52 protein-coding genes, 1 other RNA gene and 1 pseudogene (2 of these 54 only partly in view) are annotated in these 56,107 nt (G+C 63.7%); 41 read left to right on the top strand and 13 right to left on the bottom strand.

All coding sequences use genetic code 11. The annotated features are described in order from the left end of the window. A protein-coding gene (locus tag FJ426_RS19640) for a metalloregulator ArsR/SmtB family transcription factor (protein WP_140495166.1) crosses the window boundary here: on the top strand, window positions 1–344 show its 3' end. Its footprint begins 679 nt before the window's first position; the window shows 344 of its 1,023 coding nt (coding positions 680–1,023); its start codon lies beyond the left edge, outside the window; it ends in the stop codon at window positions 342–344. Beyond that, window positions 344–1,261, top strand: coding sequence for a methylenetetrahydrofolate reductase [NAD(P)H] (gene metF / locus FJ426_RS19635; RefSeq protein WP_140521221.1), 918 nt, complete (start codon window positions 344–346; stop codon window positions 1,259–1,261). Before FJ426_RS19640 ends, metF begins: the two co-directional genes overlap by 1 nt. 372 nt (window positions 1,262–1,633) lie before the next feature. On the opposite strand, the gene FJ426_RS19630 is transcribed toward metF, so the two are convergent. Then, a complete protein-coding gene (locus FJ426_RS19630; RefSeq protein WP_140825503.1) occupies window positions 1,634–2,563 on the bottom strand; it encodes a DMT family transporter in 930 nt (309 codons plus the stop codon). A 207-nt stretch (window positions 2,564–2,770) separates the two neighbouring features. Between FJ426_RS19630 and FJ426_RS19625 the strand changes: the two genes are divergently transcribed. Next, window positions 2,771–3,991, top strand: a complete 1,221-nt coding sequence (locus tag FJ426_RS19625) for an alanine racemase (protein WP_140825502.1) — start codon at window positions 2,771–2,773, stop codon at window positions 3,989–3,991. 64 nt (window positions 3,992–4,055) lie between these two features. Here the strand turns inward: FJ426_RS19625 and FJ426_RS19620 are convergent, their stop codons facing one another. Both FJ426_RS19620 and FJ426_RS19615 read right to left on the bottom strand, forming a co-directional pair. Continuing rightward, the gene (locus FJ426_RS19620) at window positions 4,056–5,234 is read right to left on the bottom strand and encodes a lytic murein transglycosylase (protein ID WP_140761227.1); all 1,179 of its coding nucleotides are present in this window, start codon (window positions 5,232–5,234) and stop codon (window positions 4,056–4,058) included. A 185-nt stretch (window positions 5,235–5,419) separates the two neighbouring features. Then, window positions 5,420–6,214 carry a GH25 family lysozyme gene (locus FJ426_RS19615; protein WP_140516622.1) on the bottom strand — a complete coding sequence of 265 codons (795 nt, stop codon included), beginning with the start codon at window positions 6,212–6,214 and terminating at the stop codon, window positions 5,420–5,422. Window positions 6,215–6,530: 316 nt separating this feature from the next. Here FJ426_RS19615 and FJ426_RS19610 point away from each other — a divergent pair, with 316 nt between their 5' ends. Then, on the top strand, window positions 6,531–7,910 hold the full coding sequence (locus FJ426_RS19610) for a serine hydrolase (protein WP_140521219.1): 1,380 nt from the start codon (window positions 6,531–6,533) through the stop codon (window positions 7,908–7,910). Between the two features lie 16 nt (window positions 7,911–7,926). Here FJ426_RS19610 and FJ426_RS19605 read toward each other — a convergent pair. Both FJ426_RS19605 and FJ426_RS19600 read right to left on the bottom strand, forming a co-directional pair. Beyond that, window positions 7,927–8,580: pseudogene (locus FJ426_RS19605) on the bottom strand (class I SAM-dependent methyltransferase); the annotation flags it as partial. Beyond that, window positions 8,577–9,824, bottom strand: a complete 1,248-nt coding sequence (locus FJ426_RS19600) for a DUF3419 family protein (protein WP_224518994.1) — start codon at window positions 9,822–9,824, stop codon at window positions 8,577–8,579. The gene FJ426_RS19600 and the pseudogene FJ426_RS19605, both read right to left, overlap by 4 nt. 235 nt (window positions 9,825–10,059) lie before the next feature. Between FJ426_RS19600 and FJ426_RS19595 the strand changes: the two genes are divergently transcribed. From FJ426_RS19595 to FJ426_RS19565, 7 genes are all read left to right on the top strand, one after another. After that, window positions 10,060–10,269: a hypothetical protein gene (locus FJ426_RS19595; protein ID WP_140495184.1), complete on the top strand. Its 210-nt coding sequence runs from the start codon at window positions 10,060–10,062 to the stop codon at window positions 10,267–10,269. 155 nt (window positions 10,270–10,424) lie between these two features. Then, window positions 10,425–11,144 carry a DnaJ family molecular chaperone gene (locus tag FJ426_RS19590; RefSeq protein WP_140495186.1) on the top strand — a complete coding sequence of 240 codons (720 nt, stop codon included), beginning with the start codon at window positions 10,425–10,427 and terminating at the stop codon, window positions 11,142–11,144. Next, window positions 11,141–11,896 carry an N-acetylmuramoyl-L-alanine amidase gene (locus FJ426_RS19585; protein ID WP_140516616.1) on the top strand — a complete coding sequence of 252 codons (756 nt, stop codon included), beginning with the start codon at window positions 11,141–11,143 and terminating at the stop codon, window positions 11,894–11,896. Before FJ426_RS19590 ends, FJ426_RS19585 begins: the two co-directional genes overlap by 4 nt. 210 nt (window positions 11,897–12,106) lie before the next feature. Beyond that, entirely contained in the window at window positions 12,107–12,823 is a 717-nt protein-coding gene (locus FJ426_RS19580) for a transglycosylase SLT domain-containing protein (protein WP_140516614.1), read from the top strand. Between the two features lie 65 nt (window positions 12,824–12,888). Further along, an RNA gene (rnpB, locus tag FJ426_RS19575) (RNase P RNA component class A) lies at window positions 12,889–13,298 on the top strand. 171 nt (window positions 13,299–13,469) lie between these two features. Next, window positions 13,470–13,745, top strand: a complete 276-nt coding sequence (locus FJ426_RS19570) for a type II toxin-antitoxin system ParD family antitoxin (RefSeq protein ID WP_140516612.1) — start codon at window positions 13,470–13,472, stop codon at window positions 13,743–13,745. Further along, window positions 13,742–14,044 carry a type II toxin-antitoxin system RelE/ParE family toxin gene (locus FJ426_RS19565; RefSeq protein ID WP_140516610.1) on the top strand — a complete coding sequence of 101 codons (303 nt, stop codon included), beginning with the start codon at window positions 13,742–13,744 and terminating at the stop codon, window positions 14,042–14,044. Before FJ426_RS19570 ends, FJ426_RS19565 begins: the two co-directional genes overlap by 4 nt. An 8-nt stretch (window positions 14,045–14,052) precedes the next feature. Here the strand turns inward: FJ426_RS19565 and FJ426_RS19560 are convergent, their stop codons facing one another. Beyond that, entirely contained in the window at window positions 14,053–15,168 is a 1,116-nt protein-coding gene (locus tag FJ426_RS19560; RefSeq protein ID WP_140516714.1) for a cystathionine gamma-lyase, read from the bottom strand. Window positions 15,169–15,576: 408 nt separating this feature from the next. Here FJ426_RS19560 and mraZ point away from each other — a divergent pair, with 408 nt between their 5' ends. The 23 genes from mraZ to FJ426_RS19445 all read left to right on the top strand — a co-directional run bounded on the left by mraZ (window position 15,577) and on the right by FJ426_RS19445 (window position 42,808). Continuing rightward, window positions 15,577–16,035: a division/cell wall cluster transcriptional repressor MraZ gene (gene mraZ, locus FJ426_RS19555; protein ID WP_140825501.1), complete on the top strand. Its 459-nt coding sequence runs from the start codon at window positions 15,577–15,579 to the stop codon at window positions 16,033–16,035. Next, window positions 16,032–17,063, top strand: coding sequence for a 16S rRNA (cytosine(1402)-N(4))-methyltransferase RsmH (gene rsmH, locus FJ426_RS19550; protein WP_140521216.1), 1,032 nt, complete (start codon window positions 16,032–16,034; stop codon window positions 17,061–17,063). The genes mraZ and rsmH overlap by 4 nt, the downstream gene beginning before the upstream one ends. Before the next feature lie 4 nt (window positions 17,064–17,067). Continuing rightward, window positions 17,068–17,463 (top strand): hypothetical protein, encoded by a 396-nt coding sequence (locus FJ426_RS19545; protein ID WP_140559520.1) that lies wholly within the window; start codon window positions 17,068–17,070, stop codon window positions 17,461–17,463. After that, the gene (locus FJ426_RS19540; RefSeq protein ID WP_140495205.1) at window positions 17,460–19,169 is read left to right on the top strand and encodes a penicillin-binding protein 2; all 1,710 of its coding nucleotides are present in this window, start codon (window positions 17,460–17,462) and stop codon (window positions 19,167–19,169) included. The genes FJ426_RS19545 and FJ426_RS19540 overlap by 4 nt, the downstream gene beginning before the upstream one ends. Before the next feature lie 54 nt (window positions 19,170–19,223). Further along, on the top strand, window positions 19,224–20,678 hold the full coding sequence (locus FJ426_RS19535; RefSeq protein WP_140559521.1) for a UDP-N-acetylmuramoyl-L-alanyl-D-glutamate--2,6-diaminopimelate ligase: 1,455 nt from the start codon (window positions 19,224–19,226) through the stop codon (window positions 20,676–20,678). Further along, window positions 20,675–22,156 (top strand): UDP-N-acetylmuramoylalanyl-D-glutamyl-2,6-diaminopimelate--D-alanyl-D-alanine ligase, encoded by a 1,482-nt coding sequence (locus FJ426_RS19530; RefSeq protein ID WP_140825500.1) that lies wholly within the window; start codon window positions 20,675–20,677, stop codon window positions 22,154–22,156. The genes FJ426_RS19535 and FJ426_RS19530 overlap by 4 nt, the downstream gene beginning before the upstream one ends. Before the next feature lie 24 nt (window positions 22,157–22,180). Continuing rightward, window positions 22,181–23,263, top strand: coding sequence for a phospho-N-acetylmuramoyl-pentapeptide-transferase (mraY, locus tag FJ426_RS19525; RefSeq protein ID WP_140495211.1), 1,083 nt, complete (start codon window positions 22,181–22,183; stop codon window positions 23,261–23,263). A gap of 9 nt (window positions 23,264–23,272) precedes the next feature. Beyond that, window positions 23,273–24,673 (top strand): UDP-N-acetylmuramoyl-L-alanine--D-glutamate ligase, encoded by a 1,401-nt coding sequence (gene murD / locus FJ426_RS19520; RefSeq protein ID WP_140495213.1) that lies wholly within the window; start codon window positions 23,273–23,275, stop codon window positions 24,671–24,673. Further along, window positions 24,673–25,824: a putative lipid II flippase FtsW gene (gene ftsW, locus FJ426_RS19515; RefSeq protein ID WP_140516599.1), complete on the top strand. Its 1,152-nt coding sequence runs from the start codon at window positions 24,673–24,675 to the stop codon at window positions 25,822–25,824. Before murD ends, ftsW begins: the two co-directional genes overlap by 1 nt. Window position 25,825: 1 nt before the next feature. Further along, window positions 25,826–26,953 carry an undecaprenyldiphospho-muramoylpentapeptide beta-N-acetylglucosaminyltransferase gene (murG, locus tag FJ426_RS19510; protein WP_140559522.1) on the top strand — a complete coding sequence of 376 codons (1,128 nt, stop codon included), beginning with the start codon at window positions 25,826–25,828 and terminating at the stop codon, window positions 26,951–26,953. Then, window positions 26,950–28,350 (top strand): UDP-N-acetylmuramate--L-alanine ligase, encoded by a 1,401-nt coding sequence (gene murC / locus FJ426_RS19505; protein WP_140559523.1) that lies wholly within the window; start codon window positions 26,950–26,952, stop codon window positions 28,348–28,350. Before murG ends, murC begins: the two co-directional genes overlap by 4 nt. Further along, complete coding sequence (gene murB, locus FJ426_RS19500) at window positions 28,347–29,312, top strand: UDP-N-acetylmuramate dehydrogenase (protein ID WP_140559524.1); 966 nt, start codon at window positions 28,347–28,349, stop codon at window positions 29,310–29,312. Before murC ends, murB begins: the two co-directional genes overlap by 4 nt. A 301-nt stretch (window positions 29,313–29,613) precedes the next feature. Continuing rightward, window positions 29,614–30,540: a D-alanine--D-alanine ligase gene (locus FJ426_RS19495; protein WP_140495223.1), complete on the top strand. Its 927-nt coding sequence runs from the start codon at window positions 29,614–29,616 to the stop codon at window positions 30,538–30,540. Then, complete coding sequence (locus FJ426_RS19490; RefSeq protein WP_140559525.1) at window positions 30,528–31,469, top strand: cell division protein FtsQ/DivIB; 942 nt, start codon at window positions 30,528–30,530, stop codon at window positions 31,467–31,469. The genes FJ426_RS19495 and FJ426_RS19490 overlap by 13 nt, the downstream gene beginning before the upstream one ends. Next, the gene (ftsA, locus tag FJ426_RS19485; RefSeq protein WP_140516589.1) at window positions 31,466–32,773 is read left to right on the top strand and encodes a cell division protein FtsA; all 1,308 of its coding nucleotides are present in this window, start codon (window positions 31,466–31,468) and stop codon (window positions 32,771–32,773) included. The genes FJ426_RS19490 and ftsA overlap by 4 nt, the downstream gene beginning before the upstream one ends. A 66-nt stretch (window positions 32,774–32,839) precedes the next feature. Next, entirely contained in the window at window positions 32,840–34,522 is a 1,683-nt protein-coding gene (gene ftsZ / locus FJ426_RS19480; protein ID WP_140559526.1) for a cell division protein FtsZ, read from the top strand. Window positions 34,523–34,804: 282 nt separating this feature from the next. Continuing rightward, window positions 34,805–35,755 (top strand): UDP-3-O-acyl-N-acetylglucosamine deacetylase, encoded by a 951-nt coding sequence (gene lpxC / locus FJ426_RS19475; protein WP_140521209.1) that lies wholly within the window; start codon window positions 34,805–34,807, stop codon window positions 35,753–35,755. Between the two features lie 262 nt (window positions 35,756–36,017). Then, window positions 36,018–36,887 carry an outer membrane protein assembly factor BamD gene (locus tag FJ426_RS19470; protein WP_140559527.1) on the top strand — a complete coding sequence of 290 codons (870 nt, stop codon included), beginning with the start codon at window positions 36,018–36,020 and terminating at the stop codon, window positions 36,885–36,887. 13 nt (window positions 36,888–36,900) lie between these two features. Next, a complete protein-coding gene (gene recN, locus FJ426_RS19465; protein WP_140516585.1) occupies window positions 36,901–38,574 on the top strand; it encodes a DNA repair protein RecN in 1,674 nt (557 codons plus the stop codon). A gap of 211 nt (window positions 38,575–38,785) precedes the next feature. Continuing rightward, window positions 38,786–40,990 (top strand): NAD-dependent DNA ligase LigA, encoded by a 2,205-nt coding sequence (gene ligA, locus FJ426_RS19460; protein ID WP_140825499.1) that lies wholly within the window; start codon window positions 38,786–38,788, stop codon window positions 40,988–40,990. Further along, window positions 40,990–41,682, top strand: coding sequence for a TIGR02453 family protein (locus FJ426_RS19455; protein ID WP_140559666.1), 693 nt, complete (start codon window positions 40,990–40,992; stop codon window positions 41,680–41,682). The genes ligA and FJ426_RS19455 overlap by 1 nt, the downstream gene beginning before the upstream one ends. Before the next feature lie 104 nt (window positions 41,683–41,786). Next, entirely contained in the window at window positions 41,787–42,515 is a 729-nt protein-coding gene (locus tag FJ426_RS19450; protein ID WP_140559529.1) for an AzlC family ABC transporter permease, read from the top strand. Then, window positions 42,512–42,808 carry an AzlD family protein gene (locus FJ426_RS19445; RefSeq protein WP_140521204.1) on the top strand — a complete coding sequence of 99 codons (297 nt, stop codon included), beginning with the start codon at window positions 42,512–42,514 and terminating at the stop codon, window positions 42,806–42,808. Before FJ426_RS19450 ends, FJ426_RS19445 begins: the two co-directional genes overlap by 4 nt. Window positions 42,809–42,854: 46 nt before the next feature. Here the strand turns inward: FJ426_RS19445 and FJ426_RS19440 are convergent, their stop codons facing one another. The 3 genes from FJ426_RS19440 to FJ426_RS19430 form a co-directional block, all read right to left on the bottom strand. Next, window positions 42,855–44,699 (bottom strand): aminopeptidase P family protein, encoded by a 1,845-nt coding sequence (locus FJ426_RS19440; protein ID WP_140559530.1) that lies wholly within the window; start codon window positions 44,697–44,699, stop codon window positions 42,855–42,857. A gap of 86 nt (window positions 44,700–44,785) precedes the next feature. Next, entirely contained in the window at window positions 44,786–45,658 is an 873-nt protein-coding gene (locus FJ426_RS19435) for a 50S ribosomal protein L11 methyltransferase (RefSeq protein WP_140521202.1), read from the bottom strand. Window positions 45,659–45,668: 10 nt separating this feature from the next. After that, on the bottom strand, window positions 45,669–46,247 hold the full coding sequence (locus tag FJ426_RS19430) for an SCO family protein (protein WP_140495247.1): 579 nt from the start codon (window positions 46,245–46,247) through the stop codon (window positions 45,669–45,671). Window positions 46,248–46,467: 220 nt separating this feature from the next. Between FJ426_RS19430 and FJ426_RS19425 the strand changes: the two genes are divergently transcribed. The 3 genes from FJ426_RS19425 (at window position 46,468) to FJ426_RS19415 (ending at window position 48,466) form a co-directional block, all read left to right on the top strand. Further along, on the top strand, window positions 46,468–46,971 hold the full coding sequence (locus tag FJ426_RS19425) for a CreA family protein (protein WP_140630936.1): 504 nt from the start codon (window positions 46,468–46,470) through the stop codon (window positions 46,969–46,971). Window positions 46,972–47,050: 79 nt separating this feature from the next. Next, window positions 47,051–47,692: a DapH/DapD/GlmU-related protein gene (locus tag FJ426_RS19420; protein WP_140559531.1), complete on the top strand. Its 642-nt coding sequence runs from the start codon at window positions 47,051–47,053 to the stop codon at window positions 47,690–47,692. Between the two features lie 333 nt (window positions 47,693–48,025). Then, window positions 48,026–48,466, top strand: coding sequence for a low affinity iron permease family protein (locus FJ426_RS19415; protein WP_181165307.1), 441 nt, complete (start codon window positions 48,026–48,028; stop codon window positions 48,464–48,466). A 79-nt stretch (window positions 48,467–48,545) separates the two neighbouring features. Here FJ426_RS19415 and FJ426_RS19410 read toward each other — a convergent pair whose 3' ends face one another. Further along, window positions 48,546–49,412: an SDR family NAD(P)-dependent oxidoreductase gene (locus FJ426_RS19410; RefSeq protein WP_140559532.1), complete on the bottom strand. Its 867-nt coding sequence runs from the start codon at window positions 49,410–49,412 to the stop codon at window positions 48,546–48,548. A 158-nt stretch (window positions 49,413–49,570) separates the two neighbouring features. Here FJ426_RS19410 and FJ426_RS19405 point away from each other — a divergent pair, with 158 nt between their 5' ends. Further along, a complete protein-coding gene (locus FJ426_RS19405) occupies window positions 49,571–49,852 on the top strand; it encodes a hypothetical protein (RefSeq protein ID WP_140495255.1) in 282 nt (93 codons plus the stop codon). A gap of 4 nt (window positions 49,853–49,856) precedes the next feature. Here the strand turns inward: FJ426_RS19405 and FJ426_RS19400 are convergent, their stop codons facing one another. Further along, window positions 49,857–50,432 carry a TMEM175 family protein gene (locus FJ426_RS19400; protein ID WP_140495258.1) on the bottom strand — a complete coding sequence of 192 codons (576 nt, stop codon included), beginning with the start codon at window positions 50,430–50,432 and terminating at the stop codon, window positions 49,857–49,859. A 237-nt stretch (window positions 50,433–50,669) separates the two neighbouring features. Here FJ426_RS19400 and FJ426_RS19395 point away from each other — a divergent pair, with 237 nt between their 5' ends. Both FJ426_RS19395 and FJ426_RS19390 read left to right on the top strand, forming a co-directional pair. After that, window positions 50,670–51,074: an SH3 domain-containing protein gene (locus tag FJ426_RS19395; RefSeq protein WP_140559533.1), complete on the top strand. Its 405-nt coding sequence runs from the start codon at window positions 50,670–50,672 to the stop codon at window positions 51,072–51,074. Between the two features lie 197 nt (window positions 51,075–51,271). Next, entirely contained in the window at window positions 51,272–52,480 is a 1,209-nt protein-coding gene (locus FJ426_RS19390) for an MFS transporter (RefSeq protein ID WP_140559534.1), read from the top strand. 12 nt (window positions 52,481–52,492) lie between these two features. Here FJ426_RS19390 and FJ426_RS19385 read toward each other — a convergent pair whose 3' ends face one another. Next, window positions 52,493–53,965 (bottom strand): MATE family efflux transporter, encoded by a 1,473-nt coding sequence (locus tag FJ426_RS19385; RefSeq protein ID WP_140495264.1) that lies wholly within the window; start codon window positions 53,963–53,965, stop codon window positions 52,493–52,495. 168 nt (window positions 53,966–54,133) lie between these two features. Next, the gene (locus FJ426_RS19380; protein ID WP_140516565.1) at window positions 54,134–55,624 is read right to left on the bottom strand and encodes an esterase-like activity of phytase family protein; all 1,491 of its coding nucleotides are present in this window, start codon (window positions 55,622–55,624) and stop codon (window positions 54,134–54,136) included. Window positions 55,625–55,933: 309 nt separating this feature from the next. Between FJ426_RS19380 and FJ426_RS19375 the strand changes: the two genes are divergently transcribed. Next, window positions 55,934–56,107: the beginning of an FAD-dependent oxidoreductase gene (locus FJ426_RS19375; protein WP_140559535.1), read on the top strand. It continues 2,238 nt past the right edge of the window; only the first 174 of its 2,412 coding nucleotides appear in the window; its start codon is at window positions 55,934–55,936; the stop codon falls past the right edge of the window.

Raw genomic sequence — 56,107 nt, 5'->3', positions numbered from 1 at the left:
TGCTGCATTATCTCGATGATCCTGCGCGCGCCATCCATGAGGCGGCGCGGCTGCTGCGCCCTTCCGGACGGCTGGTGATCGTCGATTTCGCGCCGCATACCCTGGAATTCCTGCGCGACGAGCACGCGCATATGCGCCTCGGCTTTTCCGACCGGCAGATCGGCGAGTGGTTCTCCGAAGCGGGCCTTGATCTCGAAGATGCCCAGGAGTTCGAGCCGCGCGGCGGCACCGAGGCCAGGCTCACGGTCAAGCTCTGGCTTGGCCGCGACCGGCGCCTGCTGATCGCCGATCCTGCCAATGACAGCCAGCAGACCAAAGTGAGTTCGATAGGGGAAATCGCCTGATGAACCAGTTCCGCTTTTCCCGCCGCCCCGACATTGGCGACAAGGTCAGGGTTTCCTTCGAATTCTTCCCGCCAAAGTCGGATGAGATGGAGGCGAGGCTGTGGGACACGGTCACCCGACTGGAACCGCTGAAGCCGAAATTCGTCTCGGTGACCTATGGCGCCGGCGGTTCGACTCGGGAGCGCACGGCACGCACCGTAGGCCGCATCCTGAAGGAGACCAGCCTGACGCCGGCAGCGCACATGACCTGCGTCGACGCCCCGCGCCCTCAGGTCGATGCGGTGATCCAGGAATTCGCCGAGATGGGTGTGAAGCGGTTCGTCGCCCTGCGCGGTGATCCGGCCGCGGGCGTCGGCACCGCCTATCGTCCGCACCCGGACGGCTATGCCAATGGCGCCGAGCTGGTCGGTGCGCTGAAGAGCGCCGGCGATTTCGACATCTCGGTCTCGGCCTATCCGGAAAAGCATCCGGAAAGCCCCGACTTCGCCACCGACATCGACATGCTGAAGCGCAAGGTCGATAATGGCGCGACGCGGGCGATCACCCAGTTCTTCTTCGACAACGATCTCTACGAGCGCTATGTCGAGCGCGCGCGTCGAGCCGGCATCTACATTCCGATCGTGCCGGGCATCCTGCCGGTGCACAATTTCACCCAGGTCGCCAATTTCTCGGCACGTTGCGGCGCGCTGGTGCCGGCATGGCTGGCCGAACGTTTCGACGGCCTGCAGAATGATCCGCAGACGCATGCGTTGGTCGCGTCGGCGGTGGCGGCCGAGCAGGTGCTGGACCTGGTCGAGCGGGGCGTGGGCGATTTCCACTTCTATACGATGAACCGGGCCGACCTCGTCTTTGCCGTCTGCCACATGATCGGCATCCGCTCGCATGAGGCGGAAGTGGCTGGCTCCGCAGCCGCCTGAACCGGGCTTGAGTTGCAGAAAGGCCGGGTAAAAACCCGGCCTTTCAAACTGGTTGATTATTGGGTGCTGGTCTTCCCCGTTTTTGGCGGGTTCAGGGAAGAACGCCTATAATGAGGGCGCCGATGAATGCAAACGCAGCACAGATCATCAATGCGTTGATTGGCCTCGTAAGTCCCATGACATAGCCTCCTCTTAAAGAGCTATGGCCGGAGTCTAGGGTCATTTGTGCCACAGGCAAGCGGAAAATGTGCTGCATTGCGACGCGATTGTGGAGTTTGCGACCTCGTTTTCGCCGTTAGGCGTTGAAACTTCTAGGCAAAAACCAGATACGAACCTGTGAATAAATTATGGCGGCTTCGTGTCGTTGGCATGTCATGGCAGCGCTACCCTGCGGATGAACAGGCGCCCGTCTATGGTCACCAGGCCGAGACCGATCAGCATCATGCCGTCGATTTCGAACAATTCCAGCCGCTCGCCGAGGAACAGGAAACCGAGCAGCATGGCACTCACCGGCACGATCAGCGTCACCAGGGAGGCGTTGGTGGCGCCGGCCGAGGCGACGAGGTTGAAATAGAGGATATAGGCGAAGGCGGTGGACAGCAGCGCCAGCGCCAGCACCGCCGCCCAGACCGGCGGCGAGGCCGAGAACAGGCCCGCGGGACCGTGCGCAAGCAGCACCACCGGGATCATGATGATGGTCGAGGCGGTCAGCTGCCCGGTGGCAATGACCGGCGAGGGCACGCCCTTGAAGCGACGGGCGACCATCAGTGCGACGCCGTAGGACAACGATGCTCCGATCAGCGCGAATTTGGCCCAGACCGGGCCGCCGAGGCCGGCAACCAGGCCGGGGCCGATCATCACAGCCGTGCCGGCGACGCCAAGCGCAATGCCGGCCAGCTTGTTCCAGGAGAGCTTCTCGTCCGATGTCAGGGCGTTGGCGAGGATCAGCGTCCAGAACGGCGTGGTCGCATTGAGCACCGAGGCGACGCCGGCGCCAAGCTCAGTCTGGCCGGCGAAGATCAGCGAAAAAGGCACGACGTTGTTGGTGAAGGCCAGCAGGAAGAACAGTCCTGCATGAGGAAGGGCAAGGCGGAAGGATGGGCCGCGCAGGAAGAGATAGAGCTGTAAAGCGAGTGCCGCGATGGCGACGCGAAACAATACCAGCACCAGCGGGTGAAGCTCCGCCGCGGCAATGCGGGCGAAGAAAAAGGAGCCGCCCCAGATCGCGCCGAGCAGCAGAAGCTGCGCCCAGTCCTTGAGCGCCATCGGTCCGCGCGGTGCTGATGTCGCGGCTATTGCCATGTGATGCGTCCTCCCCGGACGGCCGAATGCAGGCAGCCAGACAGAAGCCATATCGGGTTCGCAGGCAAGAACCACCCGAAACCTGCCCGATGGCCTGTCTCCCCTGACAAGCCTAGCGCCCTGCCGCCAGGCGCAAGAGACACAGAATTGTTTTCATTGGCCGCTAGCTTGGATTAATTGTGCGCAGGCTAGGTCAAGGATTCGTCCATGCAGCGATTCGAGAATGCCAGCGAGGCGGCACTGGCGCTTCGCCCGGACGATCCGGTCTACTGCTTCCGCCCGCAGGTGCTGAAGGCCGATGCCTTGCAGTTCATGGGCATGTTCCCCGGCAAGACGGCCTATGCGGTCAAGACCAATGGCGAGCAGATCGTGCTGAAGACGCTGGTCGAGGCCGGTGTCTCCGCCTTCGACGTGGCCTCGCCCGGCGAGTTCGCCGCCGTGCGCGCGGTCTCGGCCGATGCCGAGATGCTCTACATGCATCCCGTCAAGGCGCAGTCGGACATCAAGCTGGCGCTGGAGAAATACGGCATCCGCGTCATTGCGCTCGACCACGAAGACGAGATCACCAAACTGACGCGGGTGGTCAGGGCACTCGACATTGACCCGGGCGCAATCAGCGTGTTCGTTCGAGTGCAGACCAAGGGCCATGCGGCCTACGAGCTGTCGAAGAAGTTCGGCGCCGGCCCGGCCTATGCGGTCGAGCTCGCCGAACGGCTGAACCGCACCGGCTACAAGGTCGGCCTGTGCTTCCATGTCGGCAGCCAGATCGAGGACCCCGACACCTACGAAAGGGCATTGGCTTCCGCCGACTGGGTGCGCAACCGGCTGACCTTCGACCTGGCCGGTCTCGATGTCGGCGGCGGTTTTCCGGCCGAATACGGGCATGATCCCAACCGCAAGCAAGTCGCGATGCCGTCGCTCGGCCAGATCATGTCGCGGCTTTCTGGAGACCTCAAGGAATACCAGTTCGACCAGATGCCGCTGGTGGCCGAGCCCGGCCGGGTGATCGTGGCGCGCTGCCTGTCGCTGATCGTGCGGGTGCTGTTGCGCAAGGGCAAGCGGCTCTACATCAATGACGGCATCTGGGCGTCGCTATCGGATTCATGGACCGGCAAGATCACGCTGCCGGCACGCTTCATTCCCGATCCGGCGATCCGCACGCGCAATGGCGACGAGAAGACCATCGTGCCGTTCAAGGTCTGCGGCGCGACCTGCGATTCCGTCGACATATTGTCGCGGCCGTTCTGGCTGCCGGAAACTGTCGACACCGGCGACTGGATCGAGATCGGCCACATCGGCGCCTATTCGCTGTCGCTGAGAACCCGTTTCAACGGCTTCTATCCCGACACTTTCGTCGAGGTGGCGACGTCCTTCGACGAGGGCGATGCACCGGTGGGTTTGGCGAGTCTGGAGACGATGGCGGATTAAGTAGTGAGTGGTGAGTAGTGAAATGGGTCCGTCACTATTCCCTACTCACAGCTTCATTCCCTATTCACAGCTTCGCTAAAAGCTCCGGCGTCGGCCAGCCGTCCACGGGCAGTCCCAGCCGCGTCTGCTCCTTGCGGATTGCTTCGCGGGTGTTGGTGCCCAGGATCCCGTCGACCGTGCCAACATCGTAGCCCTTGGCTTCCAGCTTGGTCTGCAAAGCCTTCATCTGCTCGTTGTTGAGGCCTGGTTCAGGATTGCGCGGGTCGATCGGTGGCGCGCCGGCAAGCCGCGCGGCAAGATTGGCCGCGGTCAGCGCGTAGGTGAAGGACTGGTTCCATTCGAGATAGACGTCGAAATTGTCGTAGGTGAGGAAGGCCGGGCCCTTGCGGCCCATGGGCAGCGCCAGCCCGGCCTTCAGGCCCTTGTCGACCAGCGGCGAGCCGTCGGGATTGGTGACGCCCCACTGCGCCCATTGCGTCAGCGGCAATTTGTTGGTGCGGCCCGTCTGGTCCCAAGGCATCTCGTCGGGCACGCGCACTTCCTGGATCCAGGGCTCGTCGCGCTTCCAACCGCGCGACAGCACCTTGTTGGCCGTGGTCATAATCACGTCCGGCACGCTGCCCCGCAGGTCGATCTTGCCGTCACCGTCGCCATCGACGCCGCGGGCAAGATAATCCGAAGGCAGGATCTGCGTCTGGCCGATCTCGCCAGCCCAGGCGCCGTTGACGTCGGCCGGCAGCACGCCATGGTCGATCAATTCCAGTAACGGCACCAGCTGCTGCCGGAACAGTTGCGGGCGGCGGCAATCATGGGAAAGCGTCACCAGCGCGCTGAGCGTATGGAAATCGCCCTGCACGGCGCCGAAATCGGTCTCCAGCGCCCAGAAAGCGGTGATGACCGGCGCCTGGACGCCGAACTGCTGGTCGGCGCGGGCGAAGATATCGGCATATTTCTTCATGTTCGCCGCGCCCTGCTTCAGCCGGTAGGCCGAGATCATCCGGTTGGAGAATTCGATGAAGGTCTGGGTGAAGACGCCCTGCGCACGGTCGCGCGCCAGGGCCCTCTCGTCGAAGCTGGCATCCTCGAGCGCTTCGAGGCCGACAGGGCCGACACCCGCCGCCTTGGCTTCCGCTGCCACGCCCTGCTTCCAGGTTTCGAAGTCGCCGCCACATTCCTGCGCCATTGCCGGCAAGGCCGTGGCGCACAGGAACAGCACCGCGAGGGCTTGGGGACGCAGTCGCATAGACTTCCTTTCGACATCAGGATTCCCGGGCGGCCTTGCTGTCCATCTGGATGCGCGTCGCCCCGGAATACCGGCGGTTGCACTCTTGGCCGCCGGCCGTGTCGAAAGCAGGCGGCAGGCCCGGTGTCAACGGGTGTTCTGCAGCAACCCTTCCTCCGGGCGGCTTGGCACCCGTTGACACGGTGTCAACGGGTGTTCTGCCTCAACCATTTGTCCCAGGCGGCTTGGCTGCCGTTGAAGACGTTTATATCGGACTTGCCGATCATGCCGGGAACGATGCCGGTTCCCGTATACTGCCAGAAGGTGAAGGGGTGGCTGCCATATTTCTGACGCGGGTGGCCGGCGACGGAGCGTAGCCAGTAGGGATAACCGCGGAAGGTCGACAGCTCGTTGTCTTCAAAGAAGTCTACCGACGTGTAGATGATCGGCTTCTTGCCGTAATGCCGCTCGACGATTTCGAGGAAGGTGGTCATCTCCGCGCGCACGGTGGCCGGGTCGGGGCGCAGCCTGCAGGTCGGCGATTTCGGGTTCCATTCCATGTCCAGCACCGGCGGCATGGCCGAACGGTCGACGGGGACGTTGCGGATGAACCAGCGCGCCTGTACCGCCGCCGGAGTGCAGAAATAGAAGAAATGATAGGCGGCACGAGGAACGCCGGCGGCTTTGGTGCGCGCCCAATGCTCGTTGAAATAATCATCGAAACGGTCGCCGCCCTCCGTCGCCTTGATGAAAGCGAAGGAAATACCGCTGGCCTTGGCGGTCGGCCAGTCGACCGAGGTCTGGTATTTTGAGACGTCGGTGCCGTGAACTGCGTAATTCCAGGGCGCGCCGCTGTCCCATTCATGCGGCTTGGAATCGGCGAAGCGGGGCGCGCGCACCGCAACCGAAGGGGTGCTGGATGGCGACAGTGGCGACAGATCCTCCACGGTCGAGCATGCGCCGAGCAGCGTCAGCATGAAAAGGGCCGCGAGACGGCGCATCACAACTCCCGAGCCGGTTGCAGCCGGTCGCTGATGGGTCTGTGCACTGATGGCCGGCGCTTGGTCTGGCCCCCGCCGGACGATCGCCCCACAGCATCGCCCGGTATATCGCCAAAACGCGCATTGTTTCGGCGCGCTTTGATTTTGTTTCCTGCCGTGATCCCAAAAACGCGGCGCGCTGTTGGGCGACATGCACCTGTGATCGCCGATCATGGTTGATATCTGGTTGACGACGCTCGACAAGGCCCATGATTTTGCGGAAGCAATGGCGGCAAATCGATGACATGGATCGAGCCTGGATTCGGGGGCGGGAAAGATGCGGATCATTGCCAAGATCGTCAAACGGCTGCTCGGCCTGGTGGTGCTGGCGGTCGTGGCGCTGTTTGGGTGGCTTTATTTCGCGCCGCCCGAACTGATCCGGGTCGGCTCGGGCTATTCGGCAAAGATCGTCTGCTCGAACGTTTTCGTCGCCGGGCGCGATGCCAACGAGGTGCTTGCCGTCGATGTGCAGGCGCCCGGTCATCCCTTGCTCAAGCTGATGCGGGTCTCGGTCGACAAGAACCGGGGCACAGTCTCCGCCGGCCTGCTTGGCTTCCTCGGCAAGAGCATCGCGGTTTTCCGCGACGGGCTGGGCTGCGCCTCGGTCCCGGATGGCGATGTCGGCAAGGCGCGGCGCACGGCGATCCATGTCGAACCCTCGGCGACAAGACAGGACGCGCTGTGGCCGGAAGGCGAGCGGGTCGAAGCCTCGCAGAACCCGGAGGTGGTGAAGATCGTCGACGATGCCGCCATGACCGGCGCCGGCATGCGCGCCGTGGTGGTGGTCAAGAACGGCCGCGTCGTGGCGGAACGCTATGGCGAGGGCTTTTCCGCCCGGACGCCGTTGCTCGGCTGGTCAATGACCAAGACGGTCAATGCCGCCATGGTCGGCACGCTGGTCAAGAACGGCAAGATGGCGATGACCAACCAGGGCCTTTTCGCGCCGTGGAAGGCCGATGGCCGCGCCGCGATCAGCCTTGCCGACATGATGGCGATGTCGAGCGGGCTGGAATTCAACGAAGACTATGGCGACGTCGCCGACGTGACGCGCATGCTCTATCTCGAACCCGACATGGCGGGCTTTGCCGAAGCCAAGCCGCTCACGGGCGAGGTGGGCAAGGTGTTCTCCTATTCGAGCGGAACGGCGGTGATGCTGTCGCGGCTCTGGCAGGATGCGGTCGGCGACAAGGCCAAGGCGTTGACGTGGCCGCGCACCGCGCTGTTCGAGCCGCTGGGCATGCACAGCGCCGTGCTCGAGACCGACGAACAGGGCACGTTCGTCGGCTCATCCTATCTCTACGCCACCGCCCATGACTGGGCCCGCTTCGGCCAGTTCCTGCTGCAGGGCGGGGTCTGGAACGGCAACCAGATACTGCCGGCCGGTTTCGTCGACTGGATGCGCGAACCTGCGTCGGCCTCGAAAGTCTACAGCAAGGGGCAATTGTGGATCGAGGCGCCGGGCGACGAGGAAAACCCCGGTGCCGGCGTGGCGGCGGGCCTGCCCAAGGACACCTATTGGATGGAGGGGCATGATGGGCAGACCGTCGCCATCATTCCATCCGAGCAATTAGTGGTGGTGCGGCTCGGCCTGACGCCGGCCAAGCTGGGCTACAGGCCGCAGACCATGGTCGGGGCATTGGTGAAGGCGCTGCGCTAGCCAACCAGCTGCTCGGCCGGACCACCGCCAGCCAGGCGTAGCCGCGATAAAGTGTGCGGAAACGGAAGGTTGCGCCGATTTTTCGCGATTCCGATTCCAGCACCTCGCGCAACATTTCACGGGGCGTGACGTGGAATTTTCTGAGCCAGCCGCGAAGCAGGGTCCGAAACCAGTCCGGCAGGCCTTCCTGCTGGCCGAAGTCGACGATGTGCAGGGAACCGCCCGGAGCGAGCGTTGCCAGCGCGGCGGAGACCGTCTTTTCCCAGCCTGCGATCATCGACAATGAATAGGACACGAAGACACGGTCGAAGCTGTCGCGGCCGAACAGCGCCTTTGCGTCGAACTCCGTGGCGTCGCCCCTTGCCAGCATGACGCGATCGGACAGGCCTTCGCGGGCAATCGCGGTGCCCGCGGTCTCCAGCATCTCTGCCGAAATGTCGAGGCCATAGAAGCGCGCGCCGGGAAAGCTGCGGGCGGCGAGGATGATGTTTCGCCCGGTGCCGCAGCCGAGCTCCAGCACCGTGCCGCCCGGCGGAACGTCCAGCCCTGATATCAGCCGGTCGCGGCCGAGCAGATAATATTTGCGGGTCAGGTCGTAGATGTGACGCTGCCAGCGGTAGACACCGTCCATCAGTTCGGCGTGATTGGCCGGCAGCTCGGTAGTGCTCATGAGGCGCGCTTCACGTACAGATGAAAGCCGCCATAGATTGCCGAGCGGTCGCGGGTGGAGAATTCGCGCGAGGCATCGCTCTCGTAGCTCCACTGGTCGAGCAGGGAAGCGGAGACGCGGCCCGGCAGCAGACTTGGCTCGGCCGCAGTGCGGAAGATGACACGCGCGCCGGCGGAGGCGGTGCGGGTGATTTCCGACCACAGCGCATTGAGCTGGTCGTCGGTCATCCAGTCCTGCGCGTCGAGCAGGATGAAACGGTCGACGGAACCCGCGTCCTTGCCTGCCAGGAATTCGATCAGATTGGCATGATGAATGGCGACGCGGTCTACATTGCCGCGAATGGCCTCATAGTTCTGCCTTTCAAGATAGGCGGGCAGGGCGGCTTCGCCGGGTTGGGGGTAGCGCCTGGCAAAGGCTTGCCAAGCGAAATAGTTGTTTTTCAATGGAAAATCGCAGGCGAGCTTTTCCAGCCGGGCTTTCAGCACACTGGCCATGGTGCCGTCGCCGGACGTGATGAGAGAGTCATATTGCGCCGGCGGGATGCCGAGGCCGAACAGCGAGGCCTTGCGCGAGGTCGCCCATTTCAAAAGCGGCTTTTCGAACACCGGGGCCAGCTCCTGGTGGAAGAAGCGGCGCTGCTCGCCAATGTTCCTGGCCTGCATGATGCCGGCGGGGTCGACGCCGAAGAATTTAGCCGTGCGGTGGCCCATGGCGATGAACAGGCCAAGCAGGCCGGTCTGGTAGAAATTGCGGTCGAAGACGGCGATGCGCCTGATGCCGCGCCAGTTGCGGCGCTCCCAATAGTGGCGGCTGACCGGATCGAGATGCGGCGCGATGAAGCGGTCGTAAGCCTGAGAATTGTGGTCGTTGCCGGCGGCACCGAAGAAGCGAAACAGGTCGCCCTGCGAAGGCAGGTGGCGCACCGCCTCCAGCTTCATGCGGTTCAGGGCTATGTGAGCGGCATTGAGATCGACGGCGTCGATCCTGGCCGGCGACCGGGTGAGATAGGCCAGGATATTGCAACCGCCGGAGGCAATAGTGACGACGCGGTGGCCTTCGCCAAGCTGCATTGCGTCCATGTCGACATCGGGATCTTCCCAGATCTGCGGATAGACCAGGCCCGAAAACAGGAAGGCGAACAGCCGTTCGGAAATTCCTGCCTTCGACAGGGGGCGGTTCTGGTAGACGGCTTTTCCAACTTCCTTGCCACGGCGAAAGATCAGATCTGCGGAAACGTCCGTCATGGCAAGGTGATTCCCCATTTGCTTTGCCGCAAGCGGGTAACGCCCGGCTATGACAGGTGGATGACAGCGATCCGCACAGGGGAGCGCAAAGCTGTTTCACCCCCGGGGAGGCGCAAGGCGAGGATGCGAGCGATGTTACATGCGGAAACGCATCGTTACGAAACCCATGGCTGAGTGATGCATTTCCTTCTCGACCGTTCACTGCAACGTGAGCGTGTGTTGAAGGAGAGATGTCATGAAAAAACTCATTCTTGCGTCGGTGTCCGCGCTTGCGCTGCTCGGCGTCGCTGCATGCAGCGACAGCGGCACGGGGACGGATAACACCACCACCCAGAGCACCAATCCGCCGGCCGAGCAGCCAATGAAACCTGCGGCGCCCGCGGATAATTCGACCAAGCCTGCCGAGCCGGCTCCGGCAACGCCCGCTCCTGCGCCCGCGCAGTAGTCCATTAGTACCTGTGTTCTGGCGAAGGGCCGGCGTCTTGCCGGCCCTTCGCCCAGGCGGGTAGTGGTTCCGACACGAGATCGATTGTCGTCGGAGGTATGATGCCGGCCGTTATTGGCTTGATAGCGGGGACCGGTTGGCTCTAAGAAGCGGCCATGTCGATTTGGGACCGCCTCGGCGACTTCATCACGCGGATTTCGTCCTCAGCCTCGTCGGGCGTCGCCGACGTGGTCGAGGCTGTACGCACCGTTTTTTCCGGCGATGCGGATTTGCGCCGTCGCGTCGCTTTCTCGGTGGCGATGATTGCGCTCTCGGCCAAGATGGCCAAGGCCGACGGGGTCGTCACCCAGGATGAGATACGCGCCTTCCAGGAAATATTCGAGGTGCCGCCAAAGGAGACGCGCAACGTGGCGCGGCTCTATGATCTGGCCAAACGTGACGTTGCCGGCTTCGAGACCTATGCCGAGCGCATGGCGCAGCTTTGTGGCTCCGGCCATTCGAACTGCATGATGCTGGAGGATATACTCGATGGCCTGTTCCACATCGCCAAGGCCGACGGGCTGATCCATGAGCGTGAAGGCCAGTTCCTGCACCGCATCGCCGAAATCTTCCGCATAGACGAGGTGCACTACGAGGCGATCCTTGCCAGGCACGTCAATCTTGGTGCGGCCGACCCCTATGTCGTGCTCGGCATCGAGCGCGGCAAGCCGTTCGAGGAGGTCAGGAAACGCTACCGCAAGCTGGTTTCCGACAATCATCCGGACCGGCTGATCGCGCGTGGCCTGCCGCAGGAATTCATCAAGATCGCGACGACGAGGCTCGCGGCGATCAACACCGCCTATGAGATGATCGAGCGGGGCCTGCGGCACGCATGAGCGGCTTCCTGCCCGACGAGCCGAGCGCCGAGGTCAGGGTATCGCCGAATTTCGGGCCACGGCGCGAGACGCTGAAGCCCGACATGATCGTGCTGCACTATACCGGCATGCCGACAGGCGCCGGGGCCGAGGCGTGGCTGTGCGACCCGGCCAGCGAAGTCTCCTCGCACTATCTGGTGCATGAGAACGGCCATATCGTGCAGATGGTCCGGGAAAGCGACCGCGCCTGGCACGCTGGGAAGAGTTCGTGGTTCGGACGCACCGACATCAACTCCTGTTCCGTCGGCATCGAGATCGTCAACCCGGGGCATTCATTGGGTTATCCCGGTTTTCCCAAGCGACAGATCGATGCGGTGATCGGCTTGTGTGCCGGAATTGCCAGCCGGCATGCGATTGCCCCCCAGCGGGTGCTGGCGCACTCCGACGTGGCGCCGGGGCGCAAGATCGATCCGGGCGAGAAGTTTCCCTGGCGGGCCCTGTTCGAGGCCGGCGTCGGCCACTTGGTGGCGGCGGCACCGATCAGGCGCGGCGCCGTGCTGAAGACCGGCGACGCTGGCGCCGATGTCGAGGCGCTGCAATCGATGCTGGCGCTCTACGGCTATGGAGTCGAAATATCGGGTGTTTTCGACCAGCAGACGCGGGTCGTGGTCGAGGCTTTCCAGCGTCATTTCCGGCCACGCCGGATCGATGGAGTGGCGGACGGATCGACGATACGCACGCTTCAACGGCTGCTCGCTTCCCCCGGAACTTGACCTTAGGTCAGGATGCCGTCCAAGTAATGCTTTTCCGACATTAGGTTACAAACTGTCACTTAAAGTGAATTGCCCCGCCTTCATTGCGCGCAATTCGGGCCTCAAAGGGCAATCCGTACAGTTTGTCGGGCGTCTAACCCCCGGATGATCCGACATTAATCAAGCAATGCCGCGCGGAGATCTTCGCGCGTTCAGACAGAACAGGATCACATGCAGAAATTGACCGTTGTAACGGCAGCTCTTGCTGCCGGCGTAATGACTTTTGCCTTCGGGGCGGCGAGCGCCGCGCCGCTGAGCCCACGGGCCGATCAGGGGCTCGTCGCAGCGACCGCCAAGGGCAAGGCCATTTCGGCCAAAAGCAGCAAGGACGTGAAGGCGGCGAAGCGGTCTTCCGCGAAAGTGGAGAAGGCGAGCTGGACCAAGGCCAAGAAGCCGAGCACGAGACAGAAGACCAGACGAGGCCGCAAGGCCGTCGACAAAACGACGACGGCATCGATCGGGATCAAGGACGCAGCAGCCTCGACGGCAGCGGTGGCCAGTGGCGATCAGTATTCGGCCATCGTGGCGCGCTATGCCGCGAGCTATGGCGTGCCGGCGTCGCTCGCTCATGCCGTTATCAAGATCGAGAGCAACTATCGGCCGAACCTCGTCGGCGGCGCCGGCGAAATCGGCTTGATGCAGATCAAGCCGGCGACGGCGCGGATGATGGGCTATAGCGGCTCGGCCAATGGGCTTTTCAATCCGGACACCAACATCAAATACGGCATGAAGTATCTTGCCATGGCGCGGGATCTCGGCGGCGGCACGACGTGCGGCACGATCCTGAAATACAATGCCGGCCACGGCGCCACCCGAATGAACCCGGTTTCGGCCGCCTATTGCAGCAAGGTCAAGGTGCAACTGGCGGCTGTCGGATCGCCGGCGTGACAAGAACCGGTCGTAACCGGCTTTTTTGGTTGCGTTTTGTGGCGTGAACCCCTTTATACGCCTGGCCAGCTGGCCGGGCGGCCGCACCAGCAAAAGCCGAAAGGCCGCGGGTGAGGAAAGTCCGGGCTCCATGGAGACACGGTGCCGGCTAATGGCCGGCGGGGGCGACCCCAGGGAAAGTGCCACAGAAAGCAAACCGCCACGACTTGGCTTTGCCGGGTCGGGGCAAGGGTGAAAGGGTGGAGTAAGAGCCCACCGCGCGACTGGCAACAGGAGCGGCACGGTAAACCCCACCGGGAGCAAGACCGAATAGGGGCGGTGCGAGGGGAAACCCTCGAGGGCTGTTTCCGGCTCACCGTCCGGGTAGGTTGCGTGAGGCGCATGGCAATATGCGCCCAAGATGAATGGCCGCCACGTTCTCGCGCCGCAAGGGGCGAGGGCCATACAGAACCCGGCTTACAGGCCAGCTGGCAGTTTTTCTCCGCGATATCGGCCTTTGCGATCAGCAGGTTGCGCCCTGGGGCGCGCCTGTTGATTCAACGGCTTTTTTGTCGCCTGCCAATCTGCATCCACGGCCGCAGGGGACTTTCTTGAATTCGGTACGATTAAATCGTACCATGCTTCAGCAAGTGGACGAGGAGCGGTCATGGGACAGGTCGATAAACGCAGCATCACCCTCTCGCCGGAACTGGCGGCGGCGGTCGACGATGTGGTCGCCGCTGGTGAATACGCTTCGGCTAGCGAGGTAATCCGCGATGCACTCCGGCAATGGAAGGATCGGCGCGACCTCTTCGGCTATACGGTCGAGGAGTTGCGGAGGCTAGTTCAGGAAGGGATCGACAGCGGGCCGGGACGATTTGAATCGATGGAGGAAATTAAGGCCGAAGCGCGGAGACGCTTGCGATCTGACGGCGCCGCATGAATTTGCTCTCTATCGTCCGGAACGCGCGCGCTGAAGACGATCTGATCACGATTTGGCTGCATATTGCGCGCGACAGCGAGGCTGCAGCCGACCGGCTGCTCGACCGCATCGAGGCACGGTGGCAGCAAGTGACTACCTATCCTTTCTCAGGCGCGCCACGAGACGATATCGCACCGGGTGTTCGCCATCTAATAGTCGGCAATTATCTCACTCTGTATCGAGTTAGGGACGATGTGATCGAAATCCTTCGCGTGCTGCACGGCCATCGCAATGTCGAAGCCAATGACCTCGGTTCGTAATCGTCGGGTCAGTCGCCGATCCTGTCCAGCGACGCCTCGATCGCCGCCCAAAGCTCTTCAACTGGTTCGCAGCCGACCGAGAGGCGAACGAAGCCGGCTGGAACCGCATCGCCGCGCTTCGAACGCCGCTCGGCGGAGGTGTGGACGCCGCCGAAGGATGTCGCGGCCTGCATCAATTCGCAGTTGTTGATGAAATCCTCGGCCTTCTGCTCCGAAGCGAGTTCGAAGGAAACAAGGAAGCCGAAGCGTTCCATCTGGGCACGGGCAAGATTGTGCGAAGGATCGCCTTCCAGGCCGGGATAGCGCAGGCCCGTGATCGCCGGGTGACCTTGCAGGCGCCGCGCGATCACTTCCGCCGAGGAGCACATGCGGTCGAAGCGCACATCGAGCGTTTCGAGGCCACGATGCACAAGCCACGCTTCGAACGGCCCTGGAATGCCGCCGGACGTTTCGCGCCAATCCGTCACCGCGGCGATGATGTCGGCGTTGCGGCTCGCGACATGGCCGAACAGCACGTCGGAGTGGCCGTTGGGCGCCTTAGTGTCCGCGGCGATGACAATATCCGCGCCATGGTCGAGCGGGCGCTGGCCGAAAGGCGTCATGGTCGTATTATCAACGACAAGCAGTGCGCCCGCTTTGTGTGCGGCCGCGGCCACCGCCGCGATATCGCATATGTCCAGCCCCGGATTAGCGGGCGTCTCTACGAAAGCGAGACGATAGCCTTCGAAACCGCCATCGAGGAAGGTCGAGGTTGGCCTCACATCGTAGGCGATGCCGAGTGGTTTCAAGAAGCGTTCGGCCAGTGCCCTTGTCGTGTGATAGCCATCCGAAGGCAGAAGAATGCGGTCGCCGGTCTTGAGGACAGCGAAAAATGCCGCCGAAATCGCCGCCATTCCGGAAGGAAAAGCGACGCAGGGCGCGTCTTCCAGATGCGCCAGCATATGTTCTACCGCATCCCAGGTCGGATTGCTGAAACGGCCATACTGGTTGAAACCGGTGGCGTCGCCAGGCGCGTGAAAGATGGCAGCCATGGTGAGTGGCAGGGGGATGGAATCGCCGACGGCAAGTGCGTTGCGACGGAGGTGGGCAAGAGCCGCGGCGCGCGACCGTGCTGTTTCAGACATCGACATTCCAACCCTCTTGGTGACCCTGGACGTGTGGTGAGACGCTATGCCCGGCAACAGCTCGCGACAAGGCGCGTCCGGTTGGGCCAAGCGGCTCTAAACGCTTCGTTAGGCTTAATGATCCATAAAGACGAGACGTGTTTTCAAAGCCGCTTCCATCGGTCGCGACGGCATGTTGTGAAGCCTGTTCCCGTTGACGCCCATAACACCCCATGATATCCCATATCGATACCAAAGCCTTCGTTCCGCGTCAGAGTGAAGCGTACGCCAATCGGGCAGCCGCGGCGGCTGCGCGTTTGCCGGTTTTCGCCCCTGTCACGGAGGCGGGTTCAGGGCAGGGAACGCGTAGCGGTGGCGCGTGCAACACGACGAAGAGGGGTGCGGCGGCGCAAGCGGCCGTGACGTGTGATGGACCGGTTTCTGTCGAACACGGTGAGCAGGATCGATGCGAAGGGGCGGGTGTCCGTTCCTGCGCATTTTCGCGCCGTCGTTCAGAAACGCGGCCATTCGGATCTCTACGCGCTGCGTTGCCTGGATCTGCCGGCCATGGATGTCGGCGGGCCCGACCTGCTCGACCGCTACGAGCAGCGCATCGCGCTCGAGGATCCGTTCCAGCAGACGGCGGACGACATGTCGTTCTTTTGCCATGGCGACGGAACATTCCTGAAGCTGGACCAGGATGGTCGCATCACGATCAGCGACTTCATCCGCGAACATGCCGGCCTTTCGGCGGAAGTAGCCTTTGTCGGGCGCGGCAATTTCTTTCAGATCTGGGAGCCGGGACGGCTTGCGGCCTACGGAGCGCAGGCGCGGGCCCGGCTTTTGCAGCTTCGGCAGGGGACGAAGCCTGGGGAGCGACCGGAATGACGGTGGGCCACGGCGATGATATCAACGCCGTTGGCGGACCGGCCCGCCACATTCCGGTCCTCCTTGCCGAAGTGTTGCAGGCGCTCTCGCCAGCGGAAGGGGACGTCGTCGTCGACGGCACGTTCGGCGCCGGCGGCTACACCAAGGCCATCTTGGCGGCCGGCGCGTCCGTGGTTGCCATTGATCGCGATCCGGATGCCATAGCGGCTGGTCGCAATCTCGAAGCCCAATCAGGCGGCCGCCTGCGATTGGTGCAGGCGCCATTCTCGATGCTGGACCAGCATGTCGAAAGTGCCGACGGCGTCGTGCTCGACATCGGCGTTTCCTCGATGCAGCTCGACCAGGCGGAGCGCGGGTTTTCGTTCCGCGTCGATGGGCCTCTCGACATGCGCATGGCGCAGGCGGGCCTCAGCGCCGCAGATGTCGTCAACAACTTCAAGCCGGGCGATCTTGCCCGCATCTTCGGCTTCCTCGGGGAGGAGCGCCACGCCGGGCGCATCGCGCGCATGATCGAAGCGCGTCGCGAAAAGCGTCCGTTCGAGCGCACGCTGGAGCTTGCCGACGCCATCGAGACGCATATCGGCCGGGCGCCGAAGGACAAGATCCATCCCGCCACCCGCGTCTTTCAGGCGCTGCGCATCTTCGTCAATGACGAGCTCGGTGAGTTGGCCAAGGCGCTGTTCGCCGCCGAGCGGGCGCTGAAGCCGGGCGGACGACTTGCCGTGGTGACATTCCATTCGCTGGAGGACCGCATCGTCAAGCGCTTCATTGCCGATCGCTCCGACGCCGCGAGCGGCTCGCGCCACATGCCGGAGGCACGGGCACGCAGTGCCACCTTCAGCAAGTCCGGCGGCGGCGTGACGCCGGGTGATGCCGAGACTGCGGCCAACCCGCGCGCCCGCTCGGCAAGGCTGCGCGCCGCCATCCGCACCGATGCGCCGGCGCGTGCCGTCGATTTTTCGATTTTCGGCCTTCCAAAACTTCCCGGCCCAAAACTTCCCGGCATCGAGCGGCCGGGGGAGAGGTAAGCACGTGTTTCGTTCCAGCGACATCGTCCTCATCGCCGTCATGGTCTCGGCGGCGGCCCTGACCTACAAAACCAAGCGCGAGGCCGAGGACCAATTGGCTGCAGTGCAGAAAATCCATGCTGAGATACGCTACGAGGAGGACACGATCGACCTGCTCAAGGCCGACTGGAGCCTGCTCACCCAGCCATCGCGGCTACAGAAGCTCGCCGAGCTCTACAAGTCGCAGCTTGAACTGGAGCCGGTCAGCGCGCACCAGATCGTCGGCCTCGGCGACCTGCCAGCCAAAACCCTCGACATCCAGGACATCCTGAACGGGCACCAAGGCGGCATGGCAGACAATTCCGGCAACACACCCTCGGACGGCAAGGATCCCATCGTGACCGGAGGCATCGCCCAATGATCGGCAAACTGCTGAAACGTCGCCCCAGGGCCAGCGAAGACGGTTCAATCGTGGTCGATGGCGCCCGCAAGGCGACCGGAGGCAAGGGCAAGGCGCGCATCGTCATGACGATGGCGGTGTTCTTCGGTATCTTCTCGATCATTTCCGGGCGGCTTGTCTATCTCGGCTTCCAGACCCCCGACATGTCGGGCGGCCCGCAGAGCCGGGTGACGGCCTCGCGACCCGACATTGTCGACCGCAACGGCGAGGTGCTGGCGACGGACATCAAGACGGCATCGCTGTTTGCAGAGCCGCGCCGCATCGTCGACGCCGACGAGGCGATCGAAAAGCTGTCGACGGTGCTGCCGGAGATCGATTACGAGCAGACCTACCATAAGCTGAAGAGCGGCGCCGGCTTCGTCTGGCTGCAGCGGCAGCTGACGCCCAAGCAGCAGGCCGACATCATGCAGCTCGGCATTCCCGGTTTCGGCTTCCGCACCGAGAAGCGCCGTTTCTACCCCAGTGGTGAAACCTCGTCCTACATTGTCGGCCTGACCAATATCGACAATCAAGGCATCTCCGGCATGGAGAAATATATCGACGAGCAGGGCCTGAGCGATCTGCAGGCGTCGGGCCTGGCGGTGGCGAAGGATCTCAAGCCGGTGAAGCTCTCGATCGATCTGCGCGTCCAGCATGTGGTGCGCGACGAGATTGCCGCCGGCCTGGAGCGCTATCGCGCCATGGGCGCGGGCGCCGTCGTGCTCAACGTCAAGACCGGCGAAGTGGTGGCCATGGCCTCGGTGCCGGATTTTGATCCGAACAATCCCTACAATGCACAAGACAAGGACCGGCTGAACCGGATGTCGGCGGGGCTCTATGAGATGGGCTCGACCTTCAAGAGCTTCACATCAGCCATGGCGCTCGATTCCGGCAAGGCGACGATGGCGAGCCGCTTCGACGCTTCGCATCCAATCCGGGTCGGCCATCAGGCCATTCACGATTTCCACGGCAAGAACCGCGTGCTGTCGTTGCCGGAGGTGTTCCTCTATTCATCCAACATCGGGTCGGCCAGGGAGGCCGAACTGGTCGGCATCGAGGCGCACCGCGAATTCCTGCATCGTCTTGGCATCTTGGACAAGATGCAGACCGAACTGCCGGAAGTCGCCCGTCCGACTGAGCCGAAGGTCTGGAAACAGGTCAACTCGTTCACCATCGCCTTCGGTCATGGCGTGTCGACGACACCGTTGCAGGCGGCTGTCGGCTGCGCGGCGCTGATCAATGGCGGATATCTGATGGAGCCGACATTCCTGGTCCGCAGCCAGCAGGACGCGATGGCGGCGGCCAAGAAAGTGGTAGCCGACAAAACGGTCGAGGGCATGCGCTATCTCTACATGCTCAACGCCGAGAAGGGCTCGGCCAGAAATGCCAGGGTCCCCGGCTACCGCGTTGGCGGCAAGACCGGAACAGCCGAGAAGGTCATCAATGGCCGCTACTCGAAGGAGTTGAATTTCAATACGTTCGTCGCCGCATTCCCGATGGACGATCCGCAATATCTCGTGTTTACGATTGCCGATGCTCCGCACCCGGAAAAGCCGGGCATGACGGACGTCGCGGCCGCGAATGCCGGGGTCATGGCCGGCAATATCATCAGGCGTTCCGCGGCCATGCTTGGCGTGAAGCCAGATTTCAGCCATGAAAATGGTGCAACGCTGGTTTCCTATCAATGATTCTTAGGGCGCGCCGGCAACTGCGCGCTATTTTGTTGCGGTGAACGGAACTCGATGAAGCTCAAAAATCTAACCGGTATCCTGCCAGTCGAAGGAACAGCTTCCGCCGATCTGGAGGTTACCGGCATCTCTTCGGATTCCCGCCAGGTAAAACCCGGCGTCGTCTTTTTCGCGCTCGCTGGAAGCAAGGCGGATGGCGCCGCCTATGCCGCGGACGCCGCCGCACGAGGGGCTGCCGCGATCGTCGCGGGCAAGGACAGCGCCCTTGGCGGACTGCCAGTTCCAGTGTTGGCCGTCGATGACCCGCGCCTGGCGCTGGCCCTGAGCGCGGCCCGTTATTTCGGCAAACAGCCGCAGATGATGGTGGCCGTCACCGGCACCAGCGGCAAGACCTCGGTCGCCGCTTTCGTCAGGCAGATCTGGGAGCAAGCCGGCTTTGCCGCGGCCTCGATCGGCACCACCGGCGTGGTGGCGCCGGGCCGCAACGATTATGGCTCGCTGACGACGCCAGATCCCGTCGCCTTGCATCAGCTGTTGCTTGAACTGGCGGACGCCGGCGTCACCCATGCTTCCATGGAGGCCTCCAGCCATGGTCTCGACCAGCGCCGTCTCGACGGCGTCAGGCTGGCCGCCGGCGGCTTCACCAATCTCGGCCGCGACCACATGGACTACCATCCGACGGTCGAGGACTATCACCGGGCCAAGCTGCGTCTGTTTGATGCGCTGCTGCCGAAGGGCGCGCCGGCCGTGATCTTCGCCGACGATCCGTGGTCGGCGCCAACCATCCAGGCGGCGAAGGCCGCAAGGCTCGACGTGCTGACGGTCGGCCGCCACGGCGATTTCCTGACGCTGAAGCGGGTCGAGCATGAGCGCCACCGCCAGCGTGCCGAGGTCGAGGCCGACGGGATGCTCTACGAGATCGACCTGCCGCTGGCCGGCGATTTCCAGATAGCCAACGCGCTGGTTTCGGCCGGGCTTGCCATCTCCACGGGAACGCCAGTCGCCAAGGCCTTGAAGGCGTTGGAGAAACTCAAGGGCGCACCCGGCCGGCTCGACCTTGTCGGGACGACTGCAAACGGCGCGCCGGTCTATGTCGATTATGCGCATAAGCCGGACGCGCTGGAAAACGTGCTTGCCTCGGTGCGCCCGTTCACCACCGGCCGGGTCATCGTCGTGTTCGGCTGCGGCGGCGACCGCGATCGCGGTAAGCGGCCGATCATGGGCGAGATCGCGACGCGGCTCGCCGACGTCGTCATCGTCACCGACGACAATCCGCGCTCGGAAGTGCCGGAGACGATCCGGGCCGCGATCCTTGCCGCCGCTCCCGGCGCGATCGAGATCGGTGACCGGCGCGCGGCGATCCACGAGGCCGTTGCCATGTTGCATGCCGGGGACACGCTGATCGTGGCCGGCAAGGGTCATGAGGAAGGCCAGACGATCGGCACCGAGACCCTGCATTTCTCCGACCACGAAGAAGTCCGTGCCGCGCTGCTGGAGCGTGCCGCATGAATTTGCTGTGGACATCCGAGACGCTGGTCGCCGCCATGGACGGGCGACCGATCGGGCCGATGCCGGACGGCATATCGGGCATTTCGATCGACAGCCGCAGCCTTCAGCCGGGCGACGCTTTCTTCGCCATCAAGGGCGAGGCGATGGACGGCCATGATTTCGCGACCGCCGCCATCAAGGCCGGAGCCGGGGTGCTGGTCGTGGCCGAAGGCAAGCTGCCGTCGCTTGGCCGGCTGACGGCGCCGATGATCGTCGTCGAGGACGTGCTGGTGGCACTGGAAAAGCTCGGTGTCGCATCGCGGGACCGTTCCCAGGCCAAGATCATCGCGGTGACCGGTTCGGCGGGCAAGACGACCACCAAGGAAGCGCTGCGCCACGTGCTGTCGGCGGTCGGCAAGGTGCATGCCTCGGCGCAGTCGTTCAACAACCATTGGGGCGTGCCGCTCACCTTGGCGCGCATGCCGGCCGATTGCGACTATGCCGTGTTCGAGATCGGCATGAACCATCCCGACGAGATCAGGCCGCTGGTCAAGATGGTAAGGCCGCATGTCGCCATCGTCACCATGATCGCGGCGGCGCATCTCGGCTTCTTCCGCAATCTGGACGAGATCGCCAAGGCGAAGGCCGAAATTTTCGAAGGGCTGGAACCTGGCGGCGCGGCGATCCTCAACCGCGACGACGCGCGTTTCAAGCTTCTCGACAAGATGGCGCACGCCGCCGGCGTCGAGCATGTCTATGGGTTCGGCGAGAACGCGCGCTCAACCTTCAGACTGGTCAAATGCGAAGTCCATGCCGATCATTCCGACATTGCCGCCAGGATCGGCGGTTACGAGGTGACGGCTCGCATCGGCGCGCCCGGCCGCCACATGGTGCAGAACATTCTGGCGGTCCTCGGCGCGGCCCGTCTGGTGGGCGCCGATCTCGACAAGGTTGCCCTGGCGCTGGCCGATCTCTCGGCCGAGCGCGGCCGCGGCAAACGCTATGTGCTGCGTCATCCCGGTGGCTCGACTTCGAGCCATCCCGGTGGCCCGACTTCAAGCCACCCCGGTGGACCGATCACGCTGATCGACGAAAGCTACAACGCCAACCCCGCCTCGATGGCGGCCGCCATGGCGCTGCTCAACGCGACGCCGGTGACGGGCGAAGGCCGCCGCATCGCCGTGCTGGGCGATATGCTCGAGCTCGGCGAGTATTCGGCCAAGCTGCATGCTGCACTTGCCGGTCTCATCGTCGGCACCGGCACGCAGACCGTCTTTCTCGGCGGTCCGGAGATGCGGGCGCTGGCGGAAGCGCTGCCGGGCGAGATCAGGACAGAATACCGCGCCAACGTCGAGGAATTGAAGCCGGTTCTGTTTGCCGCACTGAAGCCAGGCGACGTGGTGATGATCAAATCGTCGAAGGGCATCGGCTTTGCAAAGCTGGTCGATGCGTTGCTGGGCAAGTTCCCGGCTGAAACGACAATCGGCAAACAGACCTAGGGTCAAGTCGGGGACGAAAAGCGCATGTTCACACTGCTCGTCGATTTCGCGGACAAGATCTCGGTCTTCAATGTCTTCCGCTACATCACCTTCCGCACGGGCGGGGCGCTGATCACCTCGGCGCTGATCGTCTTCATCTTCGGGCCGACCATCATAAATTCGCTCAGGTTGCGCCAGGGCAAGGGTCAGCCGATCCGCGCCGACGGGCCGCAGACCCATTTCAAGAAGGCCGGCACGCCGACCATGGGCGGCCTGATGATCCTGTCCGGCATCATCGGCTCATCGTTGCTATGGGCGAACCTGTCGAGCATCTATGTCTGGGTGGTGTTGCTGGTGACGCTGGGCTTCGGCTCGATCGGCTTCTACGACGACTATCTGAAGGTGACGAAACAGTCGCATCTCGGCTTTTCCGGCAAAGCACGGCTGGCACTCGAATTCGTCATCGCCGGCATTGCCGCCTGGGCGATCATGCATAACGGCCAGGCGCCGTTCTCCTCGTCGCTGACATTCCCCTTCGCCAAGGAATTCCTGATCAATCTCGGCTGGTTCTTCGTTCCGTTCTCCTGCTTCGTCATCGTGGGAGCGGGCAATGCGGTGAATCTCACCGACGGTCTGGATGGCCTGGCGATCGTGCCGATCATGATCGCGGCGGCGTCCTTCGGCGTCATCGCCTATCTCTCCGGCAATGCGGTGTTCGCCGAATATCTGCAGATCCATTTCGTGCCCGGCACCGGCGAACTGGCTGTTGTGCTTGGTGCTGTCATCGGCGCCGGCCTCGGCTTCCTCTGGTTCAACGCGCCGCCGGCGGCGATCTTCATGGGCGACACCGGCTCGCTGGCCATGGGCGGGCTGATCGGCACCGTCGCGGTCGCCACCAAGCACGAGATCGTGCTGGTCATCGTCGGCGGGCTGTTCGTGGTCGAGATCCTGTCCGTCATCATCCAGGTCGGCTACTTCAAGATGACCGGCAAGCGTGTGTTCCTAATGGCGCCGATCCATCACCACTTCGAAAAGCTCGGCTGGACCGAAAGCCAGGTGGTGATCCGCTTCTGGATCATCGCCGTCATCCTGGCGCTGGTCGGCCTTTCCACCCTCAAGCTCAGATAGGCGCGCCCCGTGATTCCCGCCGCATCCTTCGCAGGCAAGCGTGTTTCGCTCTTCGGGCTCGGCGGCTCGGGGATCGCGACCGCGCACGCGCTGATCGAGGGCGGGGCTGAGGTTCTGGCCTGGGACGACAATCCCGACAGTGTCGCCAAGGCGGCAGCCGCCGGGATTGCAACCGGCGACCTGCACACAGCCGACTGGGCGACGTTCTCCGCTTTCGTGCTGTCGCCCGGCGTGCCGCTGACGCATCCCAAACCGCACTGGACGGTGGAACTGGCGCGCGGTTCGGGTGTCGAGATCATCGGCGACGTCGAGCTTTTCTGCCGCGAGCGGACGCTCGGCGCGCCAGCCGCCCCGTTCATCGCCATCACCGGCACCAACGGCAAGTCGACGACCACGGCGCTGACGGCGCATATATTGAAGGCTTCCGGCCGCGATACGCAGATGGGCGGCAATATCGGCCGCGCCGTGATGACACTCGATCCGCCGCAACCCGACCGGCACTATGTCGTCGAATGCTCGTCCTACCAGATCGACCTCGCACCATCGATCAATCCGACGGCCGGCATCCTGCTCAATTTGACGCCGGATCACCTCGACCGTCACGGCACCATGCAGCATTACGCTTCGATCAAGGAGCGGCTGGTTGCCGGCAGCGAGACCGCGATCGTCGGCATCGACGATTCCTGGTGTGCGCAGATTGCCGAACGGCTGGAGCGGGCGGGGCGGCACGTCATCCGCATTTCGAAGCGGCTGCCGCTGACCGACGGCTATTTCGCCGATGGCACCAATTTGATGGAAGCGGTGCATGGCCGCTACAGCCGGGTCGCCTTCCTCGAAGGCATCGGCTCGCTGCGCGGGCAGCACAATGCGCAAAACGCGCTTGCCGCGGTGGCCGCCTGCCTCAAGGTCGGGCTCGACCTCGGCGAGATCCAGTCCGGACTGGAAAGCTTTCCGGGCCTGGCGCATCGCATGGAGCAGGTCGGCCGCAAGGACCACGTGCTGTTCGTCAACGATTCCAAGGCGACCAACGCCGATGCGGCGGCACCCGCCCTGTCGAGCTTTTCACGCATCTACTGGATCGCCGGCGGCCTGCCCAAGGAAGGCGGCATCGAGCCGCTGCGCGGCTTCTTCCCGCGTATCGCCAAGGCCTATCTGATCGGCGAGGCAGCGCCGGCCTTTTCGGCGACGCTGGGCGAGGCGGTGCCGTATGAGATATCGGGCACGCTTGCAGCCGCGGTCGAGCATGCCGCGCATGATGCGGCCAAGGACGATGGCGGCGAGGCGGTGGTGCTGTTGTCGCCGGCCTGCGCCAGTTTCGACCAATTTAAGAATTTCGAGGTCCGCGGCGAAGCCTTCAGGCAAGCTGCGAATGCTATCGAGGGCGTCAAACCCATCGGAGGGGCACGATAATGCAGAGCCGTCTCGACAAAAGCCCGGTTGCGACCTGGTGGTGGACCATCGATCGCTGGTTTCTGGCGGCGTTCCTGTCGCTGATGGGGCTGGGCATAGTTTTGTCCTTCGCCGCAAGTCCCGCGGTCGCCGAACGCATCGGCCTCGACAGTTTCCATTTCGCGACCAGGCAGATCATCTTCACCGTGCCGGCGCTCGGCGTGATGCTGGCGGTGTCCTTCCTCGATTCCAGAGAAATCCGGCGCATGGCGCTGATCATGCTGTGCCTGATGCTGGTGCTGATGGTGGCGGTGCTCTACATCGGCGTCGAGGTGAAAGGCGCGCGGCGCTGGGTGTCGCTTGCCGGCCTGTCGATCCAGCCCTCGGAGTTTTTGAAACCCGCCTTTGTCATCATGTGCGCCTGGCTGTTCGCCGAACACAAGCGCCAGCCCGACATTCCGGGCAATCTCTTCGCCATGTTGCTCTTGGTACTGGTCGTATCGCTGCTGGTGGCGCAGCCGGACCTCGGCCAGACCATGCTGACGACCGGCACCTGGGGCATCATGTTCTTCATGGCGGGGCTGCCATGGCTGTGGATCGTCGTGCTCGGAGCGGCCGGCGTCGGCGGCGTCTTTGCCGCCTATACGGTATTTCCGCACGTCGCCCTGCGTATCGACAAGTTCCTCACTGGCGAAGGCGACACGTTCCAGGTCGATATGGGCCGCGACGCATTGATCAATGGCGGCTGGTTCGGCGTCGGGCCGGGCGAGGGCACCGTCAAGCGGGTCATCCCCGACAGCCATGCCGATTTCGTCTTTTCGGTCGCGGGCGAGGAATTCGGATTGATCATGTGTTTCTTCATCATGTCCATCTTCGCCTTCATCGTGCTGCGCGGCCTCAACACGGCGCTGAAGGAGCATGACGATTTCACCCGCTATGCGGTCGGCGGCCTCGTCACCGTGTTCGGCCTGCAGGCAGTCATCAACATGTGCGTCAACCTGCAGCTGGTGCCGGCCAAGGGCATGACGCTGCCGTTCATCTCCTATGGCGGCTCTTCGCAGATTGCCATCGCCATCTCGATGGGAATGGTGCTGGCGCTGACGCGCAAGCGACCGGAAAAGCGCAAGCAGGTGGGCTTTGCCTTGCCACAGCGCGCCATGCCGGCGGAGTGACATGGCCAGAGGCGTTATCCTTCTCTCGGCGGGCGGAACCGGCGGACATCTGTTTCCGGCCGAGGCACTGGCGCATGAGTTGAACGCGCGTGGCTGGACGGTGCATCTGGCGACCGACGACCGCGCTGAGCGCTTTGCCGGCCACTTCCCGGCCGCCGCCATCCACCCGATCCAGTCCGCGACGCTGGGCTCCAAAAATCCTGTTGCCCTGCTTGGCGCTTTCTGGAAAATCTGGCGCGGCGTGCGCCAGGCGTCCGCCATCATCGGCAGGATCAAGCCCGACACCGTGGTCGGCTTTGGCGGCTATCCGACCTTGCCGCCGCTCTACGCCGCGACGCGGCGCAAGGTGCCGACGCTGATCCACGAGCAGAACGCGGTGATGGGACGCGCCAACCGGGCGCTGGCCAGCCGCGTCGATGCGATTGCCGGTGGCTTCCTGCCCCAAGACGAAAGCGCCGTCGGCGCCAAGACGGTGACGACAGGCAATCCGGTTCGCCCACAGGTGCTCGAAGCCGCAAAGACCGCCTACGTCGCCTCGGCCGGAGATGATCCCTTCCGCCTGCTGGTGTTCGGCGGCAGCCAGGGCGCGCAGTTCTTCTCCGATGCGGTGCCGGCGGCCGTCGCCTTGCTCCCCGACGCACTCCGCAAGCGGCTGGTGATCACGCAGCAGGCTCGGGCCGATGATGTCGGGCGGGTGAAGGCGGCCTATGCAGCGCTTGGCGTCGGTGTCGAGGTCTCGCCCTTCTTCAGCGACATGGCGGCGCGTATAGCGGCCGCACAGTTGGTTATGTCGCGCTCCGGCGCGTCGACCGTCTCGGAAATCGCCGTCATCGGGCGACCGGCGCTGCTGGTGCCCTATCCCTATGCGCTCGATCACGACCAGGCCGCGAACGCAGCCGCTCTTGCGGCCGCCGGCGGTGGCGAGGTGGAGCCGCAATCCTCACTTTCGCCCGAGCGCATCGCGGCGTTGATCGGCGCCCTGATGGCCGAGCCCGAACGGCTCACGGCAATGGCTGCCGCGGCGAAGTCGGTCGGCAAACCGGATGCCGCACGGTTGCTCGCCGATCTCACAGAGGCTATTGCGTCCCGCAAAACCGTTTCGGATTTTAAGAAGGGAACGCACGCATGAAGATGCCGCAGACCATAGGCCTCGTGCATTTCATCGGCATTGGCGGCATCGGCATGAGCGGCATCGCCGAAGTGCTGCACAATCTCGGCTACAAGGTGCAGGGGTCCGACCAGGCCGACAGCGCCAATGTGCAGCGGCTGCGCGACAAGGGGATCGAATGCTTTGTCGGCCACAGGGAAGAAAACCTCGGCGATGCCGAAGTGGTGGTTGTCTCGACGGCTATCAAGAAATCCAACCCCGAACTGAAGGCGGCACGGGAGAAATTGCTGCCGATCGTGCGCCGCGCCGAAATGCTGGCCGAACTGATGCGCTTCCGCCAGGCAGTGGCGATCGGCGGCACGCACGGCAAGACGACGACGACCTCGATGGTAGCGACGCTGCTCGAAGCCGGCGGGCTCGACCCGACCGTCATCAATGGCGGCATCATCAACGCCTATGGCACCAATGCGCGCATGGGGGACGGCGAGTGGATGGTGGTCGAAGCCGACGAGAGCGACGGGACCTTCCTCAAGCTGCCGGCCGATATCGCCGTCGTCACCAATATCGATCCCGAACATCTCGATCACTACGGCAGTTTCGAGAAGGTGCGCGAAGCCTTCCGCCAGTTCGTCGAGAACGTGCCGTTCTACGGCTTCGGCGTCATGTGCACCGACCACCCGGAGGTGCAGGCGCTGGTCGGCCGAATCGAGGATCGCCGCGTCATCACCTATGGCGAGAACGCGCAGGCCGACGTGCGCTTCACCAACCATCGCATGGCCGGCGCGACCTCGGAATTCGACGTGGTGATCCGCGACCGCAAGGGACGCGGCCAGACGACGATATCGGATCTGCGCCTGCCGATGCCCGGCCGCCACAACGTTTCCAATGCGACGGCGGCGATCGCGGTGGCGCATGAGCTCGGCCTGTCGGCCGAGGCGATCAAGAAAGGCCTGTCGTCCTTCGCCGGCGTCAAGCGTCGCTTCACCCAAACCGGCTCCTGGAATGGCGTCGAAGTGTTCGACGATTACGGCCACCATCCGGTCGAGATCGCTGCGGTGCTGAAAGCCGCGCGCAGCGCCACCAAGGGCCGCGTCATCGCCATTGCCCAGCCGCACCGTTTTACCCGGCTGCATGATCTGTTCAATGAATTCTCCGCCTGCTTCAACGACGCCGACACGGTGATGGTGGCGCCGGTCTACGCCGCCGGCGAGGAGCCGATCGAAGGCGTGACCTCGGATGCGCTGGTGTCGCGCATCCGGGCCGGCGGCCATCGCGACGCGCGCTACATCGAGGGTCCGGAGGCAATAGCGCCTGTTATCCGTGATCTGGCCAGGCCCGGCGACTTCGTCGTCTTTCTCGGCGCCGGCAACATCACGCAATGGGCCTATGCGCTGCCCAAGGAGCTGGCCGTCTCATGATGCAGGGCCAGGCGCTGATCGACAGACTTGGCGGCCGGCTTGCCGGCCTGCGCGGCCGCATCACGCCGAATGCCGAGATGGACAAGATCACCTGGTTCCGCGCCGGAGGACTGGCCGAGGCGCTCTTTCAGCCAGCGGACGAGGCGGACCTCGCTGCTTTCCTGAAAGCGGTTCCCGAAGAGATACCGCTGACCATAGTCGGCGTCGGCTCGAACTTGCTTGTGCGCGATGGGGGTATTCCGGGTTTCGTGATAAGGCTGTCGGCCAAGGGGTTCGGTGAAACCGAAATTGTTTCGCCGACATCGATCAAGGCTGGCGCGGCCACGCCCGACAAGCGTATTGCCGCGGCGGCGCTGGAAGCCGGCATCGGCGGCTTCCATTTCTACCACGGCATACCGGGCGCCATCGGCGGGGCGCTGAGGATGAACGCCGGCGCCAATGGCGTCGAGACGCGCGAGCGCGTCGTCGAGGTGCGTGCGCTCGACCGCAAGGGCAACGTCCAGACGCTGAGCAATGCCGATATGGGCTATGCCTACCGGCACTCGTCGGCACCGTCCGGGCTGATCTTCACCTCGGCGATTTTCGAGGGCTTTGCCGAGGACAAGGCAGTGATCAGGGCGGCGATGGACGCGGTGCAGAACCATCGCGAGACGGTGCAGCCGATCCGCGAGAAGACCGGTGGCTCGACCTTCAAGAATCCTGAAGGCACCTCAGCCTGGAAAGAGATCGACAAGGCAGGGTGCCGCGGCCTGCTGATCGGCGGCGCGCAGATGTCGCCCATGCACTGCAATTTCATGATCAACACCGGGACAGCGACCGGCTACGAACTCGAATATCTCGGCGAAACGGTGCGCACGCGGGTGCTCGAACATTCCGGCATCCGGCTGCACTGGGAGATCAAGCGCATCGGGGACTTCCGCCCCGGACACGCCGTGCAGGAGTTTCTTGGACAGCTGCTCTAGCCGCGGTTGAAGTTCATGTGACGCATGAACTTCAACCGGTCCGGAACGACCGCGCGACCGTTGCTCCAAAGACTCAACAGCGCGGTTTTCGCATCCATTTTCTCAGAAAGTGAATCTCTCGGAATCATAAGCACTTGCCAGTGAATCAACTCTCTGATTCTCTGCTCCAAAGCGTTTCCTGATTTGAGTCGTTCGACGCGTTTCCCGCGTTTTCCGTCTGGGGGGCAACCTGCCGGGAGACTCGGACTCAATGTTGCGGAAATCTTGGTTTTTGATCCGCCGTGAGAGGGGATGACGGGGAATGAAAAACAAGCATGTGGCCGTCCTGCTGGGTGGTTTCTCGTCCGAGCGGCCCGTGTCTCTGTCTTCGGGGAAGGCCTGTGCCGATGTGCTTGAGACGGAAGGCTATCAAGTCACGCGCGTCGATGTCGGGCGCGACGTCGGCTCCGTGCTTGCCGATCTCAGGCCCGATGTCGCCTTCAATGCGCTGCATGGTCCTTTTGGCGAGGACGGCACCATTCAGGGCATTCTCGAATATCTCGGCATTCCCTACACCCATTCCGGCGTGCTCGCCTCGGCGCTTGCGATGAACAAGGAGCAGTCGAAGAAAGTCGTGAAATTGGCCGGTGTCCCCGTCGCCGAATCGAAGGTCGCCAATCGCTTCGCCATTCAGAACAACCATCCGATGAAGCCGCCTTATGTGGTGAAGCCGGTCAATGAGGGGTCGAGCTTCGGCGTCGTGATCGTGCATGAGGGGCAGTCGCATCCGCCGCAGGTCATCGGCTCGTCCGAGTGGAAATATGGCGATACCGTCATGGTCGAGCGTTACATCCATGGGCGCGAGCTGACCTGTGCCGTCATGGGCGACGTGGCGCTTGGCGTCTGCGAGATCATCCCGACGGGCCATTCGTTCTATGACTACGATTCCAAATATGTCGCGGGCGGATCAAAACACGAATGCCCCGCAAAAGTTTCACCGAATATTTACCAAAAAATACAGACACTGGCGCTCAAGGCTCACCAAGCTGTCGGCTGTCGGGGCGTTTCCCGGTCGGACTTCCGTTATGACGATCGTCACTCCGAAAATGGCGAGGTTGTATGGCTCGAGGTCAATACCCAGCCGGGCATGACGCCGACGTCTCTGGTGCCTGAAATCGCCGCCCAGGCAGGGCATTCGTTCGGCGATCTGTTGAGTTGGATGGTGGAGGACGCTTCGTGTCTGCGTTGAAATGGGGGCAGGGCAAGGGGAAGGGCGTGGCCGGGCCGGCGCTGTTCAGCCTGCCATTGTCGTTCGACCATTTCGTGCTGCCGCGCGTGCTTCGCCGCCCGGTGCGTATCCTGGCGCGTCTGGGCGAGGGCGAATTCCAGGCGCCGCGCTTCTCCGCCGCGGTCATGTCGGCAGTGCTCATTGCTTCGAGCGGCGCTTATGGCGCCTATCTCGGCGGTCATGCCGACGGCATCGTCCAGAGCATCACTGCCCGGACCGGCTTTGCCGTCGACCAGGTCAAGGTGGTCGGCAATCGCCAGACGTCCGAGATCGATATTCTCGACAGGCTCGAGCTCGATGGCTGGACGTCGCTGATCGGCTTCGATGCCGAGGCGGCGCGGGAACGCATCGCCACCTTGCCCTGGATCGAGGTCGCCGCGGTGCGCAAGGTCTATCCGCACACGTTGGAGGTGCGCGTCGAGGAGCGTCAGGCGTTCGCGCTTTGGCAGCAGGGCAGCGATCTCTCCGTCATCGAAAAAGACGGTGCCGTTATCGCGCCGTTCTCGGGTGGCAAGCAGGTGCTGCTGCCATTGCTGATCGGAGCCGGCGCGCCGGCCAAGGCGCCGGAATTCCTGGCGAAGATCGAAAAATACCCGGATCTCGCGACCCGCATCAGGGGCTATGTCCGTGTCGGCGATCGGCGCTGGGACCTGAAGCTGGACAATGGCATCACCGTCAAGCTCCCCGAGGATGGCGAGGATCAGGCACTCGCCGAACTCGTCGGCATGGACCATGACAAGGGGCTGTTGTCGCGCGATATCGCGGCCGTCGATATGCGGCTGTCGGACCGGCTGGTCGTGCAACTGACGCCGGAGGCGGCGACTCAGCGCGAAGCCGCGCTCAACGAGAAACCGAAAACGCTGAAGCGCAAGCCGGAGACGAAGATATGAGCTGGCTTGGCGGTTCAGGCGATGCCTCGTCGCGCCGCTCCGGCACCTTGACGGTGCTGGATGTCGGTTCGAGCAAGGTCTGCTGCATGGTGGCGAAGCTGAAGCCGTGCGATGACGGGAAGCTGCTGCGCGGACGCTCGCACCGCATCCAGGTGATCGGCATCGGCCATCAGAAGTCGCAGGGCGTCAAATCGGGCGTCGTCATCGATCTCGATCGTGCCGAACATGCCATTCGTCTCTCCGTCGACGCCGCCGAGCGCATGGCCGGGCTGACGGTCGATTCGCTGATCGTGAACATGACCGCCGGCCGGCTGAAGAGCGAAGCTTTCTCGGCAACCATCAATCTCGGCGGCCATGAGGCCGACGAGGCCGACATCAAGCGGGTGCTCGGTGCCGGCGCCAAGCAGGCGCTGAAGACCGAGCGCGAGGTGGTCCATTCGCTCCCCGTCGGCTTCTCGCTCGACGCTGAGCGCGGCGTGCGCGATCCGCGCGGCATGGTCGGCGACACGCTTGGCGTCGACATGCATGTGCTGACCGGCGACGCCGCTCCGATGCGCAACCTGGAGCTCTCCATCAACCGCTCGCATCTTTCGGTCGAGCGCATGGTGGCGACGCCCTATGCCAGCGGGCTGGCGGCATTGGTCGACGACGAGCTGGAACTGGGCGCCGCCTGCATCGATATGGGCGGCGGCACGACGACGATCTCGGTGTTTTCGGAAGGCAAGTTCGTCCATGGCGACGCCATCGCCATCGGCGGCAACCACGTCACGCTGGACATGGCCAAGGGACTGTCCACCTCGCTCGATGCCGCCGAACGGCTGAAGGTGATGCACGGTTCGGCGTTGCCCGGCAGCGCCGATGACCGCGACCTGGTCTCGATCCAGCCGATCGGCGACGAGGGCGAAGTGCCGCTCCAGATTCCGCGCTCCGTCATGACGCGCATCGTGCGTGCCCGCATCGACGAGACGCTCGAGCTTTTGCGCGACCGGCTGAACAAGTCCGGCTACGGCAATGCGGTGGGCAAGCGCGTGGTGCTGACCGGCGGCGCCAGCCAGCTTGCCGGCCTGCCGGAAGCGGCGCGCCGCATCCTGGGGCGCAATGTGCGCATCGGCCGCCCGCTCGGCGTGGCGGGCCTGCCCGAAGCGGCGAAGGGGCCGGCCTTCTCGGCGGCCGTCGGCTTGTTGATCTACCCGCAGATGGCGAGCTTCGAGAGCCATCCGGCGAAAGGAATTTCCGGTCTCAGAATGACCGGAACGGGCGGAAAACTGCATCGCATGAGTCAGTGGTTGAGAGACAGTTTCTAATTGACGGGGACAGCCCCATAAGTGGCCGCGGCGGCGAAGCGGCAGGAAAGGCAAAGGACGGAGACAATGACCATCAATCTGCAAAAGCCGGACATCACCGAGCTTAAGCCACGCATCACCGTGTTCGGCGTCGGCGGCGGCGGCGGCAACGCCGTCAACAACATGATCACCGCCGGTCTGCGCGGCGTCGAGTTCGTTGTCGCCAACACCGACGCGCAGGCGCTGACCATGTCGAAAGCCGACCGGCTGATCCAGCTCGGCGCGCATGTCACCGAGGGGCTGGGCGCCGGATCCCAGCCTGAAGTGGGCCGCGCGGCAGCGGAAGAATGCATCGACGAGATCATCGATCACCTGTCCAACACCCATATGTGCTTCGTCACCGCGGGCATGGGCGGCGGCACGGGCACGGGAGCGGCGCCGGTCGTGGCGCGCGCCGCCCGCGAGAAGGGCATCCTCACTGTCGGCGTCGTCACCAAGCCGTTCCATTTCGAAGGCCAGCGCCGCATGAAGACGGCGGATTTCGGCATCGAGGAGCTGCAGAAATGCGTCGACACACTGATCGTCATCCCTAACCAGAACCTGTTCCGGCTGGCCAATGACAAGACCACCTTCGCCGACGCGTTCGCCATGGCTGACCAGGTGCTCTATTCGGGTGTAGCCTGCATCACCGACCTGATGGTCAAGGAAGGCCTGATCAATCTCGACTTCGCCGACGTTCGTTCGGTGATGCGCGAGATGGGCAAGGCGATGATGGGCACCGGCGAGGCATCGGGCGAGGGCCGCGCGATGGCGGCCGCGGAAGCCGCGATCGCCAACCCGCTGCTCGACGAGACCTCGATGAAGGGCGCCAAGGGCCTGCTGATCTCGATCACCGGCGGCCGCGACCTGACCCTGTTCGAAGTCGACGAAGCGGCGACCCGCATCCGCGAGGAGGTCGATCAGGACGCCAACATCATCCTGGGCGCCACTTTCGACGAGGAGCTCGAAGGTGTCATCCGCGTCTCGGTTGTTGCCACCGGCATCGACAAGTCGGCGGCCGAAATCGCCGCCGCGCCGATCTCGATCCGCACCGCGCCGCAGAAGCCGGCCGCCCGCCCGGCCGTTGCCGCGGCGGAAAGCCGCCCCGCGCCGGTCCAGCAGGCTGCGTTCGAGCCGCGCGCCGCCGATCCGGTCGCGGAAGCGATCCAACTGGCCGAAGCAAACGCCGCGGCGATGGCACAAGCCCGTCCGGCGCCGGTTGCCCATGCGGATGATTTCCGTCCGCAGAGCAAGATCTTCCAGGCTCCGCCGGCGCAGCCGCAACCGATGGTGCAGCCCGTGGTCCAGCAGATGCAGCCGGCGCCTCAGCCGCGCGAGATCCTGCGCGAAGTCCAGCAGCCGGTCGCGATGGCTCCCCAGCGCATGCCGCGCGTCGAGGACTTTCCGCCTGTCGTGAAGGCCGAGGTCGACGCCAAGAGCCGCCCGGCCGACCATGAGAACAGCGGACCGATGGGGCTCTTGAAGCGTCTGACCAACGGCCTGACGCGCCGCGAGGAAGAGCCTGCACGCCTGCAGCCGGCGCAGCCGCGCGAGCCCAAGCTGCGTCAGGCCGCACCGGAAGTGCGCCGTCTGGCAAGCCAGGACGCGCAGCTCTACGCGCCTCGTCGCGGCCAGCTCGACGACCAAGGCCGCCTGACGCCGCAGCCCAGGGCGACTCAGGAGGACGACCAGCTGGAAATTCCGGCGTTCCTGCGTCGCCAGGCCAACTGAGCGGTTAACGGGCTGTAACAATTGTTAACAGGCAGGCAAGGAATTGCTTGCCTGTTAACGTTTAAAAGGATGCAAATTCAGGCACTTAAGCGGCTATCCATACGTCGGTTGCGGTTACAGAGAGTAAGAAACCGTGATTTGGACTATCCCTGATGGGACATTATCTTTGCTGCCTACCGTCGTCGGTTTGCCGGGATTTCGGGGGAAGTGACCTGGCCTGCCGATTTTTACAAGAGAGCCGCGCCCTCGGGCTGGAGAAGCGGACCTAGGCATTTCGGGCTTATGGGGATTGTCTTGCACGACTATCAGACGACAGTGAAGGCGCGCGCGTCGCTTACGGGCACCGGCGTTCACAGCGGCAAGGAAGTTTCCATCAGCTTTCTCCCGGCGGATGCCGACACCGGCATCGTTTTCCAGCTTTTTAGTGAGAACGGGCAAGGTCGCGAGTTCCGCGCCCTGTTTTCCGAGATCGGCGCAACCGACCTGTGCACCATGCTCGGTGATCCCTCTGGCGAGCACATCGCCACGGTCGAGCACATCATGGCGGCGCTGTTCGGGCTCGGCATCGACAATGTCATCATCGAGATCGACGGCCATGAGGTCCCTATCCTCGACGGCAGCGCGATGGCGTTCGTCGAGGCCATAGACCAGGCCGGCATCGAAACGCTGTCGGTCAAGCGGCGCTACATCCGGATCGTCAAGCCGGTCCGCATCGAGAACGGCGCCTCCTGGGCTGAGTTCAGGCCCTATGACGGCACCCGCTTCGAGGTCGAGATCGATTTCGAAAGCCCGGCGATCGGCCGGCAGCTGTTCGCGTCCGACATCAATGCGGACATTTTCCGCCGCGACATCGCGCGCGCCCGCACCTTCGGCTTCATGAAGGACGTCGAGCGGCTGTGGGCCGCCGGCTATGCGCTGGGATCCTCGCTCGAGAATTCGCTGGTCATCGGTGACGACAACCGCGTCATCAACATGGGCGGCTTGCGCTACCCCAACGAGTTCGTACGCCATAAGACGCTGGACGCCATGGGCGACCTGGCACTGGCCGGGGCCCGCTTCATCGGCTGCTTCCGCTCCTATCGTGGCGGCCATAGGCTGAATGCGGCCGCCTTGCGGCGCGTGCTGTCGGACCGTACCGCGTTCGAGATCGTCGAAACGACCCGCCGCGAGCGCGGCCGTGCGGCCGAGATGAGCGCCGTCAACGCGCCTCTCTATGCGCCCTGGATGATCTGAGTCGCCACCACTTTCCGGATACCATCGCAGCTCGCTGGTGTTGCATGAATGCATCATTTGCCGGCGAAATCGCAGGGATGCTCCGGCGCGGCCCGGCCGCCACAAAAATGTTCGATTGCCTAGACATAGCGTTGCCGGGCAAGGCGGTTATGGTTTATGGCTGCTGCCGTCGATAGTGCATGTCGCCTGGAAGTGGGGACCAGTTTTGGGGAAACGATATGCAACAGGCACTGAAATAACGCCGAAAGGGCGCAATCCAATCATGTTCTTCAAGCGAGTCGGTCAATTGAAAGCGCCGCAGCGGTCCGTTTTCCTGGCGCTTTCGGTGGTTGTTCCATCGCTCTTCCTGTCTGCTTGCATGTCGTCGGAAAAAGATATCGACCTGTCGACCTATGTCGATCAGACCGAACCGGCCGACGTTCTCTACAACCAAGGGCTCGCCAATCTGAATGCCGGACGCCTCGACGAGGCGAGCAAGAAGTTCGACGCGGTCGACCGCCAGCATCCTTATTCGGAGTGGGCCCGCAAATCGATGGTGATGGGCGCGTTCGCCGACTATCGCAAGGGCAGCTACGACGAAGCGATCGCGTCGGCCAAGCGTTATCTGACGCTGTATCCGTCAACGGATGACGCGGCTTATGCGCAGTACATCATCGGCCTTAGCTACTACCGCCAGATCAAGGACGTGACGCAGGATCAGAAGGAAGCGCGCCAGACCGTGCAGACCATGCAGGATCTCGTGACGCGCTGGCCTAATTCAGAATATGTCGATGACGCCAAGGAAAAGATCCGCTTCGCCAACGACCAGCTCGCCGGCAAGGAGATGCAGATCGGCCGCTATTATCTCGAACGCCGCGAATACATCGCTGCGGTCAAGCGTTTCCGCAATGTGGTCGAGAATTATTCCAACACCCGCCACGTCGAGGAGGCGCTGGCGCGCCTGACCGAGAGCTATTATGCGATGGGCCTGACTTCGGAGGCGCAGACCGCCGCCGCCGTTCTCGGCACCAATTATCCCGACAGCCCATGGTACAAGGATTCCTACAAGCTCCTGCAGAGCAACGGGCTTGCGCCGCGCGAGAATGCCGGCTCGTGGATATCCAAGGCCGGGAAACTGATCACCGGCGCCTGATGCAGGCGTAACGATGCTTTCCAGGCTGTCGATCCGCGATATCGTCCTGATCGAGAAGCTGGATATCGACTTCCAGCCCGGTCTCTCGGTGCTGACGGGCGAGACCGGCGCCGGAAAATCCATCCTGCTCGACGCTCTGTCCTTGGCGCTTGGGGCTCGCGGTGACGCTTCCCTGGTGCGCCACGGCGCGGCACAGGGCCAGGTGATTGCCGTGTTCGACGTGCCGCGCAACCATCCGGTGCGCGCGTTGCTTGCCGAGAATGCCATCGAGGACGACGGCGACATCATCCTGCGCCGCTTGCAGACTGTGGACGGCCGCACCCGCGTCTTCGTCAACGATCAGCCGTCCAGCGTGACGCTGATGCGCGACGTCGGCCGCGCGCTGGTCGAGATCCACGGCCAGCATGACGAACGCGCCCTTGTCGATCCCGGCGCGCATCGCGACGTGCTCGACGCCTTCGGCGGCCATCTCGGCGCCGTCCGGTCGACGGCCGAGGCCTGGCGGCACTGGCGCGCCTGCGAGCAGGAGCTCTCGCGCCATCGTGCCAAGGTGGCGGCGGCGGCGCGCGAAGCGGACTACCTGCGCGCAGCGGTCACGGAGCTGACCAAGCTCGATCCGCAGCCGGGTGAGGAGACTGAGCTTGCCGACTTGCGCGCCCACATGATGCGGGCCGAGAAGATCGCCTCCGAAATCCACGACGCGCAGGACGTGCTTTCGGGTCCATCCTCGCCCTTGCCGCAACTGGCCAGCCTGCTCAGGCGGTTGCAGCGCAAGGCCGGCGAGGCCCCCGGGCTGCTCGACGAAGTGGTCAAGTCGCTGGATGAGGCGATGCTGTCGCTCGACGCGGCGCAGTCGGGTGTCGAGGCGGCTTTGCGCGCCACCGAATATGATCCACAGCGGCTGGAAAAGGCGGAAGAGCGATTGTTTTCGCTGCGCGCGGCATCGCGCAAGCACAGCGTTGCCGTCGATGATTTGGCGCAATTGCGCGACACGATGGTTGCCGATCTTGCCGATCTCGATGCCGGCGAGGAGCGCCTTCATGGGCTGGAAAAGCAGGCGGCCGCAGCGCGCGAAGCCTATGATATCGCCGCCGCGCAGTTGTCCTCGCTTCGCCATGCCGCGGCGGTCGGGCTGACCAAGGCGGTGATGGCCGAACTGCCGGCGCTTAAGCTCGAACGCGCCGCCTTCATCGTCGAGATGAAGAGCGAGGCCGAGAGCCGCATGGAAGAGGGCATCGACCAGATCGAGTTCTGGGTGCGCACCAATCCCGGCACCCGGCCCGGGCCGATGATGAAGGTTGCTTCCGGCGGCGAGCTTTCGCGCTTCCTGCTGGCGCTGAAGGTGGCGCTGGCCGACCGGGGCTCGGCGCCAACGCTGGTCTTCGATGAAATCGACACAGGGGTGGGCGGCGCCGTCGCGGATGCCATCGGCCAGCGGCTGGCAAGATTGTCCAGGCGCGTGCAGGTGCTCTCGGTCACCCATGCGCCGCAGGTGGCGGCCCGCGCGGCGACGCACTTCCTGATCTCCAAATCCGGCAGCACCGACAAGGTCGCGACCGGTATCGCCGAAATGGACCGGGCGGCGCGCCAGGAAGAGATCGCGCGCATGCTGGCCGGCGCCACCATCACCGACGAAGCGCGCGCGGCCGCCGAAAGATTGCTGCGGGAGAATACGGCGGCTGCCTGAAAGCTCGTTTCCCGTGAAGGCGAGTCAGGATATGGCTGCATCCTGCTGTTCAGGAATGATTTTTTCGCAGGCCGGCTCCCTCCTGCCAAATCCTGATTTATAGTGGCGCCCAACCAAAGTGCGCCGCGCCTTGGTTATTGTTTTGCGCATGTCGTTGCCCCAAAATCGCACCATATTTTGGGCGGCGTGCATTGGTCAGGGAAGCCGTGCGATGTCTGAAAGACCAGTCGATTCACTCAGTGAGAGCGAAGCCGAAGCGGAGCTGAAGCGCCTGGCGCAGGAGATCGCGGAGCACGACCGCCGCTACCATACCGAGGACGCGCCTGTTATCACCGACGCCGCCTATGATGCGCTGACCCGGCGCAACCTCGCCATCGAGCAGCGCTTTCCCGCCCTGGTGCGCGAGAATTCGCCATCGCGCAGGGTCGGTGCCGCGCCGGCGGAAGGCTTTGCCAAGGTGCGTCATGCCGTGCCCATGCTCAGCCTCGCCAAGGCCTATACCGACGAGGACGTCGCCGATTTCATCGAACGCGGCCGGCGCTTCTTCGACCGCGACAAGGATCTCGACATCGCCTTCACGGCCGAACCGAAGATCGACGGCCTGTCGGCCTCGCTACGTTACGAGAACGGCGTGTTCGTGCAGGGCGCAACGCGCGGCGATGGCGCTGTCGGCGAAGACATCACCGCCAATCTGAGGACCATCGCCGATATTCCCGGCAGGCTGAAAGGCTCGGGCTGGCCCGAAATCATCGAGATACGCGGCGAGGTCTACATGACCTATGCCGAATTCGAGGCGCTGAAGCAGCGCTCAGCGGCCGCCGGCGGCCAGGACTATGTCAATCCGCGCAATACGGCGGCTGGGTCGCTGCGCCAGAAGGATCCATCGGTCACCGCCAGCCGGAACCTCAAATTCTTTGCCTATGCCTGGGGCTACACGACAGCCGACCCCGCTCCGACACAATACGATTCGGTGCAGAAATTCGCGGAATGGGGCTTCAAAGTCAGCCCGCTGATGGTGCGGGCGAGGTCGGTCGGCGAACTGATCGCGCATTATCACCGCATCGAGGAACAGCGTTCTTCCTTGGGCTACGACATCGACGGCGTCGTCTACAAGGTCGACCAGCTGGAGTTGCAGCGCCGGTGGGGCTTTGTCACCGGCGAACCGCGCTGGGCCATCGCGCACAAATTTCCGGCCGAACAAGCGATGACGACCGTGCAGAAGATCGACATCCAGGTCGGGCGCACCGGCACGCTGGCGCCGGTGGCGAGGCTTGCGCCCGTGACAGTCGGGGGCGTCGTGGTCGAGAACGTCACGCTGCACAACGAAGACTATATCAAGGGTTTCGACAGCAACGGCCAGCCGATCCGCGACGGCATCGACGTGCGCATCGGCGACACCGTGGTGATCCAGCGGGCAGGGGATGTCATCCCGCAGATCGTCAGTGTCGTCGTCGACAAGCGTCCGCCGGATGCCGTGCCTTACGAATTCCCACATACTTGCCCGATCTGCGGCTCGCCGGCGACGCGCGAAATCAACGAGAAGACCGGCAAGGAGGATTCCCGCAGGCGTTGCACGGGCGAACTGATCTGCCCCGCGCAAGCCGTGGAAGGGCTGCGCCACTTCGTGTCGCGCGGGGCCATGGATATCGAGGGCCTAGGCGCGGAAAACATCGACCTGTTCTTCAATGCGGGCCTGGTCAAGACGGCCGCCGACATCTTCACGCTCAGGGATCGGCGTCCCGCCGTCACCAAGGCGCTGGCCGAGCGGCGCGAGGAGCAGGCGAGGCAGCGCGAGGCGGCGTCGGGCAAGACGCGCAAGAATGTGCGCAGCGTCGAGGACCGCAACTATGAAGGGTTGGACAAGCTCTTTGCGGCGATCGATTCGCGCCGCGAACCCGAGCTCGACCGCTTCATCTTTGCGCTTGGGATCCGCCATATCGGCGAAACGACGGCGGCCGTGCTTGCCCGGACGTTTTCGACAATCGAGGAACTGATCCGCGTCGGCAAGGAGACCGCGGCGGCTGACGATCCGCATAGTGTCTTCCCGTCGATCAACGGCATCGGCGATACGGTGATCAACGCGCTGGCCGATTTCTTCGGCAATGAGCGCAATGACGACGTGCTTGAGGCGTTGCTTAAACAGGTCAGGCCGAAGCCGTATGTCGTCACCGTCTCGGCCGACAGCGTGGTCGCGGGCAAGACCGTCGTGTTCACGGGCTCGCTGGAAAAGATGACGCGTTCCGAAGCCAAGGCGATGGCCGAACGGCTGGGCGCCAAGGTGGCGGGCTCGGTTTCGGCCAAGACCGATCTGGTGGTGGCGGGGCCCGGCGCGGGCTCGAAACTCAAGCTTGCCAGTGAACTCGGCATCGAGGTCATAGACGAGGACGCGTGGCTGCAGCGGATCGGCAAGGCATGATGTCAGGCGAATTCAAGGGGTTCGGCCAGAAGGCTATTCCGTTCCTGAAGGCGCTTGATTTCCACCAGAGCCGCGAGTGGTTCGTAGAGAATCGTGACCTGTTCGAACAGGAATTGCGCGATCCGCTGGGCGATCTGGTGGAGACGCTCACACGCCGTTTCGGCGAGGCCGGGCTCGGCCTCAAGGGCGACCGCAAGAAATCACTGTTCCGGATCAACCGGGACGTGCGCTTCGCCAAGGACAAGCGGCCTTACAACCGGCATCTGTCGGCGATCCTGTCGCCCGACGGCACCAAGATGGAGCAGGGCGTGTTCTATGTCCATGTCGGGCTGGAACGCTGCTTCGCCGACATTGCCTGGTGGCAGCCCGCCCCGGAACTGTTGCTCGCCATGCGCAAGGCCATCGCGGCAAGGCCGGACAGGTTCCGCGCCCTGGTGGCCGCCTTGAAGAAGAACGGTCTGGAGTTCGAGACGGAAGGCCGCATGAAGCGCACGCCGCGAGGCTTCGAGCATGTCGGCGATTCCGATCTGGCCGAGGCCATCCGCAACCGTCATTTCTACGTCCAGCATGTCATCGATCCGACGGGGATCCACACGGCGGCGCTGGTCGACGAGCTGGTCGATTTCACCATGCGCGCCAAGCCGCTGCTCGATTGGGGGAGGGCGATCGAGGGCAAGGTGGCGCAGGGCTAGGATTGGTCCTGGCAATCATTTCCGCTGATTGTTGGGCTCAACCGAATTCGTGTGACAAGGCGGGCCACGCTACCTAGATCAGGCCATTCTCCTGGGAGTTATCCATGGTGTCGGATGCAATTTCCGAGAACGGCGCAAAGAGCGATTTCTGGCAAGGCGTGCGGCTTTCCATGCCGGTCGTTGTGGCGTCGGCGCCGTTCGGGGTGCTGTTCGGGGCGCTGGCCGTCGACAATGGCTTCTCGGTGTTCGAAGCCTTCCTGATGAGTGCGATGATCTTCGGCGGCGCCAGCCAGATGGTCGGCATCGAGCTGTTCGGCCAGCATGTCGCGCCGTGGCTGATCGTGCTGTCAATCTTCGCCGTCAATTTTCGCCACGTGCTCTATTCGGCCGGTATCGGCCGGCGCATAGCGCACTGGCCCGTGATCAGCCAAGCGCTCGGCTTCTTCATCCTCACCGATCCGCAGTTCGCCGTCGCCGAGGCGAGGGCGCAGTCCGGCGAGACGGTCGGCTTCGCCTGGTATCTCGGGCTCGGCCTGCCGGTCTATGTATTTTGGGTGATCGAAAGCGCGCTCGGCGCGGTGTTCGGCAAGCTCATCCCCGACACGCATGCGCTGGGCATCGATTTCCTGCTGCCGATCTATTTCCTTGGCCTGGTGATGGGCTTCCGCAAGCGGCCGTTGTGGCTGCCGGTGGTCGTCGCCAGTGCTTGCGCCTCGATCGTCGCCTACAAGATGGTAGGTTCACCCTGGCACGTTTCGATCGGCGCCATCGCCGGCGTGCTGCTGGCCGTCATCCTGCCGCCCCACCACTCAGGCGTGAAGGCACGGCCATGAGCACGACGTTCTGGATCATCATCGCCGGCGCGATCGCCACTTATCTTACGCGGATCGGCGGGCATCTGGTCATCTCGCGCTTCGACAATATCCATCCGCGCGTCGAGGCCGGCCTCAACGCGGTGCCGGCGGCGGTGCTGACGACATTGGTGGCGCCGGAACTGTTGAATGCCGGACCGGCGGAATGGGCGGCATTGGTTGTCACCGCCATGGTTTCGCTGCGCGGCGGGCTGATGGCGATGTTTTTGGCTGGTGCGGCGATGCTGATCCTGGCGCGGCAGTTCGTGGGGTAGAGTTCCGGGCGCGATCGTTCGAACGCTGGCGCCACCTTAGACGCACTCAAATCTTAGCGTCATGCGGTAAGGGCGCCGTTGCCTTTTCCAGCCAGGCCAGCGTCTCGCCGTCGAGCATCGGGCCGATCTCGGCCAGCACGCGGGCGTGGTAGGTGTCGAGCCAATGCAGCTCGTCGCGGGTCAACAAATCCGAGCGCACCAGCCTGACATCGATCGGCGCCAGGGTCAGCGTCTCGAAACCGTGCATGGCGATGTCGCCGCCGTCGATCTGCTCGGCCGGCGTCACCAGGATGAGGTTCTCGATGCGGATGCCGTAAGAACCTTCCTTGTAATAGCCCGGCTCGTTGGACAGCATCATGCCTTCGAGCAGCTTTTCGGTGCCCGTGCGGGCGATGCGTTGCGGGCCTTCGTGCACCGCCAGATAAGAGCCGACGCCATGGCCGGTGCCGTGGGCGAAGTCGCAGCCGTGCTTCCACAGCGCCATGCGGGCGACGGCGTCGATTTCCGAGCCGCGCGTGCCGGCGGGGAAACGCAGCGTGGAAATGCCGATCATGCCTTTCAGCACGAGCGTGAAGCGTTCGCGCATTTCCTCGGTCGGCTGGCCGATCGGCACGGTGCGGGTGATGTCGGTGGTGCCGTCCTGATATTGGGCGCCGGAATCGAGCAGGAACAGCTCGCCGGCCTGGAGCTTGCGGCTGGTGGCGCGTGAGACGCGGTAGTGCATGATGGCGCCATTCGGGCCGGCGCCCGAAATGGTGTCGAAGGAGACGTCGCGCAGCGGCATTTGCGTTTCCTCGCCGGTCTGCCGGCGCGTCTCTTCCAGCCGGGTGACGACCGCGATCTCGTCGAGCGAGCCGGGCTTCTGGCGGTCGAGCCAGCACAAAAGCTTCGCCACCGCCGCGCCATCGCGCCGATGCGCGGCGCGCGAGCCGTTGATCTCGGCCTGGTTCTTGGTGGCGCGCGGGATGCGGGCCGGGTCGGGAGCGGCAATCACCTCGCCGCCATTGTCCTCGACCAGCATGCGCAGCCTGTCGGCGGCCAAAACGGGGTCTAGCGCGATTTTCGCGCCGCTCTTGGCCAGCGCCACGACCGCTGCCTCGAATTCACCGGGCTCATGGGGCTCGGCAAGCTGGGTGAGATACGCCGCAACCTGGCGCGAGAATTTTCGGCTGTCCATGAATAGCCGGTGCCGTCCGTCGGCAGCGAGGACAGCAAAGCCGAGCGCCAGCGGCGTGTGCGGTACGTCGCCGCCACGGATGTTGAAGGCCCATGCGATCGAGGAGGGATCCGTCAGCACCGCATGGGTGGCGCCCTCCTTGCCGATCGCCGCCGCCAGCCGCGCCAGCTTGTCCTTGGCGAGCTCGCCGGCAAAACCGATGGGATGGAGTTCGATGGGAGCGACCGGTGGTTCCGGCTGATCCTTCCAGATTATGTCGATCGGGTTCGTCTCGAGCGGCACCAGCACAGCGCCGGTCTTTTCGGCCGAGGCCCGCAGCGCCTTGACCTCGCCGATCGTGTGCAGCCAGGGGTCGAAGCCGAGCCGCGCGCCCTTGCCGAGGTTATCCTTGAGCCAATTTGCAGGCGGATTGTCGACCAGGCTCTCGATCGAGAAGATACCGAGATCAACCTCGCCGCGCACCTGCAGCGTGTAGCGTCCGTCGACGAAGATGAAGGCGCGGTCGCGCAGGATGATGGCAACGCCGGCGGAGCCGCTGAAGCCGGTCAGCCATTTTAGCCGCGCCGAGCGGTCGGCGACATATTCGCCCTGATGCTCGTCGGCGCGGGGAACGACAAATCCATCCAGGCCGTTTTCCGCCAGCCATTGGCGCAGCAGCGCCACGCGCGGTCTGCCGACGGCCGGATTGCCAGCGGAATCAAAGGTCTGGAACATGGTGGCGTCTCCCTCGGATAGTGCCCGACCGTAGCGCATGGAGCTGGAAACCGGAATCGATTTCAGCAGGGCCAGACGGGGCTGCGTCACCGTTTGAGATGGATCGTCACCCAGCCTTCGCGGTGCAGCGTTCTGACATGGCGAAAGCTCTGGCCGACATAGGCGGAGATCACCGCGTCGCGCTGCCGGTCGAGGATGCCTGACAGCACCAGCGAGCCGCCGAGGCTGATGTGTCGCGCCATTTCCGGCGCAAGCCGCATCAGCGGCCGCGCCAATATGTTGGCGACGATCAGGTCGAAAGGCGCACGCCTGGCAAAGATCGGATGGTGGAATCCGGGCGCGGTCACCGTCTCCACCAGCGCCTTTACGTGGTTGAGCCGCGCATTGGCGGCGGCAACGCTTACCGCCACCGGATCGATGTCGGTCGCCAGCACGGGAATATGGAAGAGCTTGGCCACAGCGATGGCCAGCACCGCGCTGCCGGTGCCGAGGTCGAGCGCGTTGCGCGGCCGCTCGCGCCGCGTCACCTTTTCCAGCATTTCCAGGCATCCGGCGGTGGTGCCGTGGTGGCCGGTGCCGAAGGCCAGCCCCGCTTCGATCTCGATGGCAAGCTCGCCACTGTGGCGTTTGCGGCGATCATGCGCGCCATGCACGAAGAAACGGCCGGCACGCACCGGTTTCAGCCCTTCCAGCGAGCGCGCCACCCAGTCGATATCGGGCAAGGTCTCGCGCTCGACCGGCCTGGACAGGGCTAGCCCTGCCAGAATGTCCTTCACCCGCGCCTCGACCGCATCCACATCGCCGTCGGCATAGAGAGAGACTTCATGAATGTCCGCGTCCTCATCGACCTCCAGCACGGCTATCGGCAAGCCTTCGTCCTCAAAGGCGGCATCGAGGGCGGCGAAAATTCTGGTGGATTCGATCTTGCCGGCGGTGAAATGGAGCCGCGTCTGGGTCATGGATTTCGCATCAGCCCTTGGCCGCGAGGCGTTTGAGCTTTTCCACCGCGGTGTCGGCGCTTTCGCCATAGGCGATCGTGCCGGCGAAATCGCCCTTGCCGTTGAGCAGCAGCACCGAGGCGGTATGGTCCATCGTGTAGTCGCCGTCGCCGGTGTCGACTTTCTTCCAGTAGATGCCGAAGGACTTCGCCATGGCGTGGACCTTGTCCGGGTCGCCCGATATGCCGGTGATGCGGTCAGAGAAATTGCTGACATAGGCGTTCATGACCGCGGGGGTGTCGCGCTCCGGATCGACCGAGACGAAGTAGGCATGCAGGTTCTTGCCATCGTCACCAAGCGTCTTCAGCCAGCCGGACAGTTCGAACAGCGTGGTCGGGCAGACCTCTGGGCAATGGGTGAAGCCGAAGAAGACGACGCTGGGGTGGCCCCGGAAGGCGGCTTCGGTGATCGGCGCGCCTTTCTGGTCGACCAGCGTAAAGGCGGCACCGAAAGGCTCGCCGCCATAGTGGCCGCGATACCAGTCGAAGGTCAGCCAGCCTATGCCGGCCGCCATCAGGACGAGAATGCCGACCAGTATTGAGCGCATCATCCGCAGGATTCCGTCTTGTAATTTCATCGGCATGCCGGTCATGGCCAGGCAGCCCTCGGTTCGGCGAACAGTCTTAGCGGTTCGACCGGGTACACGCAAAGGTGCCGCGTTGACGCAACCGGCCGTGACCTATGCCGGCGTTTTGATCGGGGCCGCCGGCTTGCAATGCAACGTCCTTCGCCCCACCTGAGACCGGCAAACTTGAACCTCGGAGGCTATCTTGCAACGACTGATTGGGCGAAATCTGATCGGCGGCGCCCTGGCCGCGTGCCTTGTCCTTGGCGCCGGTGCCGCAGTCGCCGATGAAGTCGGCAAGGTCGGCGTCGACTGGCTCGGCAACGACATCATCGTCGAAGCGATCAAGGACCCGAAGGTGGACGGCGTCACCTGCCACGTGTCCTATTTCGACCGCGGCATCATCGACCGCCTGCACAAGGGCAACTGGTTCGAGGATCCTTCCGATTCCTCGATTTCGTGCCGCCAGACCGGTCCGATCACCATCGGCGACATCGACATGAGCGAAGGCGGCGAGGAGGTGTTCAAGCAAGGCATCAGCCTGATCTGGAAGAAGCAGGTGGTGAACCGCATCTACGACAAGGCCAACGAGACGCTGATCTACCTCTCGCATTCGCGCCAGGTGCAGAACGGCTCGGCCAAGATGTCGGTCACCACCGTGCCGCTCTACGGCCAGAACGTGGTGTGGACGAAGGGCAAGCCGAAATAGATGTTCTTTCGTGCAATTGACCTGACCGACAATTGCTCCCGGCTTGCGGGAGCTATTGCCCTGACGTAAAGCCGCCCGCATGGACCGTTCCGAAAATCTCGTGCTGAAAGATCCTGAGCCGCGTATCCATCCGACGGCGGAGCTGAAAGCATGCAAGCTCGGTCGCTACGCCTCGATCGGCGAGCGGGTGGTGCTGCGCGAAGTGAGCGTCGGCGATTTTTCCTATTTCGAGCGGCACGCCGAGGCGATCTACACGAACATCGGCAAATTCTGCTCGATTGCCGCCAACAGCCGCATCAATGCGCTGGATCATCCGATCGAGCGACTGACCCAGCACAAGGTCAGCTACCGGCCCAACGAATATTTCCGCTGGCTGGGCGTCGATGCCGTCTTCCGCGAACGGCGCCAGGCGAAGGCGGTGAGCATCGGCCATGACGTGTGGATCGGCCACGGGGCCGTGATCATGCCCGGCCTCACCATCGGCAATGGCGCCGTCGTCGGCGCCAATGCCGTCGTCACGCATGACGTGCCGCCCTATACGATCGTCGCCGGGGTGCCGGCCAAGCCGCTTCGGCCGCGTTTCGCAGCCGATATCGCGGCGCGGATCGAGGCTCTCGCCTGGTGGGACTGGCCGGTCGAAAAGCTCGCCAGCGCCGTTCCCGACATGCAGGCCATGCCCATCGAGACCTTCCTGGATCGCTGGGAAAATCACGCCGCGTGAGTTCGCGCCGGCGCGGCTGAAGAGCACGCGCATTTGCGCCAAAGGCGCGCTTCAGGGAACCATTGTGCGAGCGCTCCGGACTGAACCCCTTCCGTCATGCGGGGGTGGCGCAACGGAAGGGCTGGAGGTAAACCGCTGTGAAGCGGAAGGAACAGGCCTGTTTTGCCTGCACCGTTACTGTGACACCAAACCGATAAAGTGTGTTGTCCTTCCGATTCCCTTGATGCGTGCATTCGATTGCGGCGGTTGTATTTCTTTCCGATGGGAACCCGATATGGCCGCCGGTTGTTCCTTCCGGCGTACCGCACGGCGCGGCGCTGTTTGAGGGACCCTATGATCGAGAAGCTCTTCACCAAAATCGCCAACCGGGTAGCCCACCTTGCGGGGCTGTCGCCGACATTCGCACTCTGCTGCCTGATCGTCATCATCTGGGCAGTAAGCGGCCCACTCTTCGCCTTCTCGGACACTTGGCAACTGGTGATCAACACCGGGACGACGATCATCACCTTCCTGATGGTGTTTCTCATCCAAAACACCCAGAATCGAGACGGCGCGGCAATCCAGGCCAAACTGGACGAGTTGATCCGGGTCAGCGAAGCCAAGAACACCTTCATCGGTATCGAGCATCTGACCGAAGCCGAGGTCCAGGAGATCCGTGCCAAATGCGAGCGGGCAGCGAAGCGGCATGACGAGAAAATCGCGGCCGTAGCTGCCAAGAAAGCCGTGGCGTCAAAGAGCAAACCGAAAAAGCAGGTGGCTCGAAGCACCGGCTGAAACCGGTTAACCCCCAAGGGTTCCGTCGTTGCTCGAATGCGACCCGATCCGAACACCGGCTCTCATTTTTCGGACATGCTCATTGCTTCATGAATGCCGCGAAGGCATCCTTGTGGTCGGGGTGCCAGCGCGACAGAGCAGGGCGGTTTTCGATGATGTCGCCGATCGCCCAGGCCATGCGTTTCTCATCCAGCGGACGCGTCACCTCGTTGTCAGGGCACAGGATGTAGAAGTCGCGCTTTGTCAGGGATTCCAGCATGAAATCAATGACCTGTTCGCCGGTCCAGGCGCCGGCCGGCTTCTCGGTCGCACCCTCGGTCAGGCTGGTATAGGTGAAGCCCGGGATCAGCAGATGCGCCGACAGATGGGCACCCGGTTCGTTGCGCAGGGCATGCGCCAGTCCCTCGGTAAAGGTCTTCACGCCGGCCTTGGAGACGTTGTAGGCAAGGTTTCCAGGCGGCGTGGTGATGCCTTGCTTGGAGCCGGTGTTGACGATCAGGCCCGGCTGGCGGGCCGCCAGCATGCGGGGCACGAAGGCTTCGACGCCATGCACGACACCCCAGAAATTGATGTCCAGCAGCTGCTTCCAAGCGTCGCGGTTCTCCCACGGCTTGCCCGGGTTGTTACCGACACCAGCATTGTTCATCAGCAGCGACACATTGCCGAAGGCGCCAAAGGCTCTTTCGGCGAGACGATCCACGTCTTGTGCCTTCGAAACATCGGCGGCGACGGCCAGCACGGCATCGTCGCCGGCGATCGCGGAAACAACACGGGCCGCATCCTCAAGACGCGGGCCGGCGATATCGGCGAGCACGATCTTCATGCCCATGAGAGCCAGCCGCTTCGCGGCGGCAAGACCAATGCCGCTGGCAGCGCCGGTAATGACTGCGGCATTGCCCGAACCAAGCGCGGGCAAAGCGGTCTGGAGTTCTGCGTCGGTCAGCATGGGCGGCGGATTCCTTCTTGCGATGGCGCCGAACTTAGCGCCGGAGCGGGCTGGCGCAAGCCTCCACGCGCCTGGCTGCGCTTCAGCAGCCTGCTGGGCCGGGTTGACCGGTCCAGCCGAGACTGCGCATGGTGCCTCGCAAAAAGGAGATTTCCCGATTGACGGACTGGATCGAAATCCTGAAGCAGCAGACCACCATTGGCGATCAGATGAGCCGCGAAGTGCCGCAGATGCTGGCAAACCCCGAGATCAACGAAGCACAGGTGAAGACGCTGTTTTCCGCCTTGGAAAAACAGGCGGATTTCGTCGAGAAGCTGCGCATGGCGCTGGAAAAGTTCGGCCATGACTTTGCGGTCATCAAGGCGGCGGAACGGCTGGAAGAGCGCTACGCCGATCTTGCCGCGTCGGTGGCCGAGAAGCTGAAAGCGATGCGCGAATAGATCCCTATTTTTCGATCACGCGTGCGAAACGCCGGTCCGGCACAAGCCAGACCAGGGCAACCAGTACATAGATCGCGACGCCGATCCACTGGCTGATGAAGGTCAGCGGGATGGCGCAGAGATAGGCGACAAGCGAGATCTTGCCCTTGCGGTCGTTGCCGATCGCCCTGGCAAAGGCCGTATCGTTGCCGTGCAATCGGTGAAGCGTCACGACGAGAATGAAGTAGGCGATGGCGCACAGCGCAAGATCGGCGCCGTAGACGGCGACCGGCACCGGCGCGAAATGGTTTTCGCCCATGAAGGCCGTCGTCACCGGCATCAGCGACAGCCAGAACAGGAGATTGAGGTTCGCCCACAACACGCGGCCGTCGACCCGCTGCACGGTGTGGAACATATTGTGCAAATTGTTCCAGTAAAGGCCGACGTTGATGAAGGACAGCACGTAGCTGAAGAAGATCGGCCATAGCGGCAGCAAGGCCGAGAGATCCTCGCCATGCGGCACCTTCAGTTCAAGCACCATGATGGTGATGATGATGGCTACGACGCCGTCGGTGAATGCCTCGACCCTGCCTTTGCCCATGATTTGCGCCCTATGTCCGGTGTCGATCGTTGAAGATGGTAAATCGTTAGCTGATGTTGTCAGGCCGATAAACGCCATCCGGGGAATTTCTCAACTATATCAGGGGAAACTCTCCCGCCAGGCCGGCTCGCGGCAATGGTTTGCTGTGGCAAATTGTTGACTTTTCTTGCCACAGTCCTCCATCGAAGACAGGCTCGGCTGAACCACATACGGCCGAGCGATCGAATGGGGTGACGGATGAGATTTCGATTTCTGCTCTGCCTCGCGACCATTCTGGCCGCCATCCTCGGCACGTCGGCCGCCGCGTTCGCCTACAGCGCCCACACCACCACCAACCTCAACGTGCGCTCCGGGCCCGGGTCGGGATATGCCAAGGTGGGGACGCTGCCAGCCGGCTACAGGGTGAACGTCACCGGCTGCCAACCGGGTTGGTGCAGAATCCATGGCGGCGGCTTCAGCGGCTGGGCCAGTTCCGGCTATCTCTCGCGGGCCCATGTCGTTCGCCCGCCGGTGATCATCGTGCGCCCGCCGCATGGTCCGCCGCACTGGCAGCATCGGCCGCACCGTCCTCCGCACCATCGCCCACCGCACAAACCGCGTCCCGGGAAGTGCAAGATCGTACCAGGTTTCTCCTGCAAATAACGGATTGCAGCGGGGTCACACGACAGGATGTCGTGACGGATCGGAACCATCGGCTCCGACACGAGCCTGTTCAGCCAACGGGTTTCCCGGCCCAGACAACGTCCGTCATGCTGTCAGGAGCCCGCCGGCCGGCCGGAACGTCGGGAGTAAGGGCGCGTTAAGGTCGCGATCCCTGAAACTGATGAAGAGGTTTGGCCATGGCCATTCGTGACTTGGCGCATACGCGCAACGAAGCAGGCGGCGAGGCTCTCGCAATCCCGGTGGTCGCCACAATGATCGCCGTTCTGTTTGCCGGCAGCACGGTGCTGACGCCGCTGTACATCATCTACAAGCAGCAATTCGGCTTTTCACAGATCACGCTAACGCTGGTCTACGCGGTCTATGTCGTCGGCAATCTCGGCGCCCTGCTGATGTTGGGCGGCGCGTCGGATGTCGTTGGGCGCCGGCCTGCCGCTCTCGCGGCCATGATCGTCGCCATCGCCAGCGCGCTTGTCTTTCTGTTCGCCAACAATGTCGTTCTGCTCGATGTGGCGCGCGTCCTGAGCGGGCTTGGCATCGGTGTCGGCGCGGGGACCGGAACGGCATGGATCGCCGAGCTTCTCCCCGGCGCTGACAAGGCGCGCGCCAGCGTCATTGCCACCAGCACCAATTTCCTGGGCCTCGGTTTCGGCGCACTCGTCTCGGGATTGTTGGCGCAGTATGAACCGTGGCCCTTGCGCCTGGTCTTCATCGTCTATCTGGCGGCGCTTGTATTCGTCTCCATCCTGGTCTGGCGTACACGCGAAACGGTGGCGGAGCCTGGCGGCCCCGGGCAGATTTCCATGCGGCCGCACTTTGCCGTGCCGGATGAAATCCGCGCGCGCTTCGTCGCGCCGGCGGTGACCGGTTTCGGCGCCATGGCGCTGGTCGGCTTCTATGCCGCGGTGGCGCCAAGCATCCTGGCGCAGCAACTGCATGAGACGAACCATGCTGTCGCCGGTGCGCTGTTCTTCGAATTGGCGATCGTCACCGCGCTCAGCATCGTAGCGCTGAAGCAAATGCAGAGCGGCAAGGCCATGCTGACCGCGCTGGCGTTGATGATTCCCAGCATCCTCATGGTGGTGGCGGCGCAGATGCTGGCGTCGATGGCGCTGATGATCGCCGCCACCGCCTGCTGCGGCGTGACGGCCGCACTCGGCTATCGTGGCAGCCTGCAGGTGGTGAACGAGATCGCACCGGAGGATCGCCGCGCCGAAGTGGTATCCAGCTTCTTCATCTGCTGCTTTATCGGCAATGCCTTGCCCGTCATCGGCATCGGCATCATCTCGACCTATGCCAGCCCCATCGCGGCCAGCCTGGCGTTCGCCGCGATGATCATCGTGTTTGCGCTGGTCGCGCTGGGCTTTGGGTTGAAAAACAGGCCTTGAGAGCGGCCAGCTTCAGCCGTTCGGCGTCTCTGGGGAAAAATGCGCGCGCTGGCGCGGCACGCCGAGCCCGGTGTCGGGCGGCTCGCCAGCGGCCGGCCTGTTCTCGATCATGTGCAGGGTGCGCCAGCCGCCGAGACGGTAATAGGCCGCGGCCAGCAGCAGGGAGGTGATCGAGCCGGCGGGGAAACTCCACCACAGCGCCTCCTCGCCGATCACATCGCGCATGAAATAGGCAAAGCCGGTGCGCACGACCAGCACCGAGATCACCAGGATGACCAGCGGCGGCATCACGGCGCCCGTGGCGCGCACGGTGGCGAACAGCACGATGGTGACGCCGAACAGGATGAACGACCAGGATGCGACGTTGTTGATGTGAGCGGCGATGTCTATCGCCGCGCTGTCGCGGCTCAGGAACAGGCTGAGGATCGAGCGATCGAAGACCCATAGAAGTGCCACGAGAGCACCGGTCAGCACCAGGTTGAAGCCGACGCCTGACGCTGCGATGCGGCTGATGCGGTCCCAGCGGCCGGCGCCGACGTTCTGCGCCGCCATCGAGGACACGGCCGCGCCGATGGCGAGCGCGGGCATCTGGATGTAGGTCCATAACTGCGCGGCGATGCCGTAGGCGGCGGCCACCTGCGAACCGTAGGAATTGACGATGCCCATCACCGTCAGGGCCGCGGCCGAAATCACGATCATCTGCAAACCCATCGGAACGCCCTTGAAGACGACGACGCGCAGCAAGGCGGGGTCCGGCCGCAGCAGCGCCAGATTGGCGCCGGCCAGACGCAGCGGATGCTTACGGACATAGAGCACGATCAGGATGGCAATGACGCTCACCGTCTGGCCCACAAGCGTCGAGGTCGCCGAGCCGGCGATGCCGAGCTCTGGAAACGGCCCGATGCCGCGGATGAGCAGTGGGTTCAAGATGATGTCGAGCACGACGGCGAGCGCCATAAAAAAGAACGGCGTGCGCGAATCGCCGGCGCCGCGCAGCACCGTCATGACAAAGGACAGAAGGTTCATCATCGGCACGGCGACGAAGATGATGCGCAAATAGGAGCGCGCCAGCGGCAAGGCGTCGGGCGGTGTGCCGAGCGCGCCCAGAATGGCGTCCACCCAAATCCAGCCGCAGACGGCGAACAGCACCGAGACGAAGAAGAAGAAGGTGGCGCTGGTGCCGACGATGCGGCGCGCCTCGGGCAGGTCGCGGGCGCCGACCGATTGCGCCACCAGTATGGTGGCCGCCATGCCAATGCCGAACACGGTGCCGAGGATGAGGAACAGCACCAGATTGGCATTGGAGGTGGCGGTGAGCGCGGATTCGCCGAGGAAGCGGCCGACCCAGACGGCGTTTACAGAGCCGTTGAGCGATTGCAGCACGTTGGAGCCGAGCACCGGCAGGGCGAACAGCAGGAGCGTGCGCGGAATGGGGCCGCTGGTCAGGTCACCGGTGCGCCGGCGCGCGGGCATCTTTTCATCCATGGCGGGCAATCCGGCAAAGCTGGTTCTTTTGAGTCCGGCACGCAGGATACCGCAGGCCCGACCGGGATGCACCCTTGCGAAAGGAGCGACGGCGGGCAAGGCACGCCGTCGTGCATCCGATCAAGCTTGTCGGGCAGGAGGCGCCAGGCGGCGCCTCCTGCAAGATGCTTACTTCCTGGCGAGGCCGGGAAGCGTGACCTGAAAGACAAGGAACATGGTGTCGACATCGGCGCCGTCCTCGGCCTTGTAGGGCGCGCCGACCTGGAAACCGTCCTGGGCGAGGAAATCGTTGTCGTTGGCGACGAACAGGAAATAGTCGTCGGGCAGCTTCGGATCGAGCACGCTTGCCAGCGACATCGCTTCCCACTTCTCCGAGAGGTTGTCCTTGTCATTGGGCGCGCCATTGTGCAGGCCGAAGCGGGCAAGCTCGGCCTTGTCGTTGATGTCGATGAACGGCGTCAGCCTTGCCGGCGTCACCGACGGATCGAGCACGCCCTTGGGCGCCACCGGCTTGTCGGCGGCATCGAAGGGACCGCCGGCGATGTCGGTCGCGCCGGAAAGGTCGACAATGTCGATCTTGCGATACAGCGACTCCTCGCCCTTCAGGCCCTGGCCGTTGCCGCTGTCGCGCGCCAGCATCAGGAAAGCGGTATCCGACAGCGCCACGATCTCGCTTTGCGCAGCCACCTTGGTCTTGCCCTTGGCGTCCTTGAACACCGGCAGCGGCACGACATATTCATGTGCCAGCTTGAGATGGGCAAGATCGGAGGCGTCATAGATCAGCGCCCTGGTGTTCTGGCGCGTCGAGGCCGAATCGCCGCCGTCCTGCCGGGTCGCCGACTGCAAGACCGCGATTACGAACTTGCCGTCCGGCGTCATTGCCATGCCTTCGAGGCCCTGATTGTTCTGGCGGCCGGTTTCGGGATCCTTTGGGTCGGGTTCGGCAGCACCTGGGCCCGGATTGTCGGAAGCAAAATTGGCCGTGCCGTGGCGCATCGGCACGAGCGCGGCCGGAGGCTGGGTCGCCGACATCAGACGGCCGTCGGCGGAGAAGCGGTAGATGTCGGGACCGTATTCGTCGGAGACGAGCATGGTGCCGTCGGGCAGCCGCACGATCGCCTCGTTGTCGAGCGCGAGCTTGCCATTGTCGGCCTGCGGCAGGACAGGCATGTCGCCGGCGGCGGGACGCACGCCGTTCAGCGGGTCGAGACCGCTGGCGTCGGCGCCCTTGTCGTCGGTCAGGAGCATGGTGTCGGCGAGCGTCGCCTTGACGCCGGTCTGCTCCTGGCCGGCCGCGGGCGCGGCACCTGGCGCCACCGGGGCGAACTCGATGTTGATCGTGTTGAGGCGCGGCCGGTAGTCGGTGGTACCGACGACGTTATAACCGCGGTCGGGCAGCAGCCACAGCGAGCCTCTGTAGGTGCCGGCATCATGCGTCCAGCCCGCGGTGTCGATCGACATGCCGGAGCCGGAGCCGAAGGTCTCGCCGAACCTGTCGCGCTGGCCGGCCGGGATGCGGCCAACCCCCACCAGCCCCTTGTTGACGAAACTGGCGCCGCCGACGCTGGCCGAGCTGTCGGCGAAGGCGGGCAGCGAAACGGCCGAGGCCGCCAGCGCGGCGACCAGCAGCCGCAACGAGAATGAGCGTAGATGCGTCATGGATATCCCCTTGATGACAAAGCGCCGGGACGGCGGAATTCTGAGGTTGCCTGGCGGCGGCGAGGCTGCCGCCCTGGAGGGCCGCTTGTGCCCTCGGCAAGCGGTCTAAGGCGCGAACATGATGCTTGCATGACAGTTGGTGACGCATTCGCGTCGGCCCGCCGCGACGCTGCTGGGGAAGTGCGGCCGCGCCGGAAAATCGATCGTTCCAACACAGGTTCGACAGCGTCCAGGAGCTGTTCGCAGTACTAGACACTTATGTACAGTACGTATATGGTGCCGGTTTCGGACAGTCCGGGGAGGGAAGCCTTGAAGTCTCACTACCGCGCAGTCGTCATCGGGGGAGGAGTGGTGGGCGCTTCGGTGCTCTATCACCTGGCGCGGTTCGGCTGGTCGGATGTGGCGCTGATCGAGCGCGCCGAACTGACGGCGGGGTCGACTTGGCATGCGGCGGCGGGGTTCCACGCGCTCAATGCCGACCCC

This window comes from Mesorhizobium sp. B2-6-4, assembly GCF_006441495.1.
In the GTDB taxonomy this organism is placed as follows: Bacteria; Pseudomonadota; Alphaproteobacteria; order Rhizobiales; family Rhizobiaceae; genus Mesorhizobium.
The sequence above is the reverse complement of the archived record's forward strand: the minus strand, read 5'-3'. Positions and strand labels throughout refer to the sequence as shown.

What these genes read in the sequence shown, in the direction of transcription:
- FJ426_RS19430 (WP_140495247.1), bottom strand. Translation starts at nt 46,247, where the DNA reads ATGATGCGCTCAATACTGGTCGGCATTCTCGTCCTGATGGCGGCCGGC.
- ligA (WP_140825499.1), top strand. Translation starts at nt 38,786, where the DNA reads ATGTCTGAAAGACCAGTCGATTCACTCAGTGAGAGCGAAGCCGAAGCG.
- FJ426_RS19600 (WP_224518994.1), bottom strand. Translation starts at nt 9,824, where the DNA reads ATGACGGACGTTTCCGCAGATCTGATCTTTCGCCGTGGCAAGGAAGTT.
- lpxC (WP_140521209.1), top strand. Translation starts at nt 34,805, where the DNA reads ATGGGGATTGTCTTGCACGACTATCAGACGACAGTGAAGGCGCGCGCG.
- FJ426_RS19380 (WP_140516565.1), bottom strand. Translation starts at nt 55,624, where the DNA reads ATGACGCATCTACGCTCATTCTCGTTGCGGCTGCTGGTCGCCGCGCTG.
- ftsZ (WP_140559526.1), top strand. Translation starts at nt 32,840, where the DNA reads ATGACCATCAATCTGCAAAAGCCGGACATCACCGAGCTTAAGCCACGC.
- FJ426_RS19565 (WP_140516610.1), top strand. Translation starts at nt 13,742, where the DNA reads ATGAATTTGCTCTCTATCGTCCGGAACGCGCGCGCTGAAGACGATCTG.
- FJ426_RS19570 (WP_140516612.1), top strand. Translation starts at nt 13,470, where the DNA reads ATGGGACAGGTCGATAAACGCAGCATCACCCTCTCGCCGGAACTGGCG.
- FJ426_RS19450 (WP_140559529.1), top strand. Translation starts at nt 41,787, where the DNA reads ATGGTGTCGGATGCAATTTCCGAGAACGGCGCAAAGAGCGATTTCTGG.
- recN (WP_140516585.1), top strand. Translation starts at nt 36,901, where the DNA reads ATGCTTTCCAGGCTGTCGATCCGCGATATCGTCCTGATCGAGAAGCTG.
- FJ426_RS19390 (WP_140559534.1), top strand. Translation starts at nt 51,272, where the DNA reads ATGGCCATTCGTGACTTGGCGCATACGCGCAACGAAGCAGGCGGCGAG.
- FJ426_RS19580 (WP_140516614.1), top strand. Translation starts at nt 12,107, where the DNA reads ATGCAGAAATTGACCGTTGTAACGGCAGCTCTTGCTGCCGGCGTAATG.
- FJ426_RS19400 (WP_140495258.1), bottom strand. Translation starts at nt 50,432, where the DNA reads ATGGGCAAAGGCAGGGTCGAGGCATTCACCGACGGCGTCGTAGCCATC.
- FJ426_RS19560 (WP_140516714.1), bottom strand. Translation starts at nt 15,168, where the DNA reads ATGTCTGAAACAGCACGGTCGCGCGCCGCGGCTCTTGCCCACCTCCGT.
- FJ426_RS19415 (WP_181165307.1), top strand. Translation starts at nt 48,026, where the DNA reads ATGATCGAGAAGCTCTTCACCAAAATCGCCAACCGGGTAGCCCACCTT.
- ftsW (WP_140516599.1), top strand. Translation starts at nt 24,673, where the DNA reads ATGCAGAGCCGTCTCGACAAAAGCCCGGTTGCGACCTGGTGGTGGACC.
- FJ426_RS19385 (WP_140495264.1), bottom strand. Translation starts at nt 53,965, where the DNA reads ATGGATGAAAAGATGCCCGCGCGCCGGCGCACCGGTGACCTGACCAGC.
- FJ426_RS19630 (WP_140825503.1), bottom strand. Translation starts at nt 2,563, where the DNA reads ATGGCAATAGCCGCGACATCAGCACCGCGCGGACCGATGGCGCTCAAG.
- murG (WP_140559522.1), top strand. Translation starts at nt 25,826, where the DNA reads ATGGCCAGAGGCGTTATCCTTCTCTCGGCGGGCGGAACCGGCGGACAT.
- rsmH (WP_140521216.1), top strand. Translation starts at nt 16,032, where the DNA reads ATGACGGTGGGCCACGGCGATGATATCAACGCCGTTGGCGGACCGGCC.
- FJ426_RS19435 (WP_140521202.1), bottom strand. Translation starts at nt 45,658, where the DNA reads ATGACCCAGACGCGGCTCCATTTCACCGCCGGCAAGATCGAATCCACC.
- FJ426_RS19590 (WP_140495186.1), top strand. Translation starts at nt 10,425, where the DNA reads ATGTCGATTTGGGACCGCCTCGGCGACTTCATCACGCGGATTTCGTCC.
- FJ426_RS19445 (WP_140521204.1), top strand. Translation starts at nt 42,512, where the DNA reads ATGAGCACGACGTTCTGGATCATCATCGCCGGCGCGATCGCCACTTAT.
- metF (WP_140521221.1), top strand. Translation starts at nt 344, where the DNA reads ATGAACCAGTTCCGCTTTTCCCGCCGCCCCGACATTGGCGACAAGGTC.
- FJ426_RS19615 (WP_140516622.1), bottom strand. Translation starts at nt 6,214, where the DNA reads ATGCGCCGTCTCGCGGCCCTTTTCATGCTGACGCTGCTCGGCGCATGC.
- FJ426_RS19470 (WP_140559527.1), top strand. Translation starts at nt 36,018, where the DNA reads ATGTTCTTCAAGCGAGTCGGTCAATTGAAAGCGCCGCAGCGGTCCGTT.
- FJ426_RS19440 (WP_140559530.1), bottom strand. Translation starts at nt 44,699, where the DNA reads ATGTTCCAGACCTTTGATTCCGCTGGCAATCCGGCCGTCGGCAGACCG.
- mraZ (WP_140825501.1), top strand. Translation starts at nt 15,577, where the DNA reads ATGGACCGGTTTCTGTCGAACACGGTGAGCAGGATCGATGCGAAGGGG.
- FJ426_RS19625 (WP_140825502.1), top strand. Translation starts at nt 2,771, where the DNA reads ATGCAGCGATTCGAGAATGCCAGCGAGGCGGCACTGGCGCTTCGCCCG.
- FJ426_RS19395 (WP_140559533.1), top strand. Translation starts at nt 50,670, where the DNA reads ATGAGATTTCGATTTCTGCTCTGCCTCGCGACCATTCTGGCCGCCATC.
- murB (WP_140559524.1), top strand. Translation starts at nt 28,347, where the DNA reads ATGATGCAGGGCCAGGCGCTGATCGACAGACTTGGCGGCCGGCTTGCC.
- FJ426_RS19595 (WP_140495184.1), top strand. Translation starts at nt 10,060, where the DNA reads ATGAAAAAACTCATTCTTGCGTCGGTGTCCGCGCTTGCGCTGCTCGGC.
- FJ426_RS19410 (WP_140559532.1), bottom strand. Translation starts at nt 49,412, where the DNA reads ATGCTGACCGACGCAGAACTCCAGACCGCTTTGCCCGCGCTTGGTTCG.
- FJ426_RS19620 (WP_140761227.1), bottom strand. Translation starts at nt 5,234, where the DNA reads ATGCGACTGCGTCCCCAAGCCCTCGCGGTGCTGTTCCTGTGCGCCACG.
- FJ426_RS19610 (WP_140521219.1), top strand. Translation starts at nt 6,531, where the DNA reads ATGCGGATCATTGCCAAGATCGTCAAACGGCTGCTCGGCCTGGTGGTG.
- FJ426_RS19420 (WP_140559531.1), top strand. Translation starts at nt 47,051, where the DNA reads ATGGACCGTTCCGAAAATCTCGTGCTGAAAGATCCTGAGCCGCGTATC.
- FJ426_RS19530 (WP_140825500.1), top strand. Translation starts at nt 20,675, where the DNA reads ATGAATTTGCTGTGGACATCCGAGACGCTGGTCGCCGCCATGGACGGG.
- mraY (WP_140495211.1), top strand. Translation starts at nt 22,181, where the DNA reads ATGTTCACACTGCTCGTCGATTTCGCGGACAAGATCTCGGTCTTCAAT.
- murC (WP_140559523.1), top strand. Translation starts at nt 26,950, where the DNA reads ATGAAGATGCCGCAGACCATAGGCCTCGTGCATTTCATCGGCATTGGC.
- FJ426_RS19455 (WP_140559666.1), top strand. Translation starts at nt 40,990, where the DNA reads ATGTCAGGCGAATTCAAGGGGTTCGGCCAGAAGGCTATTCCGTTCCTG.
- FJ426_RS19535 (WP_140559521.1), top strand. Translation starts at nt 19,224, where the DNA reads ATGAAGCTCAAAAATCTAACCGGTATCCTGCCAGTCGAAGGAACAGCT.
- FJ426_RS19540 (WP_140495205.1), top strand. Translation starts at nt 17,460, where the DNA reads ATGATCGGCAAACTGCTGAAACGTCGCCCCAGGGCCAGCGAAGACGGT.
- FJ426_RS19585 (WP_140516616.1), top strand. Translation starts at nt 11,141, where the DNA reads ATGAGCGGCTTCCTGCCCGACGAGCCGAGCGCCGAGGTCAGGGTATCG.
- FJ426_RS19495 (WP_140495223.1), top strand. Translation starts at nt 29,614, where the DNA reads ATGAAAAACAAGCATGTGGCCGTCCTGCTGGGTGGTTTCTCGTCCGAG.
- ftsA (WP_140516589.1), top strand. Translation starts at nt 31,466, where the DNA reads ATGAGCTGGCTTGGCGGTTCAGGCGATGCCTCGTCGCGCCGCTCCGGC.